34 protein-coding genes and 1 pseudogene are annotated in these 41,100 nt (G+C 74.5%); 22 read left to right on the top strand and 13 right to left on the bottom strand.

The window, feature by feature from the left end:
• A partial coding sequence (locus tag ABTZ91_RS33075) for a BTAD domain-containing putative transcriptional regulator (RefSeq protein ID WP_407078084.1) occupies positions 1-1,220 on the bottom strand: 1,220 nt, incomplete at its 3' end.
• Positions 1,221-1,300: 80 nt separating this feature from the next.
• Between ABTZ91_RS33075 and ABTZ91_RS33070 the strand changes: the two genes are divergently transcribed.
• Positions 1,301-3,466 carry a SpoIIE family protein phosphatase gene (locus ABTZ91_RS33070; protein WP_352080926.1) on the top strand — a complete coding sequence of 722 codons (2,166 nt, stop codon included), beginning with the start codon at positions 1,301-1,303 and terminating at the stop codon, positions 3,464-3,466.
• A gap of 19 nt (positions 3,467-3,485) precedes the next feature.
• Entirely contained in the window at positions 3,486-4,514 is a 1,029-nt protein-coding gene (locus ABTZ91_RS33065) for a PHP domain-containing protein (protein ID WP_352080925.1), read from the top strand.
• Between the two features lie 54 nt (positions 4,515-4,568).
• Here the strand turns inward: ABTZ91_RS33065 and ABTZ91_RS33060 are convergent, their stop codons facing one another.
• Both ABTZ91_RS33060 and ABTZ91_RS33055 read right to left on the bottom strand, forming a co-directional pair.
• Complete coding sequence (locus tag ABTZ91_RS33060) at positions 4,569-6,137, bottom strand: NADP-dependent succinic semialdehyde dehydrogenase (RefSeq protein WP_352080932.1); 1,569 nt, start codon at positions 6,135-6,137, stop codon at positions 4,569-4,571.
• On the bottom strand, positions 6,134-6,838 hold the full coding sequence (locus ABTZ91_RS33055) for a ThuA domain-containing protein (RefSeq protein WP_352080924.1): 705 nt from the start codon (positions 6,836-6,838) through the stop codon (positions 6,134-6,136). Before ABTZ91_RS33055 ends, ABTZ91_RS33060 begins: the two co-directional genes overlap by 4 nt.
• A 148-nt stretch (positions 6,839-6,986) precedes the next feature.
• Between ABTZ91_RS33055 and ABTZ91_RS33050 the strand changes: the two genes are divergently transcribed.
• A complete protein-coding gene (locus tag ABTZ91_RS33050) occupies positions 6,987-7,805 on the top strand; it encodes a DUF3626 domain-containing protein (RefSeq protein ID WP_352080923.1) in 819 nt (272 codons plus the stop codon).
• Between the two features lie 271 nt (positions 7,806-8,076).
• Positions 8,077-8,883: a class II aldolase/adducin family protein gene (locus ABTZ91_RS33045; protein WP_352080922.1), complete on the top strand. Its 807-nt coding sequence runs from the start codon at positions 8,077-8,079 to the stop codon at positions 8,881-8,883.
• Positions 8,884-9,012: 129 nt separating this feature from the next.
• Here the strand turns inward: ABTZ91_RS33045 and ABTZ91_RS33040 are convergent, their stop codons facing one another.
• On the bottom strand, positions 9,013-9,624 hold the full coding sequence (locus ABTZ91_RS33040) for a helix-turn-helix domain-containing protein (protein ID WP_352080921.1): 612 nt from the start codon (positions 9,622-9,624) through the stop codon (positions 9,013-9,015).
• Positions 9,625-9,738: 114 nt separating this feature from the next.
• On the opposite strand from ABTZ91_RS33040, the gene ABTZ91_RS33035 reads away from it, so the two are divergent.
• From ABTZ91_RS33035 to ABTZ91_RS33025, 3 genes are read left to right on the top strand one after another with little or no spacing between them, the layout of a single operon-like run.
• Positions 9,739-12,288 (top strand): FHA domain-containing protein, encoded by a 2,550-nt coding sequence (locus tag ABTZ91_RS33035; RefSeq protein ID WP_352080920.1) that lies wholly within the window; start codon positions 9,739-9,741, stop codon positions 12,286-12,288.
• 36 nt (positions 12,289-12,324) lie between these two features.
• Positions 12,325-12,969, top strand: a complete 645-nt coding sequence (locus ABTZ91_RS33030) for a hypothetical protein (RefSeq protein ID WP_352080931.1) — start codon at positions 12,325-12,327, stop codon at positions 12,967-12,969.
• Positions 12,966-14,003, top strand: coding sequence for a serine/threonine-protein kinase (locus tag ABTZ91_RS33025; protein WP_352080919.1), 1,038 nt, complete (start codon positions 12,966-12,968; stop codon positions 14,001-14,003). Before ABTZ91_RS33030 ends, ABTZ91_RS33025 begins: the two co-directional genes overlap by 4 nt.
• 146 nt (positions 14,004-14,149) lie before the next feature.
• Here ABTZ91_RS33025 and ABTZ91_RS33020 read toward each other — a convergent pair whose 3' ends face one another.
• Entirely contained in the window at positions 14,150-15,511 is a 1,362-nt protein-coding gene (locus ABTZ91_RS33020; RefSeq protein ID WP_407078083.1) for a streptophobe family protein, read from the bottom strand.
• Between the two features lie 84 nt (positions 15,512-15,595).
• Between ABTZ91_RS33020 and ABTZ91_RS33015 the strand changes: the two genes are divergently transcribed.
• Positions 15,596-16,969, top strand: coding sequence for a DUF6777 domain-containing protein (locus tag ABTZ91_RS33015; RefSeq protein WP_407078082.1), 1,374 nt, complete (start codon positions 15,596-15,598; stop codon positions 16,967-16,969).
• Here the strand turns inward: ABTZ91_RS33015 and ABTZ91_RS33010 are convergent.
• Both ABTZ91_RS33010 and ABTZ91_RS33005 read right to left on the bottom strand, forming a co-directional pair.
• Positions 16,954-17,502 carry a universal stress protein gene (locus ABTZ91_RS33010; protein WP_352080917.1) on the bottom strand — a complete coding sequence of 183 codons (549 nt, stop codon included), beginning with the start codon at positions 17,500-17,502 and terminating at the stop codon, positions 16,954-16,956. The genes ABTZ91_RS33015 and ABTZ91_RS33010 overlap by 16 nt on opposite strands.
• On the bottom strand, positions 17,499-17,717 hold the full coding sequence (locus ABTZ91_RS33005; RefSeq protein ID WP_352080916.1) for a hypothetical protein: 219 nt from the start codon (positions 17,715-17,717) through the stop codon (positions 17,499-17,501). Before ABTZ91_RS33005 ends, ABTZ91_RS33010 begins: the two co-directional genes overlap by 4 nt.
• A 90-nt stretch (positions 17,718-17,807) precedes the next feature.
• On the opposite strand from ABTZ91_RS33005, the gene ABTZ91_RS33000 reads away from it, so the two are divergent.
• Both ABTZ91_RS33000 and ABTZ91_RS32995 read left to right on the top strand, forming a co-directional pair.
• Complete coding sequence (locus tag ABTZ91_RS33000; RefSeq protein WP_352080915.1) at positions 17,808-19,289, top strand: PLP-dependent aminotransferase family protein; 1,482 nt, start codon at positions 17,808-17,810, stop codon at positions 19,287-19,289.
• 124 nt (positions 19,290-19,413) lie between these two features.
• Entirely contained in the window at positions 19,414-19,917 is a 504-nt protein-coding gene (locus tag ABTZ91_RS32995) for an FBP domain-containing protein (protein ID WP_352080914.1), read from the top strand.
• Positions 19,918-19,978: 61 nt separating this feature from the next.
• On the opposite strand, the gene ABTZ91_RS32990 is transcribed toward ABTZ91_RS32995, so the two are convergent.
• Positions 19,979-21,184 (bottom strand): acyl-CoA dehydrogenase family protein, encoded by a 1,206-nt coding sequence (locus tag ABTZ91_RS32990; protein WP_352080913.1) that lies wholly within the window; start codon positions 21,182-21,184, stop codon positions 19,979-19,981.
• 201 nt (positions 21,185-21,385) lie between these two features.
• On the opposite strand from ABTZ91_RS32990, the gene ABTZ91_RS32985 reads away from it, so the two are divergent.
• From ABTZ91_RS32985 to ABTZ91_RS32975, 3 genes are all read left to right on the top strand, one after another.
• On the top strand, positions 21,386-22,621 hold the full coding sequence (locus tag ABTZ91_RS32985; RefSeq protein WP_352080912.1) for a CoA transferase: 1,236 nt from the start codon (positions 21,386-21,388) through the stop codon (positions 22,619-22,621).
• A complete protein-coding gene (locus tag ABTZ91_RS32980; protein WP_352080911.1) occupies positions 22,618-23,283 on the top strand; it encodes a GntR family transcriptional regulator in 666 nt (221 codons plus the stop codon). The genes ABTZ91_RS32985 and ABTZ91_RS32980 overlap by 4 nt, the downstream gene beginning before the upstream one ends.
• A 409-nt stretch (positions 23,284-23,692) precedes the next feature.
• Positions 23,693-24,412: a CBS domain-containing protein gene (locus ABTZ91_RS32975; protein ID WP_352080910.1), complete on the top strand. Its 720-nt coding sequence runs from the start codon at positions 23,693-23,695 to the stop codon at positions 24,410-24,412.
• Between the two features lie 299 nt (positions 24,413-24,711).
• On the opposite strand, the gene ABTZ91_RS32970 is transcribed toward ABTZ91_RS32975, so the two are convergent.
• Entirely contained in the window at positions 24,712-25,011 is a 300-nt protein-coding gene (locus ABTZ91_RS32970; protein WP_352080909.1) for a DUF1876 domain-containing protein, read from the bottom strand.
• 196 nt (positions 25,012-25,207) lie between these two features.
• Here ABTZ91_RS32970 and dhaK point away from each other — a divergent pair, with 196 nt between their 5' ends.
• The 5 genes from dhaK (at position 25,208) to ABTZ91_RS32945 (ending at position 30,185) form a co-directional block, all read left to right on the top strand.
• Positions 25,208-26,200 (top strand): dihydroxyacetone kinase subunit DhaK, encoded by a 993-nt coding sequence (gene dhaK, locus ABTZ91_RS32965; RefSeq protein WP_352080929.1) that lies wholly within the window; start codon positions 25,208-25,210, stop codon positions 26,198-26,200.
• A gap of 204 nt (positions 26,201-26,404) precedes the next feature.
• Entirely contained in the window at positions 26,405-26,971 is a 567-nt protein-coding gene (gene dhaL, locus ABTZ91_RS32960; protein ID WP_352080928.1) for a dihydroxyacetone kinase subunit DhaL, read from the top strand.
• Positions 26,968-27,372, top strand: coding sequence for a PTS fructose transporter subunit IIA (locus tag ABTZ91_RS32955; RefSeq protein ID WP_352080908.1), 405 nt, complete (start codon positions 26,968-26,970; stop codon positions 27,370-27,372). The genes dhaL and ABTZ91_RS32955 overlap by 4 nt, the downstream gene beginning before the upstream one ends.
• Before the next feature lie 175 nt (positions 27,373-27,547).
• Positions 27,548-29,572, top strand: a complete 2,025-nt coding sequence (locus tag ABTZ91_RS32950; RefSeq protein WP_352080907.1) for an NADPH-dependent 2,4-dienoyl-CoA reductase — start codon at positions 27,548-27,550, stop codon at positions 29,570-29,572.
• A 49-nt stretch (positions 29,573-29,621) separates the two neighbouring features.
• Positions 29,622-30,185 carry a helix-turn-helix transcriptional regulator gene (locus ABTZ91_RS32945; RefSeq protein ID WP_352080906.1) on the top strand — a complete coding sequence of 188 codons (564 nt, stop codon included), beginning with the start codon at positions 29,622-29,624 and terminating at the stop codon, positions 30,183-30,185.
• 271 nt (positions 30,186-30,456) lie between these two features.
• Here ABTZ91_RS32945 and ABTZ91_RS32940 read toward each other — a convergent pair whose 3' ends face one another.
• On the bottom strand, positions 30,457-32,346 hold the full coding sequence (locus tag ABTZ91_RS32940; protein ID WP_352080905.1) for a heavy metal translocating P-type ATPase: 1,890 nt from the start codon (positions 32,344-32,346) through the stop codon (positions 30,457-30,459).
• Positions 32,347-32,476: 130 nt separating this feature from the next.
• On the opposite strand from ABTZ91_RS32940, the gene ABTZ91_RS32935 reads away from it, so the two are divergent.
• Both ABTZ91_RS32935 and ABTZ91_RS32930 read left to right on the top strand, forming a co-directional pair.
• Positions 32,477-32,854, top strand: a complete 378-nt coding sequence (locus ABTZ91_RS32935) for a metalloregulator ArsR/SmtB family transcription factor (protein ID WP_352080904.1) — start codon at positions 32,477-32,479, stop codon at positions 32,852-32,854.
• A 48-nt stretch (positions 32,855-32,902) separates the two neighbouring features.
• Positions 32,903-34,309 (top strand): FAD-dependent monooxygenase, encoded by a 1,407-nt coding sequence (locus ABTZ91_RS32930; RefSeq protein ID WP_352080903.1) that lies wholly within the window; start codon positions 32,903-32,905, stop codon positions 34,307-34,309.
• 252 nt (positions 34,310-34,561) lie between these two features.
• Here ABTZ91_RS32930 and ABTZ91_RS32925 read toward each other — a convergent pair whose 3' ends face one another.
• Entirely contained in the window at positions 34,562-35,899 is a 1,338-nt protein-coding gene (locus tag ABTZ91_RS32925) for a DUF2252 domain-containing protein (protein WP_352080902.1), read from the bottom strand.
• Positions 35,900-36,101: 202 nt separating this feature from the next.
• Between ABTZ91_RS32925 and ABTZ91_RS32920 the strand changes: the two genes are divergently transcribed.
• Positions 36,102-36,890 (top strand): GntR family transcriptional regulator, encoded by a 789-nt coding sequence (locus ABTZ91_RS32920; protein WP_352080901.1) that lies wholly within the window; start codon positions 36,102-36,104, stop codon positions 36,888-36,890.
• Between the two features lie 92 nt (positions 36,891-36,982).
• On the opposite strand, the gene ABTZ91_RS32915 is transcribed toward ABTZ91_RS32920, so the two are convergent.
• Positions 36,983-38,515 (bottom strand): amino acid permease, encoded by a 1,533-nt coding sequence (locus ABTZ91_RS32915; RefSeq protein ID WP_352080900.1) that lies wholly within the window; start codon positions 38,513-38,515, stop codon positions 36,983-36,985.
• 170 nt (positions 38,516-38,685) lie between these two features.
• Entirely contained in the window at positions 38,686-39,681 is a 996-nt protein-coding gene (locus ABTZ91_RS32910; protein ID WP_352080899.1) for a hypothetical protein, read from the bottom strand.
• A gap of 338 nt (positions 39,682-40,019) precedes the next feature.
• On the opposite strand from ABTZ91_RS32910, the pseudogene ABTZ91_RS32905 reads away from it, so the two are divergent.
• A pseudogene (locus tag ABTZ91_RS32905) lies at positions 40,020-41,033 on the top strand (FGGY family carbohydrate kinase); the annotation flags it as partial.
• Positions 41,034-41,100 lie beyond the last annotated feature (67 nt).

The following is a 41,100-nucleotide window of genomic DNA, read 5'->3' as shown; positions in this document are numbered from 1 at the left end:
CGGCTCGTCGCCAGCACCGTCACCCCCGGACACCGCGCCAGCAACACCTCCACCAGCTCCGCCGCCGCCCCCACCACATGCTCACAGTTGTCGAGGACGAGCAGGATCGTGCGGCGAGCGCAGTGGTCGACGAGGGTGGTGAGGGGGTCGCGGGCGGGGCCGCCACGCCAGAGGTGGGTCTCGCGGGCGCCGAGGGCGGTGAGGACGGCGGCGGGGACGTCGGACGGGTCGCGTACGGCGGCGAGTTCGGCGAGCCAGGTCTCGGGGCGGGTGGCGGCGGCCGCCAGGGCGAGGCGGGTCTTGCCCACGCCGCCGGGGCCGGTCAGCGTGACGAGCCGGCCCGTTTCCAAGGCGCCTTCGAGTTCCCGCAGTTCGGCGGTCCGGCCGAGGAACGAGGTCAGCGGTGCGGGCAGCGTCCGCCGCAGGGGCGCGGACGGCTCCTCGCCGGCCAGCAACTCGTCGTACAGCTGCCTGAGTTCGGGCCCGGGGTCGGTGCCGAGGCGGTCGGCGAGGGCGCGGCGGGTGGTCTCGTAGGCGGCGAGGGCCTCGGCCGGGCGGCCGGCGGCGCGCAGGGCGCGGAGGTGGAGGGCGCGGAGGGGTTCGTCGAGGGGGTGCTCGGCGGTGAGGGCGGCGAGTGGACCGAGGGTGTCCTCGGCGCGGCCGAGGGCGAGGTCGGCGGCGAGCCGGTCGCGGCGGGCGCGGGTGCGGCGTTGTCCGGCCCGTACGGCGAGCGGGTCGTCGTGGTGCCCGGGCAGGTCCGCGAGGGCGGCGCCGCGCCACAGGCCCAGGGCCTCGTCGAGCAGCGACGCGGCTCGCTCGGGCCGGCCGGCGTCCAGCTCGCGTCGCCCGTCGTCGGCGAGCTCCTCGAAGCGGAAGAGGTCGATCTCGGTGGGCGCGGCGGCCAGCCGGTACCCACCGGGCACGGACGCGACGGCCTCGCGCCCGAGGGCCCGGCGCAGCCGGCCCACCAGCGCCTGAAGTGCGGCCACCCGGTCCCGGTCCCGGCCGCGATCCCCATCCCCGTCCCCGTACGGGTCCCGGGCCGCGGCGGTGTCCTCGGCCCACACCTGGGCGATCAGGGCGTCCGTACCGGCCGCGCGGCCGCCCGCCGCGGCGAGCGCCGTGAACAGGGCCCTCAGCCGGGCGCCGGTCAGTACGGCTTCCGTGCCGTCGGCGCGGCGGGCCTGGGCGGGTCCGAGGATGCGGTAGGGCGGATGCACCGGCCCATTCTGCCGAATCCGCCCAGGTGGCCGTGTCGCCGCCATGGCGTGCGGGGTGTGCGGGTTCGACAATAAGGAAGATGACCGATGACGAGCGGAACACGCGCGGCGGCGAGATCGGGCCGACCGAGCGCCTCGCCATGAACCGCACCGGCAGCTTCGACTGGGATCTCGACACCGGCACCATCGACGTCGACGACGCGGGCCTGCTGGTCTTCGGGCTCGCCCCGGCCGAGTTCGACGGACGGCCGGCGACGCTCGTACGCGATCTGGACCCCGAGGAGCGGACCCGGCTCGAAGAGGTGATCCGGGAGGCGATCACCGGTGGCAGCTCCTCCTACACGGCGCACGTCCGGCTCGAACGGGCCGACGGTTCCCCCCAATGGACGCATGTGCAGGCCCGGATCCTGCGCCGGGGCGGCGGCATGGCGCACCGGATCGTGGGGATCGTGCGGGACGCGACGACCGAGGTGACGCACTCGGAGTTCGTGCTCGACCTGGAGAAGCGCCGTGAGGTGCAGACCACGATCGTGGAGCGGACGACGCACGCGCTGTCGCGGGCGGTGACCGTGGACGACGTGACGGCGGCGCTGACCGGCCCCGGGGGTCTGGCGCGGCTCGGTGCCGAGGGCCTGGCGCTCGGTCTGGTGGAGAACGGTTCGCTCAACATCATCGCGCTGAGCGGCGAGTCCCTGGAGGTCTTCGACGACTTCCGCAGCCGCCGTCTGGACCGGGGGCTGCCGCTGGCCGAGACGGTGCTGAGCGGGCGGCCGCGTTTCGTGTCCTCGTTTCCGACGCTGGGCCAGGACTTCCCCGAGCTCGCCCCGTACGTGGGCCGGATGCCGTTCCGGTCCGCCTGTTATCTGCCGCTGGTGGCGCAGGCCCGCTCGCTGGGCGGGATGGCGCTCTTCTACCGGCGGCGCAGCTCCTTCAACGCCGACGAGCGCAATCTGCTGCTCGGCCTGGCGGCGATCGTGGCGCAGTCGTTGCAGCGGGCGATCCTCTTCGACGAGGAGCGGGAGCTGGCGACCGGGCTGCAGGCCACGATGCTGCCGCGGCGGATCCCGGAGATCACCGGTGGCGAGATCGCGGTGCGCTATCACGCGGCGTGGAGCGGGCGGCAGGTCGGCGGGGACTGGTACGACGTGATCCCGCTGCCGCGCGGGCGGGTCGGGGTGGTCGTGGGGGACGTGCAGGGCCACGACACGCACGCGGCGGCGATCATGGGCCAGCTGCGGATCGCGCTCCGGGCGTACGCGGGTGAGGGCCACGCCCCGTCGACGGTGCTCGCGCGGGCCTCCCGCTTTCTCGCGGAGCTCGACACCAACCGCTTCGCGACCTGCACCTACGCCCAGGTCGACCTGACCGGCGGCACGGTGCGTGTGGTGCGGGCGGGGCATCTGGGGCCGCTGATCCGGCACACGGACGGGCGGGTGGGCCGGCCGAAGCTGCGGGGTGGTCTTCCGCTGGGCCTGGCGACGGTCTTCGGGGACGAGGAGTTCCCGGAGACGCGGCTCGACCTGGTCCCGGGCGAGACGCTGGTGCTGTTCACGGACGGGCTGGTCGAGCAGCCGGGCACGGACATCGAGTCGGGGCTCGACGCGCTCACCGAGGCGGTGAGCAGCGGCCCGCCGCAGGCGGAGGCGCTCGCGGACCACCTGTCGGAGCGGCTGTGGGAACGGTGGGGTTCGGGCGACGACGTGGCGCTCCTCGTGCTGCGGCGCAGCCCCGACCCCGGCACCCCACGGGCGCCGCGCATCCACCAGTACATCCACCAGGCCGATCCGCAGGGCCTGTCGGACGCGCGGGCGGCGGTGGGGCAGGCGCTGGTGGACTGGGGCATGCCCGAACTCGCCGACGACGCCGAGCTGTTGACGGGCGAGCTGCTGGTCAACGTCCTGCTGCACACCGAGGGCGGTGCGGTGCTGACCCTGGAGGTGCTGCCGGAGCCGGTGCGGCGGGTGCGCCTCTCGGTGCAGGACCGTTCGAGCGCGTGGCCACGGCGGCGCACCCCGGGCGAGGCGGCGACCTCGGGGCGGGGGCTGCTGCTGATGGACGCGATCGCCTCGCGGTGGGGCGTGGAGCCGCGCGGCGAGGGCAAGGCGGTGTGGTGCGAGATCGGACCGCCGGCGGCGCAGACCTCACCCGTGGGGACGTCCACGGCGGCGGACGGTTCGCCGACGACACGGGGCGGGCTGAACGGGCGCGACGGTACGGGCTCCGGGCGCACGGGCCCGGAGGAGTGAGCGAAGGGCGGTACGGCCGATGGACCCGGTGGCGGCGCTGGAGCGGATCGCCTTCCTGCTGGAACGCTCGCAGGCGCCCGCGTACCGGGCCCGCGCGTTCCGTACCGCCTCGGCGGCGGTGACGGCGCTGGGCGCGGAGGAGGTGGCGCGGAGGGCGACGGCGGGCACGCTGGAGTCGGTGAAGGGCATCGGCCCGAAGACGGCCGCGGTGGTGCGGGAGGCGCTGGCCGGGCGGGTGCCGGAGTACCTGGAACGCCTGGAGAAGGAGATCCCGGTGCCCGAGGCGCGCGGCGGCGAGACGCTGCGGGCGGCGCTGCGCGGCGACTGCCATGTCCACTCGGACTGGTCGGACGGCGGCAGCACCATCGAGGACATGGGGCGTGCGGCGGCCCGGCTCGGCCACGAGTGGGTGGTCCTGACGGACCATTCGCCGACCCTGAAGGTGGCGCGCGGCCTGTCCCCCGACCGGCTGCGGGAGCAGCTGGACGTGGTGGCGCGGCTCAACGAGGAGTGGGCGCCGTTCCGGATGCTCACGGGGATCGAGTGCGACATCCTGCCGGACGGTTCGCTGGACCAGGAGCCCGAACTCCTCGACCGGCTGGACGTGGTGGTCGGTTCGGTGCACTCGAAGCTGCGGATGGACGCGGGGGCGATGACCCGTCGCATGGAGCGGGCGGTGCGCAATCCGCTGATGGACGTCCTCGGTCACTGCACCGGGCGGCTGGTGAGCGGCGGGCGGCTGCGGCCGGAGTCCGAGTTCGACGCCGAGCGGGTGTTCGCGGCCTGTGCCGAGGCGGGCACGGCGGTGGAGATCAACAGCCGCCCGGAGCGGCTGGACCCGCCGCTCCGGCTGCTGCGGCTCGCCGTGGAGGCGGGCGTGTACTTCGCGGTGGACACGGACGCGCACGCCCCGGGTCAGCTGGAGTGGCAGATCCACGGCTGTGCGCGGGCCGAGGAGTGCGGGGTGCCCGCGGAGCGGGTCGTCAACACCTGGTCGGCGGACGAACTGACCCGATGGACGCGGGGCGAGCGGAGCGAGAGCCGCTGAGGGCCGCCCGGGGCCCCGTGGGCGCTCCCGGCGCCGCCCCCTCGCAGGAGCGGGTCAGGCGCGCTGCCAGACCGTGGTGGCGTTGCAGAACTCCCGGATGCCGTGGCCCGAGAGCTCGCGCCCGTACCCCGAACGCTTCACTCCGCCGAAGGGCAGGGCGGGGTGGGAGGCGGTCATGCCGTTGACGAAGACGCCGCCCGCCTCCAGGTCCCGTACGAAGAGGGCGATGTCCTCCTCCTTGCGGGTCCACACGTTCGAACTGAGGCCGAACGGCGAGTCGTTGGCGACGGCGACGGCCTCCTCGATGTCGGCGACCGGGTAGAGGGTGGCGACGGGGCCGAAGGTCTCCTCGCGGTGGACGCGCATGTCGGGCGTGATGCCGGTCAGGACGGTGGGCCGGTAGAACCAGCCGCGTGGCAGCCCGTCGGGGCGGCTCCCGCCGCACAGGACCGTGGCCCCGGCGGCCACGGCGTCGTCGACGAGGGCCTCCAGGTCGGCGCGGCCCTGTTCGGTGGCGAGCGGGCCGACGTCGGTGTCGTCGTCGAGGGGGTCGCCGACGGTGAGGGAGTTCATGGCGGCGGTGAAGCGCTCGGCGAAGTCGTCGTAGACGTCCCGGTGGACGATGAACCGCTTGGCGGCGATGCAGGACTGCCCGTTGTTCTGCACGCGCGCGGTGACGGCGGTCTTCACCGCGCGGGGCAGGTCGGCGGAGGGCATGACGATGTACGGGTCGCTGCCGCCGAGCTCCAGGACGGTCTTCTTGACCTCGTCGCCGGCGATCGCGGCGACGGAACGCCCGGCCGGTTCGCTGCCGGTGAGGGTCGCGGCGGCGACGCGGGGGTCTCGCAGGATGCCCTCGACGGCGCCGGAGCCGATCAGCAGGGTCTGGAAGCAGCCCTCGGGGAAGCCGGCGCGGCGGAACAGGTCGCCGAGGTAGAGGGCGGTCTGGGGCACGTTGGAGGCGTGCTTGAGGAGCCCGGTGTTGCCGGCCATGAGCGCGGGCGCGGCGAAGCGGATCACCTGCCAGAGCGGGAAGTTCCAGGGCATGACGGCGAGGATCGGGCCGAGCGGACGGTAGTGGACGCGGGCGAGGTCGGCGCCGGAGTCCAGGACGTCGTGCTCGGAGGGGTGCTCGTCGGCGAGCAGCGCCTCGGCGTGGTCGGCGTACCAGCGCATCGCCTTGGCGCACTTGGCGGCCTCGGCGCGGGCGGCGACGATCGGCTTGCCCATCTCGGTCGTCACGGTCCGCGCGATGTCCTCGGCGTCCTCGTCGAGCAGCGACGCGGCGGCCCGCATGAGCCGGGCGCGCTCGGCGAAGGGGGTGGTGCGGTGGTGACGGTACGCCTCGTGGGCGGCCTCGATCCGCCGCTCGACCTCGGCGGGGCCGTGAGCCTCGTAGGTACGCAGTGTCTCACCGGTCGCCGGGTTCACGGTGGCGATGCCCATGTCGTCTCCTCCTGGCCTCCACCCCCACGGGCAACCTTTCCCGACGGGGCCACGGGCGCAATCGGGAGGGGTGCGGTGGGGTGACGGGGGCGGGGTGAGGGGGACGGGGGGAGGTGGCGGCGGGGGGAGGGGCGGAGGCGGGGGGGGACGCGGGAGCTCGACCCGGTCCCTGGTCAGCCGCCCGTCACCCAGCGCAGGGCGCCCGCCAGGTGGGAGCGGAAGGCGGGGTCGGCGTAGGACTCCGTCGCGTGTCCGAGGGCGGTGAAGAGGACGCGGCCCCGGTCGGGGGTGGCGTCGCGGCACCAGACCAGGGGGTGGTCGGCTCCCATGGTGCCGCCTCGGTAGCGGGTCTCGTCGGCACGGGCGAGGACGCGAACGCCGGTGGCCCGGGGGTCGGACGTGAAGTTGTACCACTCGTCCGTCCAGTCCCAGCGGCCCGGCAGCCCGGCCGTCGCCGGGTGGTCGTGGGCGTCGACGTGGACCGTGCCCGGCTGGATCTCGGGGTGGCCGTCGAAGCGGGTGCCGAGGAGTTCGCCGTAGAAGGCCCAGTCGGGCTCGGCGTTGGCCGCCGCGTGCACGGCGAGGAGGCCGCCGCCGCCCCGTACGTACGCCTCGAAGGCGGCGCGGCCGGCATCCGTGAGCACGGTCCCGGTGGTCGAGACGAGGACGACGGCGGCGCAGCGGGCGAGGCGGTCCGCGGTGAAGGCTCCGGGATCCTCGGTGGTCTCGGCGGACAGCCCGGCGTCGGCGGCGAGTTCGGTGAGGGCGGCGGCCGCGGCGGGGATCGAGTCGTGGCGGTAGCCGGCGGTGCGGGTGTAGACGAGGACGTCCTGCGGCCCGCCCGGCCTGCCCGGCCTGCCCGTCCTGCTCGTGGACACGTGGTGCGCTCCCTGTTCACCGATCCGTCCGGCCCCGGCGCCGGGCGTTCCCCGGGCGTCGAGCAAGCGCTTTCCTGGCGCCTTCGGGCTGACCGTAGCCAGCGAAAACCCCAGGCCGCAAGGCCCCGCCTTCGGGCAGACTGCGCCGATGGATCTTCTGCCACGACCGCGTCGCGCCCTCGCCCACGTCGCCGCCCTCGCCACGGGCGAGCCCCTGGACCCCACGCTGAGGGTGACGCTCAACTTCCATCCCACCTTTCTCGGCCGCCTCGCCGAAGACGGGGTCTACCGCTCGCAGTTCGTCACGGGCACGGGTAACGGCGGGCTCACCGCGCGTCCCGGCGGCGACCGGTGGCGTTGGGAGAGCCGGATCTTCGGGGGCGCGTACGACGACGCCCCGGCGGACGAACGGCCCGTGTACGGCGCGCTCGACCACCGCCGCCGTCCATACGGGGCCGCGCCGCGCTTCGGGTCCGCGCATCTGCGGCTGACCGGTGCCACGCTCGCCCGCACCACCTTCTGCTATCCGGACAGCGTCCTGGAGCCGGAGGACTTCGGCGTGGCGGAGCGGGCGGGCCTGGTGGCGCTCGCGCTCGCCGACACCGAGGCGGACGCGCTCGACGACTACGTCGAGGCGCAGGTGCACGGGCCGGTGGAGATCGCCCGGGACGTGGAGGCACTGGTCCTCGACCCCTCCTTCCGCGGTACGGAGGTGGAGGCCGCCGCCCGCGCGCTGCCCTGCCCGGTGGAGTGGCACGAGGGCTTCCGGCTCTCGGTCGCCGAGCTGCGGCGGCATCCGGAGTACCGGGGGCCGGAGTTCGTGGAGCTGGGCGCCGAGATAGCCGTGGACGGCCGGCTGGACCCCCGGATCGTGCAGGAGGCGGCCGAGTCCGGGCGCTACGACCGACAGCACGTCAAGCGGGTGTGGCACCTGCTGGCCCGCTTCGGCGCGCCGGCCACGGCCTGAGTGGCCTGGGCCGCCTGGGCCGCCTGGGCCGCCTGCGGCGCCCGAGCCAGCCGAGCCGCACGAGTCGCCCGAGCCGCACGAGCCACCCGAGCCGCCCGAGGCTCCTGAGCCGCCTGCGGTCCGGGCGCGGGAGACCCCCAGCCACCTGGGCAAGCGCCGGGGTCATTGCCGTATCGGATACACCGCCGTATCTTTTCGCGCACCCGGCGGCGCCTCCGCCGCCGGGTCCGCCGCGCCGCCCCGCCCCCGCGCGGCCGCCTCAGGAGCCGCCATGAGCACCCTGCCGCCCGCACTCGCCGCCGCCGTGGGTCCCCTCCCCGAGGGGGTCACCCTGCCCCTGCCGCCCCGTTTCGACTCCGTCGCGGAAGAGCGGCGATACCGCAAAGAGCAGCTGGCCGCGGGCTTCCGGATCTTCGGGCGGTTCGGCTTCTCCGAGGGCGTCGCCGGGCACATCACCGTGCGCGACCCGGAGGACCCGGACACCTTCTGGGTCAACCCGTTCGGGACGGCCTTCACCCAGATCAAGGCATCGGACCTGATACGGGTCGATCACGAGGGCCGGGTCCTGGACGGGCGGAGGCCGGTCAACCGGGCCGCGTTCGTCATCCACGCGCAGGTGCACGCCGCCCGGCCCGACGCGATCGCCGCCGCACACGCGCACTCGCTGCACGGCAAGGCCTTCTCCAGCCTCGGCGTCCCGCTCGATCCGATCACGCAGGACGCCTGCGCGTTCTTCGAGGACCACGGCATCTACGACGACTACCGGGGCGTCGTCAACGAGCTGGAGGAGGGCGCGCGGGTGGCGAAGGCGCTCGGCGCGTACAAGGCGGTGATCCTCAAGAACCACGGGCTGCTCACCGTCGGCCGGTCGGTCGCCGAGGCCGTCTGGTGGTTCGTGACGATGGAACGCTCCTGCCAGGCCCAGCTGCTGGCCATGGCGGCGGGGACGCCGCAGCTGATCGACCGGGACACGGCGCTGCTCACGCGCGGTCAGGTCGGCACACCGCTGGCGGGCTGGTTCCAGGCCCGGCCGCTGTGGGACCAGATCACGGCCTCGGACCCGGACCTCTTCGAGTGACCGGCCGCCCCGCCCTCCGCCCCCAGGCGCAGGCGTCACGGGCCCAGTCTGCCGGGCCCTCGGTCGCCCCGGCTCCCTCGGCCCCGCTCAGTCGGCCCGGCTCGGTCGGCCCTGCTCGGTCGGCCCCGCTCAGTCGGCCGGACGGGTGGCCGCCTCCAAGAGCGGCGCCAGAAAGTCTCGTTCGAGACTGCCCGGGGGCAGGGCGTCCGGTTCTACGTAGCTCTGCGCCAGGCCGCCCTCGCGCAGGGCGACGATCAGACGGGCGAACCGGTCCGCGTCGACGGTCAGTTCGCGGCCGGCGCGGCGCAGGACGAGCTCCAGGCCGCGGGCTATCTCGGCGCGCAGCCGGGCGTCGTGCCGGGCGAGCACCCAGGCGGCCTGCCGGTCGCGAATCGCGTGCAGGGTGAACTCGGTGCTCACCAGGTACCAGTCCCGCTCCTCCGGCTCGACGCGCGAGGCCAGCTCGGCGAGCCGCTCCAGGGTGTAGTCCTCGGGCGCGAGCGCGTCGATCGCCTCGGCGAGGCGGTGCACGATCCGCTCGCCGTGCTCGTCGAAGAGGGCGAGGAAGAGCTCCTCCTTGCTGGCGAAGTTCGAGTAGTACGCGCCGCGCGTGAATCCGGCGCGCTCGCAGATCTGCTCGATCGACGCGGCGTGGAACCCGTGCTCGGCGAAGACCTCCAGGGCCGCCTTCAGGAGGGCCGCGCGGGTACGGGGCCGACGCTTGGTGACACCTTTCGGCACGGGTGGTTCCTCCTTCGCGTCCGCCGCTCGCGGCGCGTTCCCGGGTGGGTCGGCGGCCCACGATACCGGCGGCCATCCCGGGCGCGGTCGGGCCATCGACGTTAGGATTCACGCATGGGAGAGCGGCCCCTCGCGCCCGCCGCGCCCGAGCTGGTGCTCGAGATCGACGGGGACGCGACCGTGATGAACCCGAGCCGCGTCTATCGCATCGGACGCGACCCCACCAGTGATTTCGTCCTGTCCGATCCCCGGGCGTCCTGGCACCACGCGGTGCTGCGGGCGGTGGGCGACCACTGGACCCTTGAGGACGAGGGCAGCACGAACGGGACCTTCGCCGACGACCGCCGGGTGGCCCTCGGCCCGGTCGGCCCCGGCACCGTGCTGCGTTTCGGCCACCCCTCGGAGGGGCCGATGGCGGTGCTGCTTCCGGCCCGCCCTCCGACCCCGTCCGCCCCACCCGGCCGTCCCGCGCCCCAGGAGCCCGTACGACCGGAGTCCGCGCCCCCCGCGCCCGTACGACCCGAGCCCGCGCCCCCCGCCCCCGTACGACCGGATGAGGCGCCCCCCGCGTCCGTACGACCCGAGCCCTCGCCCTCGCGGGCCGAGCCGCCCGTGACGCCGTCGTCGGCGGCGGCGGCACCGCCCCCGCGCCCGTCGTCCGTCGCGCACCCCGCCCGCACCGGGACCTTCCGGCAGCCGACGTCCGTGCGGCCGCTGCCCGTGCATGCCGTGCGGATCGGCCGCGCGCCCGACAACGACCTCGTCGTCGACGATCTCACCGTCTCGCGCCGCCACGCCGAGCTGCGGGCCCACCCCGACGGCACGTACTGGATCCACGACCTCGGCAGCCACAACGGCACCTTCCTCAACGGCCGCCCCGTCACCGAGGCGCGGGTGACCGGCGAGGACATCGTCGGCATCGGCCACTGCGCGTTCTGCCTGATCGGCGGGAACCTGGTCGAGTTCACCGACACCGGCGAGGTCTCCCTCGACGTGCAGGAACTGGCCGTCACCGTCGACCACGGGCGCAAGACCCTCCTCGACGGCGTGTCCTTCCCCGTGGGGCAGAAGTGCCTGCTCGCGGTCGTCGGTCCGTCCGGCGCCGGCAAGTCCACCCTGCTCGGTGCCCTCACCGGCCAGCGGCCCGCGGACAAGGGCACGGTCCTGTACGACGGCCGGGACCTCTACCGGGACTACGCGGAGCTGCGCCAGCGCATCGGGCTCGTCCCGCAGGACGACATCCTGCACCTCCAGCTCACCGTGCGCCGGGCCCTCGGCTACGCCGCCGAACTGCGCTTCCCCGAGGACACCGCGGTCGCCGAGCGGCACGCGCGCGTGGACGAGGTGATCGCGGAACTCGGCCTGGAGGAACGGGCCGGTCAGCCGATCCACAGCCTCTCGGGAGGACAGCGCAAGCGGGTCAGCGTGGCGCTCGAACTGCTCACCAAGCCGTCGCTGCTCTTCCTCGACGAGCCGACGTCCGGTCTCGACCCGGGCATGGACCGCTCGGTGATGCACATGCTGCGCGGGCTGGCCGACGACGGGCGCACGGTCATCGTCGTCACCCACAGCGTGCTCAGTCTCGACGTGTGCGACCGGCTTCTCGTCCTCGCGCCGGGCGGCCGGGTGGCGTACTACGGGCCGCCCGCCGACGCGCTGGGCTTCTTCGGCTTCGCACAGTGGCCGGAGGCCTTCGAGGCCTTCGAGAACGACCGCGACCGCGACTGGGCGGGCGGCTATCGGAACTCTCCCTTCCACCGCCGCTACATCGAGGAGGCGACCGTCCGGCCGAGCCCCGCCGCCCACCTGGGGGCGCCGCAGGAGGCGGCCCCACCGCCGCCGCCGAAGGCGCAGAGCTGGGGGTCCCAGCTCCGTACCCTCGTACGGCGGTACGCGGCGGCCCTCTCCGCCGACCGGACGTTCCTGGCCATCATGATCGCGTTGCCGTTCGTCATGGGCGCGATGGCCCGCGCCCTGTCCGAGGGCCGGCTGGGTCCCGAGTCGACGCTGAACGTGCTGCTGATCCTGTGCGTCGGCGGGGTGCTCACCGGGGCGGCGAACGCGGTGCGCGAGCTGGTCAAGGAGCGCACCATCTACCGCCGGGAGAGAGCCGTCGGCCTGTCGCGTTCGGCGTATCTGATGTCCAAGGTGGTGGTCCTCGGCCTGATCACGGTCGTGCAGTCGGTCGTGCTGACCCTGGTCGCGCTCATCGGCGTACCGCTGGGCGCGCCCGGCGGCAAGGGCGTGCTGATGCCGCCGCTGGTGGAGCTGACGCTCGCCGTCGCCCTGCTGGCCTTCACGGCCATGATGCTGGGCCTGTTCGTCTCCGCCCTGGTGCGCAAGGAGGAGGTGACGATGCCGCTGCTCGTCCTCCTCGCGATCGTCCAGGTCGTGTTCTGCGGCGCGCTGCTCAACGTGAGCGGTACGCCCGTCCTGGAACAGCTGGCCTGGCTGGTGCCGTCGCGGTGGGCGTTCGCGGCGATGGGCGCCACCGTCGACATCGGCGCGACCGTTCCGGGCGAGAAGACCGCCGATCCGCTGATGGACCACACGCTCGGCGCCTGGCTCTTCGACATGGGGATGCTGCTCGCGCTGTCGGTCGTGCTCGGGCTCGTCGTGGCCAGGCTGCTGCGGCGGCACGAGCCGGTCGTGATGCGCAAGTAGGAAGGCGGGGCCGAGCGGAGGGAGGAACCCGTGGCCATGGATGACGTGTCGGCGTACCTGCCGGACTTCCGGCCCACGCACGTCGTGCCGCGCGAGGGCCTGCCCGCGTGGGAGGCGCCGGATCCGGCGCTGCCGACGGAGCCGCTGGACCCCTTCCTTCCGGTGCAGCTGGTGGAGCGGGTCGGGGACTGGGGCCAGGTGCTGTGCTCCAACGGCTGGTCCGCCTGGGTCGACGCCCGGCTGCTCGTCTCCGTACCGACCGATCCGCCCGCCGCGGGCCGGCCGTCCGCCCGCACCGCCGACCCGCGTCCCCTGCTCGCCCGCGTGGAGGACGCCCTCGGCCGCTACCGGCGGGCCGCGGAGGAGCTGGCGGCGGGGCGGACCGACGGCGAGACGTTCCGGCGGCGCACCCGGGGCCTGCGGGTGGGGATGGTCGTCGACGGCGAGTCGCTGTGGCTGTACGACGCCGAGCACGAGCGGTGGGTGTACTGCGACGGCACGGGCCTGAGCACGTACGCGGCCTCCCTGCGCCCCTCCGCGGTGGCGGCGCCTTCGGGCGAGGTGCCGCACGAGCCCACGCAGGTGGTGTCCCGGCTGCCACAGGAGGAGGACGGCGCCGGCGCCGGGGAGACGCGGGTGGTGGAGTGGGGTTCGGGCGGTCCGCCGGGTGAGGGGCGATGAGCGGGTCGGGTGGGCCCGCGGAGGCGGGCCGGGGTCCCGTCCCGGGCCCGGACGCCGGTCTTCCGGCCGGGCGGGACTCGGGGCTGATCGGCAAGCGGATCGCCGGGTACCTGGTGGAGGACGAGGTCGGGCGGGGTGGCATGGCGGTCGTCTACCGGGCGCGTGACCTGCGGCTCGACCGGGTCGTGGCGCTGAAGCTGCTCGCCCCCGAGCTGGCCCGCAACGACACCTTCCGCCGGCGTTTCGCGCACGAGTCGCGGGTGGCGGCGGCCATCGACCACCCGCACATCGTGCCGGTCTTCGAGGCGGGCGAGACCGAGGGCGTGCTCTACATCGCGATGCGGTACGTGCCGGGGCAGGACCTAAGGGCGCTGCTGGACCGGGAGGGCGCCCTGGAACCGGTGGCGGCGGGTCGGATCGCGGTGCAGGTGGCGTCCGCGCTGGACGCGGCGCACGCGCACGACCTGGTGCACCGGGACGTGAAGCCCGGCAACATCCTGGTCGCGGAGGGCACCGACCGGGACCATCCGGAGCACGTGTACCTCACGGATTTCGGCCTGACGAAGAAGTCGCTGTCGCTGACCGGGTTCACGACGGTGGGGCAGTTCGTCGGGACCCTCGACTACGTGGCGCCGGAGCAGATCTCGGGCAAGCCGGTGGACGGCCGGTGCGACGTCTACAGCCTGGGGTGCGTGGTCTTCGAGACGCTGACCGGCGTGCCGCCGTTCCGCAGGGACGACGACATGGCGCTGCTGTGGGCGCATCAGTACGATCCGCCGCCCCCGCTGTCGAAGGAGCGCGCCGGACTGCCGGAGGCGGCGGACGCGGTGCTGGCCAAGGCGCTGGCGAAGGTGCCGGAGGAGCGCTACGGGACGTGCCTGGAGTTCGTCGCGGAGCTGCGGGCGGCCCTGGAGCGGGGCGTGCGGGGTGCGCGGGCGGCCGAGGCCCCGGGTGGCGTCAGCGGGCGGTGGCCCGAGGGCCCGCCGCCGGAACCGCCGTCGTGGGCGCGGCCGGTCTTCCGCGGGATGGCGTAGCCGAGGGAAGCGGGATGGCGTAGGCGAAGCCGATGGCGTAGGCGGAACGGCATGGCGGAGACGTGGGCGGGGACGGCGTGGGCGGGGACGGCGTGGGCGGGGACGGCGTGGGCGGGGACGGCGTGGGCCGGGACGGTGTCGGTGGCCTACTGGTCTCGGGGTGCGTCCGTCGCCGTCACCTCGCCGCGGCGGTGCACGCGAGTGGCGAGGAGGGCGCCGAGGAAGCCGGCCACCAGGCCCCAGAGGAGTCCGAGGCCGACGGTCTTCCAGATGTGGGGGCGCAGGAGCACCTCGGCGCCGAGCGCCTCCAGGTCGCCGATGCCGAGGATCGACAGGCCGAAGCGGGCCTCGACGAGGGTGAGGGGGGTGACGACGAGCAGGGTGACGGCGAGGGCGATGCCGAGGTGGAGGGCGTGCCGCCAGGGCGGGACGCGGGCGGGTGAGCGGGCGGCCATGACGAAGGCGGCGGCGAGGACGAGCACGGCGGCGATCGGGAGCAGCCACCAGGCGCGGCCGTCCTGGGCGGCGAGGGAGGAGAGGTCGACCGTGGACAGCTCCCTGCCGCCGTCACCGCCGCGCAGCACGGCGTCGAGGATCTGGGGCATGGGGAGGCCGAAGGGGCCTTCGGCCCTGCCCTCCCAGGAGCCGCCGATGCCGACGCCGAGGGCGAGCCAGCTGACGTTGGGCAGGCCGAGCAGCAGCACGGCGAGGGTTTCCGCGGCGTGCCCCTTGGTGGCGGCGACGACCAGGCCGATCACGAGGCCGACGGCCACGTACGCGAGGAGCAGGAGCAGCATCGCGGAGGCGGCGGGCCGGACGGCCTGGTGGTGGCGGACGAGGCGGGGCGGCAGCGGGGTGCGCCGGGAGACGAGCAGGGCGACGACGAGGACGCCCAGGATCCACAGCAGGCCGTAGAAGAGCGTGGGGCCGACGTCGGTGCTGAAGCCGACGCTGGGGTTCGCGGCGTCGAGGAGGTCTCTGAACAGGTCGCCGAGATCGCCGGTCTCCTCGGTGGTGCCGCCGCCGAGGGTGAGGGGGAAGTCGCGGCGGGCGAGGGCGCAGACGCCGCCGAGCGCGGCCAGCCAGAGCACGACGGTGGGCACGGCCAGGGTGAGCAGGTCTCCGGCGCGGGCGACGGCGTGGTGGCGCAGGGGGCGCAGGAACACGCTGCCGGTGACGAGTGCGCCCACCAGGGTGACGGTGAGCGGCATGGCGGTCAGTTCCGCCTGGGTGCCGGCGAGGGCTCCGGCGTCGCCGGAGAGCCCGATCCGGCCGCCCGTGGCCATGACGACGACGGCGGCGAGGACGGCGACGAAGGCCCCGGCACCGCCCGGCAGGTCGGTCGCGCCCGCGGCCCACAGGCCGAGGGCGGCGGTGGCGCCCATCGCGAGGAATCCGGCGACGACGGCGGCGAGGGCCGCCGCCAGATGGCGGGCGAGCCGGCCGGTGTCCTCGCCGGGGGCGGTCCGGCCGGGCTGGGTGGGGAGCCGCTTGCTCACCCTGCCCACGCTAGTACCGGCGGGTGCGGTCCGCTTGCGGGCCGCACCCGGTCGGGGCACACAATGGGCGCGGAACGGAAGAAAGGGAAAAACGTGACTTCCCACCCGCCGTCCGGCCAGCCCTCGGTTCCTCCCACCGGCCCTCCCTCGGGCCCCCTCTCGGGCCCTTCCACGCGCCCCGGCCAGTCCGGTCCTCCACCCCCTCCCGGCCCCCCGCGCGGCGGTTCGGGCGGCGGCGGGGGCGGAGGTGCCGGTGGAGGCGGGGGTGGTGGTTCCACCCGGAGCGACGGCCCGGCGGGCGGCGGGGGCCCCTGGTGGCGTTCCGTCCCCAAGGTGGCCTCGCTGACCGCGATCATCGTGGCGGCCGTCGCGCTCGTCGTGGTCCTCACCCAGCGGGGCGGCGACGGGGGCGGGAACCAGGCGGGCACCGGCGGCGGCGAGGTCTTCCTCCAGAACGCCTCGGCGACCGGCCCCGATCCCTTCACCCGCTCCACGGCCCGCGCCGAGGGCGCGTCCGCCTCGCCTCCGCCGCTGCCCAGCCGGTCGGGCGCGGACGCCAACGCCACGCGCGGCGTGTCGGGTGCCACGCCCGGCCTGTACGGAGGAACTCACCGGATCGCGAGCTGTGACGTCGAGCAGCAGATCCGCTTCCTGTCCGACGAGCCCGCCAAGAACGCCGCCTTCGCGTCGGCGCTCGGCATCAAGGCGACCGAAGTCCCGGGCTATCTGCGGTCGCTGACCCCGCTTCAACTGCGGGTGGACACCCGGGTGACCAACCACGGCTTCCGCGGCGGCTCCCCGGTCCCGTACCAGGCCGTGCTCCAGGCCGGTACGGCGGTCATGGTGGACGACCACGGCGTGCCCCGGGTGCGCTGCGCGTGCGGCAACCCGCTGACGCCGCCGATCGCCCAGAAGGAGCCGAAGCAGGTCGGCCCGGCCTGGCCCGGCTACCGGACCACCAACGTGGTGGTCGTCCAGCCGTCCGTGACGGTGATCAAGGTCTTCGTGATCCACGACCCGCGCACGGACCGCTGGATCGCGCGCGAGTCGGGCGACACGGGCCACCGGGACAAGCACACCACTCCCCCGCCCCGGCCGACGACGTCCCCGCCGACCTCCCCGCCCACCTCGCCGTCGTCTCCGATGCCGTGCGTGTCGGTCACCGGTCCGGAGCCGCCGGCGCCCGTCGACGGCGTGACTCCCCCGACGTGCCCTTCGCCCCTGGTGCCCAAGACCCCGACGACGCCGTCCGAGTCGCCCTCCCCGCCCACGCAGCCGGAGCCGGAGTCACCGCCGGCACCGGAGACGACGACCTCGGGACCGGAGTCGCAGCCGGCCACGGACCTGACGACGAGCGGGTCCTCGGCGCCCGGCGGGTCCACGGACGCGTCGGCGAACACCGCCACGGGAACGCCCCCGTGGTCGCTGTCCGCGCCCGGCGCGCCCGACGGTCAGCCGCTGATCTGAGAAGGCGGGGCGCAGACCCGCGCCCCGGGTGCGGCGGTACGGGCGTGCCGCCGCAGGGCCCGGGCCTCGCCGGGGCGCAGCACCGGGCCGGGCACCACCAGGACGGGGACCCCGGCCCGCTCCATGAGGGCCCGCCGCATGACGGCCCGCAGCACGGGCCGGCGCCGCAGCCGGCCGAGCGGGCCGCGACCGGCGGCGGTGCCCAGCACCAGCAGGTCCCCGGGGCGGTCCGCCGCGTCGACGAGGGCGCGCGCCGGGGCCGCGCGGACGGCGCGGCGCTCGACGGCGAGCCCGTCGGGCACCGCGCCGAGGCCGTCCTCGAAGGCACGGGCGAGCCGGTTGCGCGCGTCGTCCGCCCACAGGCGGGCCCAGGCGCGGTCGGGCGCTCGGGTGGAGAGCGTCTCCCCCTCGGGTGGCTCCCAGGCCAGTACGGCGATCAGCTCGGCGTGGTCGCGGCGGGCGAGGGCGGTGGCGTGGCGCAGTGCGGCGAGTGAGGCGAGCGAGCCGCTGACGCCGACGACGATCCTGCTCACGCGGGCGCTCCTCGCCGCCGCTGGGCCTGCCGGGTCTCCCGGGCCTGCCGGATCTCCGGGGTCCGCGGGGTCTCCATGGTCCGCCGGGTCTGCGGGGCCCGTCGCGGCGATCGCAGCGCCTGGATCCAATATCCGATATCCAACGGCGCGGCGATCCTCTCCTCGGCACGCCGCTGCCACATCCTCTCGTCACGGTCGGTGAAGTATCCGGACATTTCTCTGCTCCTCTCCCTGGCCACCAGGCCACTGACCGCAGTCTGTAGCCTTATTGGCCTGGACAGCACAGCCAATGGAGGGCGATTGGCATGGCAGAGGGTCGAGTGGTCCGTACCGTGGTCTCCGTATCGGACCGCATGCTGAGCGGCCGGCAGTTGGCGGCGCTGCTGACGCCGCCGGCCGAAGGCCGCTTCGGCTACCGCGAACTGGCCCGGGCGGTGCGGGAGACGCTGCTCGACGGCCGGGTCGCGCTGCGGATGCGGTTGCCCGCCGAACGCGAACTGGCCATGGCACTCGGCGTCAGCCGGACGACCGTCACCTCCGCCTACGACCTGCTGCGGGAGAGCGGCTACGCCCACAGCCGGCAGGGCGCCGGCACCTGGACGTCGCTGCCCGAGGGGCAGACGCCGATCGGACCCGCCGCGTTCCAGGGCGACTCGGGCTCGGTCGTCGACCTCGCGCTCGCCGCGCCCGAGGCCCCGGCCGACGTCATGGCCCTGGCGCTGAGCGAGGCCGCCGCCGAGCTGCCCCGCTACGCGGCGGCGCAGGGCTACCACCCGTACGGGATCCCGGAGCTGCGCGCCGCCGTCGCGGACCGGTACACGGCTCGGGGACTGCCCACCCGGCCCGAGCAGATCCTCGTGACCACCGGCGCCCAGCAGGCGCTCGCGCTGGCCCTCGCCCTGCTCGGCGGGCCGGGGGACCGGGTGCTCGCGGAGAGCCCCTCGTACACCAACGCCCTGGACGCCATGCGCGGTCAGCGGCTGAGGATCACGCCCGTGCCGGTGACGGAGAACGGCTGGGACAGCGGGCTCATCGACGCGGCGCTGCGGCAGACCGCGCCGCGCCTCGCCTACCTCATCCCCGACTTCCACAACCCGACCGGCCGCCTGATGCCCGACGAACAGCGGCGCGAGGTGGCGCGGGCGGCGCGGGCAACCGGGACCTGGCTCGTGGTGGACGAGACCCTGTCCGACATCGCCCTCGACGTGCCGGCGCCCTCTCCCTTCGCGGCGTCGGCCGGTCCCGGTACCGGGGAGCAGATCATCAGCGTCGGCTCGCTCAGCAAGAGCTGCTGGGGCGGGCTGCGGGTCGGCTGGGTGCGCGCGTCCTCGCGGGTGGTGACCGAGCTCGCCCGGGTGCGGATCACGCACGACCTCGCCGGATCGGTCCTCGACCAGTTGGTCGCGGTCGCCCTGATGGGCCGGATCGACCCGCTGCTGCCGGGGCGTGCGGCCGAGCTGCGGCGGCGGCGCGAAGCCCTGGTCACGGCGCTCGCCCGGCACCTGCCGGAGTGGCACTGGGCGCTGCCGCCGGGCGGCCTGTGCCTGTGGATCGACCTGGGCCGGCCGATCGCCTCCCAGCTGGCGGCGCGGGCGCTGCGGCACGGGGTGCGCGTGGAGGGCGGCGCCCGCTTCGGGGTGGACCCGGGCACGCACGAACATCGGCTGCGCATCCCGTACGCCCTGCCGGCCGAGGTGTACGAGACGGCGGCGGAACGGCTCGCGGCGGCCCTGGAAGGGGCTCCCGCGCGGATCTCCGACCCGGGTCTGCCGGACTGGGTGGCCTGAGGACGGTCCCGGAGCCCGGACCGGACCCGCCGGACCGCCCGACTCGCCGAACCGCCGGAGCCGCCGGAACCGCCTCACCGATAATCGGATGCCCCGGGCAACGGTCATGTGTACGGTCGGAACAGTGGAACCATTGACCGACAAACAGATCCGCGCGTCCTTCGTGAACTGCACACGCGGGGACGCGGCCCGTATGAAGCTGCCGCTCGACTTCGCCGAGCTGCCCTGGGAGGACCTCGACTTCCTGGGCTGGGTCGACCCGGGGGCGCCGCTGCGGGCCCACCTCGTCGTGCCGCGGCCTGAGGGACTGGTGGGCGTCACCCTGCGGGTGCCGGCGGTCGGCCGTACCAGCGCCGTGAAGTCGAGCATCTGCCGGGTGTGCCTGACCGGGCACGCCTCGTCGGGCGTCGCGCTGCTGGCCGCGCCGCTGGCCGGCGCCCGCGGCCGCGAGGGCAACACGGTCGGCACGTACATCTGTGCCGACCTGGCCTGCCCCCTCTACGTCCGCGGCAAGCGCCAGCCCAAGCTGCGCGGCCCCCGGCACGAGGAGTCCCTGACCCTGGACGAGCAGATCGCCCGGATGACGGACAACCTCAACGCCTTCGTGGACCGGGTGACGGCCGGCTAGGACCACTTGGCGATCGGTACGGGGCCGCGCCGCGTGGCCGCCCGGCCCCGCACCGGCCGGATCAGCGGAAGGCCTGCTCGCCGGTGAGCGCCTTGCCGACGACCAGGGAGTGCACCTCGCTGGTGCCCTCGTAGGTGAGGACCGACTCCAGGTTGTTGGCGTGGCGCATCACCGGGTACTCCAGGGTGATGCCGTTGGCCCCGAGGATCGTGCGGCACTCGCGCGCGACGGCGATGGCCTCGCGCACGTTGTTGAGCTTGCCCACGCTGATCTGCTCGGGGGTCAGCGTGCCCGCGTCCTTGAGCCGGCCGAGGTGAAGCGCGAGCAGCATGCCCTTGCCGAGTTCGAGGGCCATGTCGGCGAGCTTCTGCTGCGTCAGCTGGTAGGAGGAGAGCGGGCGGGCGAAGACCGTACGGTCGGTGGCGTAGGAGATCGCCGTCTCCAGGCAGTCGCGGGCGGCGCCGAGGGCGCCGAAGACGATGCCGAAGCGGGCCTCGTTGAGGCAGCCGAGCGGGCCGGACAGGCCGCGGGCCTCCGGGAGCATCGCGTCGGCGGGCAGGCGTACGTCCTCCAGGACGAGTTCGCTGGTGACGCTCGCGCGCAGGGAGAGCTTCTGCTTGATCTCCGGCGCGCTGAAACCGGGGGTGTCGGTCGGCACCACGAAGCCTCGGATGCCGTCCTCGGTGCGGGCCCAGACGACGGCCACGTCCGCGACGGAGCCGTTGGTGATCCACATCTTGGTGCCGTTGAGCACCCAGTCGGAGCCGTCGCGCTTGGCGTTGGTGCGCATGGCGCCGGGGTCGGATCCGGCGTCCGGCTCGGTCAGGCCGAAGCAGCCGATGTACTCGCCGGCCGCCATCCCGGGCAGCCAGCGCTGCTTCTGCTCCTCGGAGCCGTACTTCCAGACCGCGTACATGGCGAGCGAGCCCTGTACGGAGACGAGGGAGCGCAGGCCGGAGTCGACGGCCTCCAGTTCCATGCAGGCCAGTCCGTACGCCACGGAGCCGGTGCCCGCGCAGCCGTAGCCCTCCAGGTGCATGCCGAGGACGCCGAGGCCGCCGAGGGTGCGGGCGAGTTCGCGGGCGGGGATGGCGCCCCGCTCGAACCACTCGGCGACATGGGGACGCAGTTCGCGGTCGGCGAGTGCCCGGACGGTGCGGCGGATCTCCCGCTCCTCGTCGGTGAGCAGCCCGTCGATCGCGAGCAGATCGAGCGGGTGGACGGGCGCGGACTGCGACGAACGCGACGGCTGCGGCGACGACTTCACGAACGGCCTCCTGGCGACTGTGGCAACGCGGCGTGCCGAAGCGTAGCCCCAGATTGGATATTGGATCCAGTATTGAATATCCGATCTCCGGTGCGTACGGTCCGCTTGGATCCGATCGCCGCCGCGTCCCCCCGACGCCGCACGATCGACGCCTCCCGATCGGCATCCCACGATCGACACCTCACGACGAAGGAGAGCGGCATGCACGCGCAGCAGCCGGAGGCGGGCCCGGCCGGCGCCCTGTCCGGGATCGTCGTCGCGGACTTCGGCCGGGTGCTGGCCGGTCCGTACATGACGATGCTCCTCGCGGACCTCGGCGCCGAGGTCGTGAAGATCGAGCGCCCCGGCTCGGGCGACGACACCCGCGCGTGGGGGCCGCCGTTCGCCGACGGGCAGGCCACCTACTTCCTGGGGGTGAACCGCAACAAGCGTTCCGTGGCGCTGGATCTGGCCGACCCGGACGACCTGGAGACGGCGCGGGCGATCGTGGACCGCGCCGACGTGCTCGTGGAGAACTTCCGACCCGGCACCATGGACCGGCTCGGCCTCGGCTACGAGCACGTCCGGGCCACCAACCCGGGCCTCGTCTACTGCTCCGTGACCGGCTTCGGCTCGGCCGAGGGCGCCGCGCTGCCCGGCTACGACCTGCTCGTGCAGGCCATGGGCGGTCTCATGAGCGTGACCGGCGAGCCGGAGGGGCCGGGCACCAAGGCGGGCGTCGCCCTGGTGGACGTCATCACCGGACTCCACGCGGGCATGGGCGTCCTCGCCGCGCTCCGCCACCGCGACCGCACCGGCGAGGGCCAGCGCCTGGAAGTGTCCCTCCTCGGCTCCCTGCTGTCGGCGCTGACCAACCAGGCGGCGGCCCACCTCGCCGCCGGCGTCGTCCCGCGCGCCCTCGGCAACCGGCACCCCAGCATCACCCCGTACGAGGTGTTCGAGGCGAGCGACCGCCCCCTCGTGCTCGCCGTCGGCAACGACCGGCAGTTCCGCGCCCTGTGCGCGCGGATCGGCAGCCCCGGGCTCGCCGACGACCCGCGGTTCGCCACCAACACCGCCCGCGTGGCGCACCGGGAGGAGCTGGTCGCGGCCCTGTCCGGGCCGCTCGCGCGGCGCACCGCCGACGCCTGGTTCGACGAACTGACCGCGGCCGGGGTGCCCTGCGGCCCCATCAACGACCTCGCCGGCGCCTTCGCGCTCGCCGACCGCCTGGGCCTGCGGCCGCGCGTCCCGGCCGAGGACGCCGGGCCCGGGCAGGTCGCCCACCCGATCGCCTTCGGCGCGACCCCGGCCGCCTACCGCTCCGCGCCACCGCGCCTCGGCGAGCACACCGCCGAGGTCCTGGCCGAACTCGGGTTGTCCACAGGCCCGGGCCGCCCGTCACCGGTACGGAGGAAGATGAACGGCACGCAGTCGAGGGAAGGGGCACAGCCATGAGCGGCACGGTGGAGAGTCGGCGACCACGGACGGCCCAGCAGTTCGTCCTGGAGGAACTGCGACGCGCCATCACCACCGGGGAGTTGCGGCCGGGCGACCCGATCCGGCAGGACACCCTGGCGGCCCGGCTCGACGTCAGCCGGGTCCCGCTGCGCGAGGCACTGAAGGCGCTGGAGGCGGAGGGCCTGGTGGTGCACCACGTGCACCGGGGCTATTTCGTCGCCGAGTTGTCCCTGGCGGACCTGGAGGAGATCTACCGCATCCGGCGGCTCCTGGAGACGGAGGCGGTCCGCGCGGCCCTGCGGCGCATGCCGGACGGCCTGGTCGACGCCCTGGAGCGCAGCCAGGCGGACGTGGAGCGGGCCGCCGCGGCGGGCGACGTGACGGCCATGGCCGAGGCCAACCGCCGCTTCCACTTCGCGCTGGTGGAGGCCTCGGGGATGCCGCGCCTGGTGCGGCTGATCGCCACGCTCTGGGACGCGACCGACGCCTACCGGGCCCTGTACTACGCCGAGGACCCCCACCGGGAGGCGGCCGTCCACGAGCACCGGGCGGTCGTCTCGGCCGTGACGGAGGGGGACGAGGCCGCCGCGATCCGCTGGCTCGACGAGCACCGCGACCACGCGGTGACCGCGCTGCGCGAGGTCCTCGACCTGGAGTGACCGGGCTTCGGCGCGCGGCACGACGGTACGGATCGTCGACCGGCTCCCGGCGCGTCCGCCGCACGCGAAGGCCGTGGGCCGGACATCGATCCGCTCACGCGGGTGGCTGGGGATTGGACGCGCTGTGTGCGGGAGACGCCGGAGTCGGCCGGGCCGCCCCCTCCTCGCACGGTGGCGCTCGGCGCGTACCTCGTGCGGGTCTTCCGGGGCGGCGGGGCGCGCGGCGCGCCGTGCGGGGACGCGGGGGCGGCGTGACCCGGTCCGACCTGGCGGATCGTCGTCGGCGCGGCGCACCGAGCCGCCGCCGCCCCACCAGGCCCCGCCGGCCCCCGGCCGCCGGTCCGCGGATCCCCGGCCCTCCCGCGTGAGGGATCATGGACCAAGGAGCCGAGAAGGGACGGGACCAACGATGAGGCACCGCAGTGTCGCCGACCTCATGACACCGACCGCGGTCGCGGTGCAGCCGGGCACTCCGTTCAAGGAGATCGCCCGGCTGCTCGACGAGTACGGCATCACCGCCGTGCCCGTGGTCGACGAGGAGAACCGGCCGGTGGGCGTCGTCTCCGAGGCGGACCTGCTGCGGCGGCACACCGACAAGGACGGTCCCAGCACCGCGGAGGCCATGATGTCGAGTCCGGTGGTCGTCGCCCGCCCGTCCTGGACGGCGGTGGAGGCGGCGCGGCTCATGGAGCGGCACCGGGTGAAGCGACTGCCGGTGGTGGACGCGGACGGGCGTCTGATCGGCGTCCTCAGCCGCAGCGACCTGATCCAGCTCTTCCTGCGCCGTGACCGGGCCATCCAGGAGGAGATCCTCGAGGACGTCGTCACCCGCATCCTGGGCCTCTCCCCCGCCTCCCTGCACATCGACGTGGCCGAGGGCCGGGTGACACTGAGCGGCACGCTGCCGCGCCGGAGCCTCGCGCCGATCTTCGTACGGCTCTGTGAGGACGTGGACGGCGTGGTGGAGGTCGCCGACCGGCTGGTGTACGAGGACGAGGGCGAGGGCGAGAACCAGGCGCGGGGCCAGGACTCGAACCAGGGCCAGGATCAGGATCCTGATCAGCGCCAGGACCAGGTTCAGCGCCAGGGCGAGGCCCAGGCCGGCGGGCGGCCCGTCGACGAGGAGTGACCCCGGGCCGGGCCGGGTCCGGACGTGCCGGGGCGGGCTCCGCGGACGCCCCCGGGCCCGCCGGTGCGGCGCACCGGCGGGCCCGGAGGACCGCGCGGGACGGGTCGCGCCCTCCGGGCCGCCTGCCGGGGCGATCCGACGGCGGCCGGGCTCCCCCTGCCCGTCCTGGGTTGTTCGGCGGCCGGGTTCTCTCTGCCCGTCCTGCGGTTGGTCGGCGGCCGGCCTCCCCCTGCCCGTCCTGGGTTGTTCGGCGGCCGGCCTCCCCCTGCCCGTCCCGGGGAGGGTCGGCGGGCGGTCGGCTACTCGACCGCCTCCGGCCAGCCGTATCCGGGTCCGGTGCGCCGCGGCACGGTGTCGGCGCCGGCGGCCTCCATCTCCCGGTTGGCCTCCCTCATCAGCTGTCCGGCCAGATCCTTCATGGCCCTGCCCGCGGCGAGCTCGTCACCGATCACCGGCACGTCCACGTCCGCCGGGTTGCACCGGGCGGTGCCGTGACCGGTGAGGGTCGACGTACCGGTGTCCAGGCGCGCCTCCGCCCTGGTCCTGCCGCCCTCTTCGACCAGGTCCACGCCGACCTTCCACTCCAGGTGTCGTGTCATGGTCCGCCTCCTCGTGCCCGCGGCCACGCGGAAGCGCCGCGCGGCCCTTCTCCCCTCAAGGATCCCGCCGCCGGCGCGGCGGCGCCACGCGGTGATCGCCGCCGTCTGGGCGGGCGACCGGTTCGCCACCGATACTGCTGGGGCGGCCGGGCCCGGTCGGGCCGGCCGTGCCGCACAACCTCACCTGGAGGTGTTCATGCGCATGTTGATCAATGTTCCGGAGACCGTGGTCGCCGACGCGCTGCGCGGGATGGCCGCCGCGCATCCCGAGTTGACGGTGGACGTGGAGAACCGGGTCGTGCTGCGGCGGGACGCGCCGGTGGCCGGTCAGGTGGCCCTGGTGTCGGGCGGCGGGTCGGGCCACGAGCCGCTGCACGCCGGTTTCGTCGGTCCGGGGATGCTCGCGGCGGCCTGCCCCGGCGAGGTGTTCACGTCGCCCGTTCCGGACCAGATGGTGCGCGCGGCGGCCGCGGTGGACAGCGGCGCCGGTGTGCTGTTCGTGGTGAAGAACTACACGGGTGACGTCCTCAACTTCGAGATGGCCGCCGAGCTGGCGGAGGACGAGGGCATCCAGGTCGCGAAGGTGCTCGTCGACGACGACGTGGCCGTGACCGACAGCCTGTACACGGCGGGGCGGCGCGGGACCGGGGCCACCCTGTTCGTGGAGAAGATCGCGGGCGCGGCGGCCGAGGAGGGCGCGCCGCTGGAGCGGGTCGAGGCGGTCGCCCGGCGGGTGAACGAGCGGTCCCGGAGCTTCGGGGTGGCGCTGAGCGCCTGCACCACGCCGGCGAAGGGTTCGCCCACCTTCGACCTGCCCGACGGCGAGTTGGAGTTGGGCATCGGGATCCACGGCGAGCCGGGACGGGAGCGGCGCCCCATGATGACCTCCGGGGAGATCGCCGACTTCGCCGTGGACGCGGTCCTGGACGATCTGCGTCCGAGGGGGCCGGTGCTCGTCCTGGTGAACGGGATGGGCGCGACGCCGCTGCTCGAACTGTACGGGTTCAACGCGGAGGTTCAGCGGGTCCTCGGCGAGCGCGGGGTGCCGGTCGCCCGGACCCTGGTCGGCAACTACGTGACCTCGCTGGACATGGCGGGCTGCTCGGTGACGCTGTGCGAGGCGGACGAGGAGCTGCTGCGCCTGTGGGACGCGCCGGTGCGGACGCCCGCCCTGCGCTGGGGCCGGTGACCGGAGTGGCGACACCGGACCGGGCCGGGCCGGAACGGACGGGACGAGAGAGGACCGGGTGAGAACGGCGTGGGCCGGAGCGGACCGGGTGAGAACGGCGTGGGTGAGAGCGGAGTGGGTGAGAGCGGAGTGGGCGGTGTGACGACGGAGACGAACGGGGCCGAGGGCGCGGCGGAGTACGGGGCCGAGGTCTTCCGGGACTGGATGGCCGCGGCGGCCGCCGCCGTGGACCGGGAGGCGGACCGGCTGACGGAGCTGGACTCGGCGATCGGCGACGCCGACCACGGCGCCAATCTGAAGCGGGGATTCGCGGCCGTGACGACGGCCCTGGAGAAGGAGCCGCCGACGACGCCGGGCGCGGTGCTCACCGTCGCCGGACGACAGTTGATCTCCACGGTGGGCGGGGCGTCCGGGCCTTTGTACGGGACGCTCCTGCGGCGCACCGGGAAGGCGCTGGGCGATGCCGAGCGGGTCTCCCGCGCCGCCCTCGCCGAGGCCCTGACGGCCGGGGTGGCGGCGGTGGCGCAGCTGGGCGGGGCGCAGGTGGGCGACAAGACGATGCTGGACGCGCTGGTGCCGGCGGCCGAGGGGCTGGCCACCTCGTTCGCGGCGGCCCGGGAGGCGGCCGAGGCGGGTGCGCTCGGGACCGTACCGCTGCGGGCGCGCAAGGGCCGGGCGAGCTACCTGGGCGAGCGGTCCGTCGGCCACCAGGACCCCGGCGCGACGTCGTCGGCGCTGCTGATGGCGGCGCTCGCGGAGGTGGCGGCGTGACGGCCCGGGTGGGGATCGTGCTGGTCTCGCACAGTGCGGCGGTGGCGGCGTCGGTGGCCGAGCTGGCCAGGGGGCTCGCGGGCGGCGGGGACACGACGCCGGTGCGGCCGGCGGGCGGCACTCCGGACGGCGGTCTGGGCACCAGCGCGGAGCTGATCGCCGAGGCGGCCAAGGCCGTGGACGTGGGCGCCGGAGTGGCGATCCTGGTGGACCTCGGCAGTGCGGTGCTGACGGTGAAGGCGCTGCTCGCGGAGGGCGACGAGCTGCCGGAGGGCGCCCGTCTGGTGGACGCGCCCTTCGTGGAGGGGGCGGTGGCGGCCCTGGTGACGGCGTCGGCCGGCGGTGACCTGGACGCGGTGACGGCGGCGGCCTCGGAGGCGTACGCGTACCGCAAGGAGTGAGGCGGGCCCTTCCACCGCACGCGGGGGCCGGCCGGTCGTCATCGGTGCGGCCCCTGGTCGTCCCTGGTTGTGGTGTCGGGCACATCGCGCCCTCCCCGTTGTGCAACTTGTTGCACAAAGCTGGGCGCGTCGTCTACAACAAACGGTGACGACCCCCGCGCGAGGAGGCGCCCCGATGGCCCCGAACACCCCGTACCCGCACCTGCTCAGCCCGCTGGACCTCGGCTTCACCACCCTGCCCAACCGGGTGCTGATGGGATCCATGCACGTCGGCCTGGAGGAGGCCGAGCACGGATTCGAGCGGATGGCCGCCTTCTACGCGGAGCGCGCCCGCGGCGGCGTCGGCCTGATCGTCACCGGCGGCATCTCGCCCAACGAGGCGGGCCGCCCCTGGGACGGCGGGGCCAAGCTGACCTGCGCCGAGGAGGTCGCGGAGCACCGCGTGATCACCGACGCCGTGCACGCCGAGGGCGGCCGGATCGCGATGCAGATCCTGCACTTCGGCCGCTACGCCTACCACCCCGCCCTGGTCGCCCCGAGCCCGATCCAGGCGCCGATCAGCCCGTTCCCGCCGAACGAGCTCACCGACGCCGAGGTGGAGCAGACGGTCGAGGACTACGTCCGCTGCGCCGAGCTCGCCAAGGAGGCCGGCTACGACGGTGTCGAGGTGATGGGGTCCGAGGGCTACCTGATCAACGAGTTCATCGCCTCGGCCACCAACCGGCGCACCGACCGCTGGGGCGGCAGCTACGAGAACCGGGTGCGCTTCCCGCTGGAGATCGTCCGCCGGATCCGCGAGCGGGTCGGCGAGGACTTCATCCTGATCTACCGGCTCTCCATGCTCGACCTGGTCCCGGGCGGCTCCACCCTGGAGGAGGTCGTCGCCCTCGCCAAGGAGATCGAGGCGGCCGGCGCCACGATCATCAACACCGGCATCGGCTGGCACGAGGCCCGCATCCCCACCATCGCCACCTCCGTGCCGCGCGGCGCCTACACCTGGGTGACGAAGCGGCTGATGGGCGCGGTGTCGGTGCCGCTGGTCACCGGCAACCGCGTCAACACCCCCGAGGTCGCCGAGCAGATCCTCGCCGAGGGTCGCGCCGACATGGTCTCCATGGCCCGCCCTTTCCTCGCCGACCCCGACTTCGTGGGGAAGGCCGCCGCCGGCCGCGCCGAGACCATCAACACCTGCATCGGCTGCAACCAGGCCTGCCTCGACCACACCTTCAGCCTGAAGATCACCTCCTGCCTGGTGAACCCGCGGGCCTGCCACGAGACCGAGCTGGTCCTCTCCCCCACCCGTCTCGCCAAGCGCGTCGCGGTCGTCGGGGCCGGCCCGGCCGGGCTCGCCTGCGCGGTCGCGGCGGCCGAACGCGGCCACACGGTCACGCTCTTCGACGCCGCGTCCGAGATCGGCGGACAGCTCAACGTCGCCAAGCAGGTGCCGGGCAAGGAGGAGTTCGAGGAGACCCTGCGCTACTTCCGGGTGCAGCTGGCCGAGCGCGGCGTCGAGGTCCGCCTGAACATCCTGGTCACACCGGCCGATCTGGACGGCTACGACGAGGTCGTCGTCGCGACCGGAGTGACCCCCCGCACCCCCGCCATCGAGGGCGTCGACCACCCGAGCGTGGTCGGCTACCTGGACGTGCTGCGCGACCGCGTGCCCGTCGGCGAGCGCGTCGCGATCCTCGGCGCGGGCGGCATCGGCTTCGACGTGGCCGAGTTCCTCACGGACGGCGGCGAGGGCGCGAGCCAGGACCCCGAGACGTACTTCCGGCAGTGGGGCGTGGACACCTCCTACGCCTCCCGCGGCGGTCTGCGCGCCCCGGAGCGGCCCCGGCCGCCGCGCCAGGTCCACCTGCTCCAGCGCAAGACCACCAAGGTGGGCGCGGGCCTCGGCAAGACGACCGGCTGGATCCACCGCACCGAGCTGAAGCACCGCGGCGTCACCATGGTGGCGGGAGCGTCGTACGAGCGCATCGACGACGAGGGCCTGCACCTCACCGTCGGCGGCGAGCGGCAGGTGCTCCCGGTCGACACGGTGGTGCTGTGCACCGGCCAGGAGCCGCGCCGCGGTCTGTACGAGGAGCTCATCGCCGCGGGCCGCACGGCGCACCTGATCGGCGGGGCGGACGTGGCCGCCGAGCTGGACGCCAAGCGGGCCATCGACCAGGGCACGCGGCTCGCCGCCGCCCTGTGAGCCGGCGGCCCCGATGAGCGCCCCGGCCGGCCGAACCTAGGATGCGTCCATGTCCCTCCCGCACGCGATCCTCACGGCGCTGCTCGAGAAGCCGTCATCCGGCCTCGAACTGACCCGCCGGTTCGACCGGTCGATCGGCTACTTCTGGTCGTCGACGCACCAGCAGATCTATCGCGAGCTGGGCAAGCTGGAGCAGGCGGGGTACATCCGTGCCCTGCCCGCTCCCGTCCCCGCGCGCGGGCAGAAGAAGGAGTACGAGGTGCTCCCGGCCGGCCGGGCCGAGCTGGCGGCCTGGGTGGGCGCCACCGAGGATCCGAAGCCGATGCGCTCGGCCCTGCTGCTGCGGATGCGCGCGGCGGCCGTGGTGGGCGGCCGGGGCCTGCGGGCCGAGCTGGAGCGCCATCTCGGGCTGCACCAGCGGCAGTTGGACGAGTACCTGGAGATCGAGGAGCGGGACTTCCCGCCCGAGCGCCGCACGGCGGAGCCGGACCGGCTGCGGCACCTCGTCCTGCGCGGCGGGATCGACCTGGAGCGGTTCTGGGTGCAGTGGCTGACGCACGCGCTGGCGGAGCTGGGCGAACCGGACGAGGCGGTCGGGCCGGGACGGGACTGACCGCCCCGGCCGTCGCACCCGGTCGCGTTCCCGGTCGACGGCGGGGCGCGGCGCACGCCCCGGCGTACGGGTGCGGGCATACGGGTGCGCCCCGGCGTACGGATGCGCGCCGCACGCCCCGGCGTATCGATGCGGCGTTCGACCGAGACGTACGGGTGCGCCCCCGGCGTACAGGTGCACCCGGCGTTCGGCCGAGACGTACGCGTGCGGGCCGCCGCGCCCGGAGGAGGGCGGACGGCGGCCCGAGCGGTGCCCCCGCGTCCTGCCCCTCCTACTCCGCCGTCGCCCTGCGCCAGGCCGCGTCCCGCAGCAGCCGCAGGCCGTTGAGGCCGACGAGGACGGTGGAGCCCTCGTGTCCGGCGACGCCCAGGGGCAGGGGCAGATGGCCGACCAGGTCCCAGACGACCAGGGCGCCGATGCACACGCCGGCGATCACCAGGTTCTGCACGACGAGACGGCGGGCCCGGCGGGAGAGCGCGACGACGGCGGGCAGGGCGGCGAGTTCGTCGCGGACGACGACCGCGTCCGCCGTCTCCAGGGCGAGGTCGGAGCCCGCCCGGCCCATGGCCACGCCCGTGTGCGCCGCGGCCAGGGCGGGCGCGTCGTTGACGCCGTCGCCGACCATCAGGACCCGGCCGCCGGCCGCCTCCCACTCCCGTACGGCGTTCGCCTTGTCCTGCGGGAGGAGTCCCGCGCGCACGTCGGCGATGCCGGCCTCCCGCGCCACCCGGGCGGCGGCCCCCGCGTTGTCGCCGGTCAGCAGGGCGGGAGCGGTGCCGGTGAGGCGGGTGAGGGCGGCGACGGCCTCGGGGGCGCCGTCGCGCAGCCGGTCGGAGAACTCCAGGACGGCGGCCTGTTCCCCGTCCACCAGGACCTCGACGGCGGTGTCCGTGTGCTCGCCGGCCGCCCGGCGGACCGTCACCTCCCGGCCGAGGACCCGGGCCCGTACCCCCGTACCGGGCACCGAGCCGAAGTCGGTGGCCTCGGGGATGTCGAGTCCGCGGGCGCGGGCCTCGGCCACGACGGCGCGGGCGAGCGGGTGTTCGCTGGGGAGCTCCGCGGCGGCGGCGAGCGCGAGGGCGCCCGGGTCGCCGTGCACGGCGGTGACGCGGGGCGTGCCCTCGGTGAGGGTGCCGGTCTTGTCGAGGGCGACGCGGTCGACGGTGCCGAGCCGTTCCATGACGACGGCGGACTTCACGAGCACGCCGTGGCGTCCGGCGGTGGCGATGGCGGAGAGCAGCGGCGGCATGGTGGCGAGCACGACCGCGCAGGGCGAGGCCACGATCATGAAGGTCATGGCCCGCAGCAGGGTCTCGGTGAAGTCCGCGCCGAAGGCGAGGGGGACGGCGAAGAGGGCGAGGGTGGCGACCACGACGCCGACGGAGTAGCGCTGTTCGATCTTCTCGATGAAGAGCTGGGTGGGTGCCTTGGTGGCGCTGGCCTCCTCGACGAGGGCGACGATCCGGGCGAGGACGGTGGCGCCGGCCTCCTTGTCGACGCGTACGCGCAGCGCTCCGGCGCCGTTGAGGGTGCCGGCCCAGACCTCGTCGCCGGGGGCCTTGGGGGCGGGCAGGGACTCGCCGGTGATGGTGGCCTGGTCGACGTCGCTCGTGCCGGCGAGGACGGTGCCGTCGGCGGGCAGCCGTTCCCCGGGCCGTACGAGGACGGTGTCGCCGACCGCGAGGGCGGCCGCCGCCACGGTCTCCTCGCCGGCCGCGGTGAGACGGACGGCGGTCGCGGGGGCGAGGTCCAGAAGGCCGCGGACGGAGTCGGCGGTGCGGCGGGTGGCGAGGGCTTCGAGGGCGCCGGAGACGGCGAAGATGACGATGAGCAGGCCGCCGTCGAGGAACTGGCCGATGGCGGCGGCGCCGAGGGCGGCGACCACCATCAGGAGGTCGACGTCGAGCGTCCGCTCGCGCAGCGCCTGAAGCCCGGCGAGTCCGGGTTCCCAGCCGCCGGCGGCGTAACAGACGGCGTACAGCGGTCCCCAGGCCCAGGCGGGCGCGCCGGCCAGGTCGAGCGGGAAGGCGCAGAGGAAGGCGAGGGCGGCGAGGGCGGCCCAGCGGACCTCGGGCAGGTCGGTGACGCGGGCCCGGCGCGCCGGGGGCGGCGGGGCCGGGCGCGAGGGTGCCGCGGGGGTGCGGAGTGCCGGGGATGCCATGGGGCACAGCCTTTCGGGAAAACCGGGGAGGGAGGCGCGGGCGTGCGGGGCCGCGCCGGCACCACCACCATACCGGAACACATGAAGAGCTCTTCATTCATTGACCGGAAGTCGCCGCTACGATGAGCACATGGGACACGGAGTGACAGGCCGGGCGACGGCGGCGACGCACCTCGACGCGGAGTCCGCGGCCACCATCGCCGAGACCCTCCAGGCGCTCGCCACCCCGTCCCGGCTGATGATCCTCACCCGCCTCCGCCAGGGCCCCTGCGGCGTGACCGAGCTCGCCGCCGCGGTGGAGATGGAGCAGTCCGCGGTCTCCCACCAGCTGCGCCTGCTGCGCGCGCTCGGTCTGGTGACCGGTGTCCGCCAGGGCCGCCGGATCGAGTACAGCCTCTACGACAACCACGTCGCCCAGCTCCTCGACGAGGCCGTCTACCACATCGAGCACCTGCGCCTCGGCGCCCGCGACGTGCCGCGTGTCGGCGTGGATACTGGTCAGTCCTAGACCACGAGGATCCACGGGGGCGTGGATCCGCCACGCGAAAGGGCGAGGATGGCCGACGAGTTGGGGCCTCGCAGGACACGTCATGCGGTCGTCATCGGGGGGAGTCTCGCGGGTCTGCTGGCCGCGCGGGTGCTGAGCGAGCACGCCGAGCGCGTCACGGTCGTCGAGCGCGACCGCTACCCCGAGCAGGCGGACGCCCGCCCGGGCGTCCCGCAGGGACGGCACCTCCATGTGCTGATCGAGGGCGGACAGCGGGCGCTCGACGACCTGTTGCCCGGCTTCATGGACGAGCTGCACGCGCTCGGCGCGCCGAAGGTCGGTGTGCCGGAGGACATGATCCAGTGGCAGAGCGGCAAGTGGTACGCCCGCACGCCGGCCACGGTGCACTTCTACACCGGCCCGCGCGACCAGCTCGAATGGCTGGTGCGCAAGCGGGTCTTCGCCGATCCGAGGATCGAGATCGTCGAGGGCCACGAGGCGGTGGGGCTGCTCGGCGACTCCTCCCGGGTGCGCGGGGTGCTGCTGCGCGAGCGCGGCGCGGGCGCGGGCGCGGGCGCGTCCAAGGAGCCCCGAACCCTGGAGGCCGACCTGGTCGTGGACGCCTCCGGACGCTCGACCCGGGCCGCCGACTGGCTGGCCGGGATCGGCGCGGAGGCCCCGCACGAGGAGATCCTCGACACCGGCCTGGCCTACGCCACCCGGGTCTACCGCTCCCCCGCCGACGACCCGGCGGTCGACGCCGTCGGCTACTACGTGGTGCCCAACCCCTCGCAGGTGTACGGCGGAGTGGTGCTGCCGCTCGGTGACGGCCGCCACCTGGTCACCCTCTCCGGGCTCGGGGACGACCCGCCGCCCACCGACGAGGCGCTGTTCGAGAAGTACGCGCGCAAGCTGCCGCACCCGGTGGTCGGCGACTGGATCGCCAAGGCCGAGCCGATGTCGTCGGTCTACGGCTTCCGCAAGACCGCCAATGTGCGGCGGCGTTACGACCGTCCGGGCCGGCGCCCGGCCGGCTTCCTCGCCACCGGTGACGCCCTGTGCTCCTTCAACCCGATCTACGGGCAGGGCATGGCGGTCGCCGCGATGAGCGCCGTCGCGCTGCGCCAGGCGCTCGCGGACCCGAAGCGCACCCCGACCACCCGGCGGGTGCAGCGGGCGCTGCTGGACGCCTCGAAGCAGGCCTGGGACATCTCGGCGGGCGCCGACAAGAAGATGCCGGGCGCGCGGGGGGACGCGGCTCGGGCGGGGGCTCTGGACAAGGTGACGGACTGGTATCTGCGCCGGGTGCAGGAGCGGGCCGCGGGCGATCCGGTCGTGGGGACGCCGTTCCGTGCGGCGCTCACCCTCACGGCGCCGCTGACCAGCCTGTTCGCGCCGGCGGTGGCCCGTGCGGTGCTGTTCGGGCCGGTACGGGAGACACCGGCCGAGCCCCCGTTGCGCCGTCGGGGGGCGTAGCGCGCGGGAGCGGCTGCGGGGTGGGGGGCGGGCGCCGGGTGGGGGTGCCCGTACGGGTGCGGGTGCCCCGGCCCGGTGTCCGTACGGGTGCCGGGTGCGGGCGCCCCGGTCCGGGTGTCGGGTGCGGTGTCCGTACGGGTGCCGGATGCGGGCGCCCCGGTCCGGGTGTCCGTACGGGTGTCGGGTGCGGTGCCCGTACGGCTGCCGGTGCGGGTGTCGCCGGCGGGTGGGGGCGTTCGGCCCGACGGCGGTTCAGACGCCCGGGTCCGCCGCCACCATCCCGGCCGCGATGGCCGCGCTCAACGCCGCGTAGTCGTCGGCGTTCTGGGCCGCGTAGCGCAGGGCGAAGTCGGCGATCGCCCGGTCGAAGACGTCGGAGGACCCGAGGTAGCCGGCGATCGCGATCCGGTCGCCGGAGCGGGCGTGGGCCCGGGCGAGGGCCCGCCCGCACAGGCGGGCGTATGCGCGGAGCGTGGCCGGGGACATGGTCTCGACCTCGGCCGAGCCCTTCGTGTCGCGCAACTGGCTCCAGTGGAAGTGCCGTTGTTCGGGACCGGTCATCCAGCCGAGGAAGAGGTCGCCGGCGGCCTGGACGAGGCGCCGGCCGCAGACCACCCGGCGGCCCTGGTGGGTGTAGGCGCTGGGCGCGAGGTAGGGCTCCAGGACCGAGTGCCCCGCCTCCCTCATCCGGAGGAAGAGCGGGTCGCCGTCGTCACGGCCCTCAAGGAGGACGACGAAGCAGCGGATGCCGACGCCGCCGACGCCGACGACCTCGCGGGCGGCGTCGACGAAGCGGAAGCGGTCGAGCAGCAGCCTGCGTTCCTCGGAGAGCGAGCTGCGGTAGTCGCTGAAGACCTTGCCGAGCGTGACCCGGTCGACCTCGGGAAGCCGTTCGAGCAGGGGCGGGTCGTCGACGATGTGCCGCCCCGAGGAGTCCTTGGCGGTGAGCTTGCCGAGGGCCGGCAGACCGGTGCGCCGGCGGGCCCGGTCGAGCCGGTCCCCGAAGCGGGCCCGGTTGCCGCCGCCCAGCAGGCCGACCACGGCGTCGGCGGCGATCCGCTCGTACCAGACGTCGAGTTCCCCGAGCCCGGCCAGTCGGCGCATGGCCCTGCGGTACGACTCGGTGGCGACCAGGGCGGCGCGGTGGGCCTTGGCCTTCGTGGTGCCGTTCTGCAGGGCGGCGACGGCGACGGAGGCCGCGAGTCGTTTGACGTCCCACTCGAAGGGGCCCGGGAGGGTCTCGTCGAAGTCGTTGACGTCGAAGACCGTCGTCCGTTCGGGTGACGTGTAGAGACCGAAGTTGTGCAGGTGGGCGTCGCCGCAGAGCTGGACGGTGAGACCGGTGTGGGGCTGGGCGCCGAGGTCGGCGGCCATGACGGCGGCGGCGCCGCACAGGAAGGCGAAGGGCGAGACGGCCATCCGGCCGTAGCGGACGGGCACGAGCTCGGGCACCCGGTCGGCGGCCTGCCGCTCCAGGACACCGATCGGGTCGGGGCGCTGCGAGGAGGGTATCCAGCGGCCGTGCGAGGAGCGGGGGACGCGCTTGCGGGCCGCCTTGCCCGCGTCGCCCCGTTCCGACGGTGTCGTCATCCGGCCTCACCCGCCTCTCCCACCGTCCCCGCCACCACCGTTCCGGTGCGATCCATTACACGGCGCGCCGCTCCTTTCGGCCACTCTCACCGACGGGACTTCCACAATGGTTTAGACCAATGATAGGAATTGATCACCCACGCGGCTCGGGCGGTCACGCCGAGCAACGGTTGAACCACGCACGACAGAGAGGGTCCGAGACATGGCCGAGTCCGTTCCCGAGTACGGCCCGAGGGCGGCGCTCCCGCTCTACCTGCGGGTCGCCTGCGCACTGCGGGACGACCTCACCCAGCGCCGCATCTCCCCCGGCAGCCGGCTGCCTTCCGAGCGGCATCTGGCGCTGCGTTACCACGTGAACCGGCAGACCGTCCGCAGCGCGCTCCAACTCCTGCGCGAGCAGCGCCTGGTCGTCACCGACCGGCGCGGCACCTTCGCCGCCGCCGAACCGGCGGAGCCGGAGCGGCCGGTCCCGACGCCGGTGCCGCTGCGGCGGACCTTCCCCGGCGGACCGCGGGCCGCCGACTCCCTGGTCCGCGCCGCGCTCTCCTGGGAAGCTCCGCCGGCCGCCCTGGCCGGCCGGCTCTCCCTGGCACCCGGCGAGCCGACCCTCGTGCACCGCCATGTGGTGCTCACCCCGGCCGGCGCCTGCCTGCAGCGGTCGGTCACGTGGTTCTCCCGGCCCGCGCTGACCGAGATACCCCAGCTCGCCCGCTACCGGCCGAGCACCGGGCGCTACCGGCAGCCGGACCTGCGCCTGCTGTACCACTGGATGCACCAGGCGGGCCTGCGCACCACCCACCGGGAGACGATCGGTGTTCCGGCCCGCTCCCCGGCGGAGGCGACGGCGACGGCGGACGACCCGACGGTCGGCGACGGCGCCCGGCTGAGCGTGCACCGTGTGGTGAGCGACCAGCACGGGCACGCCCTGGAGGTCACCGACATCGACTTCGCGGCCCGCGCGGCGGCCTGGACCTACGAGTTCGGCGACTGAGCCGTCACGGCCGACGTCACCGGGCCACCGCCCCACGGGGTCTCCCCACGGGGTGTCGGACGAGGTGTCCCAGGGCGGTGGCCCTGCCCGTGCTAGACGATCCCCTCGGAGAGCTCCGCCTCCTCGCGGGCGTTCCCGTACGACTGGGGCGTGCCGTACGAGCGACGGGCGACGTACCACCAGACGCTGGCGAGGGTCAGCACGACGGCCAGCGCGACCACCGCGTAGTTCATGGTGTCGACCGTGACCGGCGCGCGCTGCGGCAGGCAGAACAGCACGGTGACGACGGCCACCCAGGCGACGGCGATCCAGCCGATCGGCCGGCTCCAGCGGCCCAGGTTCCAGGGTCCCGGGACGAACTTCCGGCCCGCGCGCAGCCGCAGCAGGATCGGGATGGCGTAGGCCGGGGTGATGCCGATGACGTTGATGGCGGTGACGGCCCCGTAGGCGGTGGCCGAGTACAGCGACGGCACGGCGAGCAGGGCGGCGACGGCCACCGAGAGCCAGACGGCCGGGACCGGGGTGTGGGTGCGGCTGCTGACCCGGCGCCAGAGCGAGGAGCCGGGCAGGGCGTTGTCGCGGCTGAAGGCGAAGACCATCCGGCTGGCGGCGGCCACCTCGGCGTTGCCGCAGAAGAGCTGGGCCACGATCACCACGAGCAGCAGGGCCTTGGCGCCGCCGGCGCCCAGCGCGTCCAGGAGGATCTGGGCGGGCGGCACGCCGGTGGCGCTGGCCTGGGTGCCCGCGTAGTCCTGGATGGCGAAGGTGAGTCCGGCGAGCAGCGCGAAACCGGCGATCCAGGAGACCCAGATGGAGCGGACGATGCCCTTGGCGGCGGCGACGGAGGCGTTGGCGGTCTCCTCCGACAGGTGGGCGGAGGCGTCGTACCCGGAGAAGGTGTACTGCGCGAGCAGCAGGCCGATCGCCGCCACGTAGAGGGGGTTGCTCCAGCCGGTGTCGTTGACGAACTCGGTGAAGACGAAGGTCGCCGACTGGTGGTGGTCGGGGACGAGGGCGAGGGCGCCGACGATGACGGCGACGCCGCCCAGGTGCCACCAGACGCTGATGGAGTTGAGCAGGCTCACCAGGCGGACGCCGTTCAGGTTGAGCACGGCGTGCAGCAGCAGGATCACCAGGAAGATCAGGAAGGTGGAGCCGGGGGTGGGGACGATGCCCCACTGGAGGTTGAGGAAGGCTCCGGTGAACAGGGCGGCGCCGTAGTCGATGCCGGCGATCGCGCCGAGCAGCCCGAGCAGGTTCAGCCAGCCGGTGTACCAGCCCCAGCGCCGGCCGCCGAGCCGGTCGGCCATGTAGTAGAGCGCCCCGGAGGTCGGGTAGGCGCTGGTGACCTCGGCGAGGGCCAGGCCGACGCACAGGACGAAGAGGCCGACGCCGGCCCAGCCCCAGAGCATGACGGCGGGTCCGCCGGTGCCGAGGCCGAAACCGTAGAGCGTCATGCAGCCGGAGAGGATGGAGATGACGGAGAAGCTGATGGCGAAGTTGCCGAAGCCGCCCATCCGGCGGGCCAGGACGGGCTGGTAGCCGAGCTCTCTGAGCCGGGCCTCCTCGTCCCGGGGCGCCGGTGGCGGCTTGCGTATCGCGTCGGTGGGAGCGGTGCGGGACATGCGGTCGTTCCTCCGGGGAAGGGGGACGGGACGTACGGGGTCGGGGACGGGACGTACGGGGTCGGGGACGGACGTACGGGATCGGGGACGGACGTACGGGGTCGGGGACGGGACGGGTTTCGCGGAAGCGAGCCGGGTTTCGAGGAGGCGAGACGGGCGCGGCGCGGCGGTCAGGGGCCGGTGCGCGTGTCGGAGCCGCTCAGGCTGCGGGCGCGCGCTCGCAGGAAGACCTCCTCGGCGGGGCCGCGCTCGTCGGGATGGGCGGTGCGGTACGACCAGGGCTGCGGGGTCCAGTACGGGCCGAGCGCCTCGAAGACCCGGGCCGCGTCGGCGAACCTGAGGGCGCCGTGCAGGGCGTGGGCCAGGTGATTGAGGTCGAGCAGGCTGGCCTCTTCGGTGGCGCAGAAGAGGAACCAGCCGTCCATGGCGCGGGTGGCGTCGCGCACCGCGTCCTCGGCCACCCAGTGCAGGTCGAGGGCACGCTCGTGGCCCCGCTCCCGCCGGTAGCGCTCGACGCGGACGTAGAGCGGCAGGACGTGCAGGGCGGATCCGACGGATGCCGAGGAGGCGGCCCACTGCGCGTAGTTGACGGCTTCGGAGAGCGGGCCGGGGCGCCGGGCGTACAGGAACTGCAGCATCCGGTGGTACGCCTCGCGGTTCTGCGGGTCGCGCTTGTCGGCCTCGGCGAGCAGTCCCCAGGGGCCGGGCGGCAGCATGGGCGCGGGCGGAGCGAGGCGGTGCTCCTCCATGCGCTGCTGGGCGTCGAGTACGGAGAGGGCGAGCCGGCACACCCAGGGCACGGGGTCGGCCGGGGCGCGGTCGGCGGCCTGGAGGCAGGCGGTCCAGGCCTCCTGCCAGAGTTCCCGGGTGCGCGGGTGGGCGGTGCGGTGGGCGCGTACGGCCCGTTCGACGGCGACCCGCGCGTGCATCACGGTGGCGGCGGAGGAGTCCGGCTGCTCGGCGCGCCAGGTCTCGACGACGTCGGTGCCGGCCGCGACGGCCGCGAGCACCTGGGTGCGGCGGGTCCAGGCGGTCCAGCCGGAGTTCTCTTCGAGGAGTCGGGCCATGACCACCCAGCGGCCGGTGCGCAGCTCCTGGACGGCGCCGCGCAGGGCGTGGTCGTGTCCCGCCGGATGGTAGACGGGCCGGAAACCGTGCCCGGCCATCAGGACGCGGGGCGGGAGGTGGGCGACGCGGGGTGGAGGGTGGGAGACATCGTTCCTCGGTGAGATGGAGGGAGGGGGTGGTCAGTCCCCTTGGCCGTCCCGGCCGTTGATCGGCGATCACTATAGAGGTTGCCGGACGTGACCGATCCACTTTTCTCCGTGACCGTAACTATCCGGCCAGCGACCGAATTTGATTTGATGTCAGCGAGTCGCCGATATCTGACGGCTTCGCCCTCACCGTCTTGACGGAGCGCCCCGACTGCATCAGGCTGACCGGTTCCACGATCGGAAGCGATCAAGGATCTCGGACCATCCACGACCGGCAGGGAGACGCACACATGACGGGCCCGGTACTCGCCGTCGACCAGGGCACGTCGGGCACCAAGGCCCTCGTGGTCTGCCCCCGGCGTGGGGTGCTCGGCACCGGCTTCGCGCCGGTCCGCCCGCGCGCGCTGCCCGGCGGCCTGGTCGAGGTCGACCCCCGTGAGCTGTACGACTCCGTGGTCACGGCCGGGCGGGCGGCCCTCGCCGAGGCCGGGGAGCCGGCCGTCGCGGTGGGCCTCGCCAACCAGGGCGAGACCGTCCTCGCCTGGGACCCCGCCACCGGCGCCCCGCTCACCGACGCCCTCGTCTGGCAGGACCGCCGATCCGCCGACCTGTGCGGTGAGTTGGCGCCGCACGCCGCCGAGTTGACACGCATCACCGGTTTGCCGCTCGATCCCTACTTCGCCGCGCCCAAGATGGCCTGGATCCGTCGCAACCTCACCGGCGCCGGGGTCGTCACGACGAGCGACGTCTGGCTCGTGCACCGGCTCACGGGCGCGTACGTCACCGACGCCGCGACCGCGGGCCGTACCGGGCTGCTCGATCTGGACACGGTCGCCTGGTCCGACACCGCCCTCGACGTCTACGGCCTCGCGGGTGAGCGCCTGCCCCGTGTGGTGGACTGCGACACGCCCGTCGGCACCACCACCGCCTTCGGCCCGCCGCTCCCCCTGACCGGCCTCCTCGTCGACCAGCAGGCCGCGCTCCTCGCCCAGGACGTCACCGAGCCGGGCGCCGCCAAGTGCACCTACGGCACCGGGGCGTTCCTGCTCGCCCAGACCGGGTCCGCCCCGCGCCGCGGCGACTCCGGCCTGGTGGCCTGTGTCGCCTGGCGGCTCGCCGGCCGCACCAGCTACTGCCTGGACGGGCAGGTGTACACGGCCGCGTCCGCCGTGCGCTGGCTCACCGACCTCGGGGTGATCGCGGGCGCCGAGGAGCTCGACTCCGTCGGCGGGGCCGTCCCCGACGCGGGCGGCGTCACCTTCGTACCGGCCCTCGTATCGCCGGGACGATGGCCTTGGAGTCGTTGGGCGTGATGAGGATGCCCTTGACGCCCGCGGCGACCATGTTCTGGATGGCCGTGACCTGGCCCTC

This window comes from Streptomyces sp. NPDC126499, from assembly GCF_040302485.1.
In the GTDB taxonomy this organism is placed as follows: domain Bacteria; phylum Actinomycetota; class Actinomycetes; order Streptomycetales; family Streptomycetaceae; genus Streptomyces.
Note: the sequence above shows the minus strand (reverse complement) of the source record. Positions and strands in the feature narration are given on the sequence as shown.

Bases quoted from the DNA above. Each gene is read 5' to 3' on its own strand.
- ABTZ91_RS33070 (WP_352080926.1), top strand. From the start codon at position 1,301: ATGACCGATGACGAGCGGAACACGCGCGGCGGCGAGATCGGGCCGACC.
- ABTZ91_RS33065 (WP_352080925.1), top strand. From the start codon at position 3,486: ATGGACCCGGTGGCGGCGCTGGAGCGGATCGCCTTCCTGCTGGAACGC.
- ABTZ91_RS33050 (WP_352080923.1), top strand. From the start codon at position 6,987: ATGGATCTTCTGCCACGACCGCGTCGCGCCCTCGCCCACGTCGCCGCC.
- ABTZ91_RS33045 (WP_352080922.1), top strand. From the start codon at position 8,077: ATGAGCACCCTGCCGCCCGCACTCGCCGCCGCCGTGGGTCCCCTCCCC.
- ABTZ91_RS33035 (WP_352080920.1), top strand. From the start codon at position 9,739: ATGGGAGAGCGGCCCCTCGCGCCCGCCGCGCCCGAGCTGGTGCTCGAG.
- ABTZ91_RS33030 (WP_352080931.1), top strand. From the start codon at position 12,325: ATGGATGACGTGTCGGCGTACCTGCCGGACTTCCGGCCCACGCACGTC.
- ABTZ91_RS33025 (WP_352080919.1), top strand. From the start codon at position 12,966: ATGAGCGGGTCGGGTGGGCCCGCGGAGGCGGGCCGGGGTCCCGTCCCG.
- ABTZ91_RS33005 (WP_352080916.1), bottom strand. From the start codon at position 17,717: ATGTCCGGATACTTCACCGACCGTGACGAGAGGATGTGGCAGCGGCGT.
- ABTZ91_RS33000 (WP_352080915.1), top strand. From the start codon at position 17,808: ATGGCAGAGGGTCGAGTGGTCCGTACCGTGGTCTCCGTATCGGACCGC.
- ABTZ91_RS32985 (WP_352080912.1), top strand. From the start codon at position 21,386: ATGCACGCGCAGCAGCCGGAGGCGGGCCCGGCCGGCGCCCTGTCCGGG.
- ABTZ91_RS32980 (WP_352080911.1), top strand. From the start codon at position 22,618: ATGAGCGGCACGGTGGAGAGTCGGCGACCACGGACGGCCCAGCAGTTC.
- ABTZ91_RS32975 (WP_352080910.1), top strand. From the start codon at position 23,693: ATGAGGCACCGCAGTGTCGCCGACCTCATGACACCGACCGCGGTCGCG.
- ABTZ91_RS32970 (WP_352080909.1), bottom strand. From the start codon at position 25,011: ATGACACGACACCTGGAGTGGAAGGTCGGCGTGGACCTGGTCGAAGAG.
- dhaK (WP_352080929.1), top strand. From the start codon at position 25,208: ATGCGCATGTTGATCAATGTTCCGGAGACCGTGGTCGCCGACGCGCTG.
- dhaL (WP_352080928.1), top strand. From the start codon at position 26,405: ATGGCCGCGGCGGCCGCCGCCGTGGACCGGGAGGCGGACCGGCTGACG.
- ABTZ91_RS32950 (WP_352080907.1), top strand. From the start codon at position 27,548: ATGGCCCCGAACACCCCGTACCCGCACCTGCTCAGCCCGCTGGACCTC.
- ABTZ91_RS32945 (WP_352080906.1), top strand. From the start codon at position 29,622: ATGTCCCTCCCGCACGCGATCCTCACGGCGCTGCTCGAGAAGCCGTCA.
- ABTZ91_RS32940 (WP_352080905.1), bottom strand. From the start codon at position 32,346: ATGGCATCCCCGGCACTCCGCACCCCCGCGGCACCCTCGCGCCCGGCC.
- ABTZ91_RS32935 (WP_352080904.1), top strand. From the start codon at position 32,477: ATGGGACACGGAGTGACAGGCCGGGCGACGGCGGCGACGCACCTCGAC.
- ABTZ91_RS32930 (WP_352080903.1), top strand. From the start codon at position 32,903: ATGGCCGACGAGTTGGGGCCTCGCAGGACACGTCATGCGGTCGTCATC.
- ABTZ91_RS32925 (WP_352080902.1), bottom strand. From the start codon at position 35,899: ATGACGACACCGTCGGAACGGGGCGACGCGGGCAAGGCGGCCCGCAAG.
- ABTZ91_RS32920 (WP_352080901.1), top strand. From the start codon at position 36,102: ATGGCCGAGTCCGTTCCCGAGTACGGCCCGAGGGCGGCGCTCCCGCTC.
- ABTZ91_RS32915 (WP_352080900.1), bottom strand. From the start codon at position 38,515: ATGTCCCGCACCGCTCCCACCGACGCGATACGCAAGCCGCCACCGGCG.
- ABTZ91_RS32910 (WP_352080899.1), bottom strand. From the start codon at position 39,681: ATGGCCGGGCACGGTTTCCGGCCCGTCTACCATCCGGCGGGACACGAC.